General features: G+C 64.2%; 35 protein-coding genes and 2 pseudogenes. 21 read left to right on the top strand and 16 right to left on the bottom strand.

From position 1 onward, the window contains the following. A partial coding sequence (locus GJ668_RS12600) for an InlB B-repeat-containing protein (protein WP_222930786.1) occupies positions 1–7,193 on the bottom strand: 7,193 nt, incomplete at its 3' end. Positions 7,194–7,476: 283 nt separating this feature from the next. On the opposite strand from GJ668_RS12600, the gene GJ668_RS12595 reads away from it, so the two are divergent. Next, positions 7,477–8,496, top strand: coding sequence for a helix-turn-helix transcriptional regulator (locus GJ668_RS12595; protein ID WP_186343083.1), 1,020 nt, complete (start codon positions 7,477–7,479; stop codon positions 8,494–8,496). Positions 8,497–8,633: 137 nt separating this feature from the next. Here GJ668_RS12595 and GJ668_RS12590 read toward each other — a convergent pair. Then, positions 8,634–9,365 (bottom strand): annotated as a pseudogene (locus GJ668_RS12590) (DDE-type integrase/transposase/recombinase); the annotation flags it as partial. A gap of 151 nt (positions 9,366–9,516) precedes the next feature. Beyond that, a pseudogene (locus tag GJ668_RS12585) lies at positions 9,517–9,753 on the bottom strand (IS1634 family transposase); the annotation flags it as partial. A gap of 273 nt (positions 9,754–10,026) precedes the next feature. On the opposite strand from GJ668_RS12585, the gene GJ668_RS12580 reads away from it, so the two are divergent. From GJ668_RS12580 to GJ668_RS12570, 3 genes are read left to right on the top strand one after another with little or no spacing between them, the layout of a single operon-like run. Beyond that, positions 10,027–12,198 (top strand): HAD-IIB family hydrolase, encoded by a 2,172-nt coding sequence (locus GJ668_RS12580; protein WP_155450500.1) that lies wholly within the window; start codon positions 10,027–10,029, stop codon positions 12,196–12,198. Continuing rightward, positions 12,195–13,031, top strand: coding sequence for an HAD-IIB family hydrolase (locus GJ668_RS12575; RefSeq protein WP_155450499.1), 837 nt, complete (start codon positions 12,195–12,197; stop codon positions 13,029–13,031). The genes GJ668_RS12580 and GJ668_RS12575 overlap by 4 nt, the downstream gene beginning before the upstream one ends. 58 nt (positions 13,032–13,089) lie before the next feature. Further along, complete coding sequence (locus GJ668_RS12570; protein WP_155450498.1) at positions 13,090–14,016, top strand: PfkB family carbohydrate kinase; 927 nt, start codon at positions 13,090–13,092, stop codon at positions 14,014–14,016. Here GJ668_RS12570 and GJ668_RS12565 read toward each other — a convergent pair. Together GJ668_RS12565 and GJ668_RS12560 are read right to left on the bottom strand one after the other, a co-directional pair. Then, positions 14,004–14,273 (bottom strand): Txe/YoeB family addiction module toxin, encoded by a 270-nt coding sequence (locus GJ668_RS12565; RefSeq protein WP_155450497.1) that lies wholly within the window; start codon positions 14,271–14,273, stop codon positions 14,004–14,006. The two genes, GJ668_RS12570 and GJ668_RS12565, sit on opposite strands and share 13 nt — an antisense overlap. Beyond that, positions 14,270–14,536, bottom strand: coding sequence for a type II toxin-antitoxin system Phd/YefM family antitoxin (locus GJ668_RS12560; RefSeq protein ID WP_155450496.1), 267 nt, complete (start codon positions 14,534–14,536; stop codon positions 14,270–14,272). Before GJ668_RS12560 ends, GJ668_RS12565 begins: the two co-directional genes overlap by 4 nt. Here GJ668_RS12560 and GJ668_RS12555 point away from each other — a divergent pair. The 11 genes from GJ668_RS12555 (at position 14,535) to GJ668_RS12505 (ending at position 31,808) form a co-directional block, all read left to right on the top strand. Next, complete coding sequence (locus GJ668_RS12555) at positions 14,535–14,705, top strand: hypothetical protein (protein WP_155450495.1); 171 nt, start codon at positions 14,535–14,537, stop codon at positions 14,703–14,705. The two genes, GJ668_RS12560 and GJ668_RS12555, sit on opposite strands and share 2 nt — an antisense overlap. Continuing rightward, a complete protein-coding gene (locus GJ668_RS12550; RefSeq protein ID WP_155450494.1) occupies positions 14,693–16,231 on the top strand; it encodes a site-specific DNA-methyltransferase in 1,539 nt (512 codons plus the stop codon). The genes GJ668_RS12555 and GJ668_RS12550 overlap by 13 nt, the downstream gene beginning before the upstream one ends. 11 nt (positions 16,232–16,242) lie before the next feature. Continuing rightward, positions 16,243–19,002, top strand: coding sequence for a DEAD/DEAH box helicase family protein (locus GJ668_RS12545; protein WP_155450493.1), 2,760 nt, complete (start codon positions 16,243–16,245; stop codon positions 19,000–19,002). Beyond that, a complete protein-coding gene (locus tag GJ668_RS12540; protein ID WP_155450492.1) occupies positions 18,999–20,210 on the top strand; it encodes an AAA family ATPase in 1,212 nt (403 codons plus the stop codon). The genes GJ668_RS12545 and GJ668_RS12540 overlap by 4 nt, the downstream gene beginning before the upstream one ends. Then, positions 20,188–20,949, top strand: coding sequence for a hypothetical protein (locus GJ668_RS12535; protein ID WP_155450491.1), 762 nt, complete (start codon positions 20,188–20,190; stop codon positions 20,947–20,949). Before GJ668_RS12540 ends, GJ668_RS12535 begins: the two co-directional genes overlap by 23 nt. A 33-nt stretch (positions 20,950–20,982) precedes the next feature. After that, positions 20,983–22,956 carry an alpha-amylase family glycosyl hydrolase gene (locus GJ668_RS12530; RefSeq protein ID WP_155450490.1) on the top strand — a complete coding sequence of 658 codons (1,974 nt, stop codon included), beginning with the start codon at positions 20,983–20,985 and terminating at the stop codon, positions 22,954–22,956. 18 nt (positions 22,957–22,974) lie between these two features. Beyond that, a complete protein-coding gene (locus GJ668_RS12525; RefSeq protein ID WP_155450489.1) occupies positions 22,975–24,273 on the top strand; it encodes a dicarboxylate/amino acid:cation symporter in 1,299 nt (432 codons plus the stop codon). Between the two features lie 64 nt (positions 24,274–24,337). After that, positions 24,338–24,973, top strand: coding sequence for a carbonic anhydrase (locus GJ668_RS12520; RefSeq protein ID WP_155450488.1), 636 nt, complete (start codon positions 24,338–24,340; stop codon positions 24,971–24,973). A 26-nt stretch (positions 24,974–24,999) separates the two neighbouring features. After that, complete coding sequence (locus GJ668_RS12515; RefSeq protein WP_155450487.1) at positions 25,000–28,467, top strand: response regulator; 3,468 nt, start codon at positions 25,000–25,002, stop codon at positions 28,465–28,467. Positions 28,468–28,556: 89 nt separating this feature from the next. Next, positions 28,557–29,885 (top strand): ABC1 kinase family protein, encoded by a 1,329-nt coding sequence (locus tag GJ668_RS12510; RefSeq protein ID WP_155450486.1) that lies wholly within the window; start codon positions 28,557–28,559, stop codon positions 29,883–29,885. A gap of 222 nt (positions 29,886–30,107) precedes the next feature. Next, a complete protein-coding gene (locus GJ668_RS12505; RefSeq protein ID WP_155450485.1) occupies positions 30,108–31,808 on the top strand; it encodes a cation:proton antiporter domain-containing protein in 1,701 nt (566 codons plus the stop codon). Positions 31,809–31,833: 25 nt separating this feature from the next. On the opposite strand, the gene GJ668_RS12500 is transcribed toward GJ668_RS12505, so the two are convergent. The 4 genes from GJ668_RS12500 to mazG all read right to left on the bottom strand — a co-directional run bounded on the left by GJ668_RS12500 (position 31,834) and on the right by mazG (position 37,895). After that, entirely contained in the window at positions 31,834–33,645 is a 1,812-nt protein-coding gene (locus GJ668_RS12500; RefSeq protein ID WP_186343081.1) for an AAA family ATPase, read from the bottom strand. Positions 33,646–33,778: 133 nt separating this feature from the next. Continuing rightward, positions 33,779–36,604: an excinuclease ABC subunit UvrA gene (uvrA, locus tag GJ668_RS12495; RefSeq protein ID WP_155450483.1), complete on the bottom strand. Its 2,826-nt coding sequence runs from the start codon at positions 36,602–36,604 to the stop codon at positions 33,779–33,781. A 15-nt stretch (positions 36,605–36,619) separates the two neighbouring features. Beyond that, the gene (locus GJ668_RS12490; RefSeq protein WP_155450482.1) at positions 36,620–37,033 is read right to left on the bottom strand and encodes a BLUF domain-containing protein; all 414 of its coding nucleotides are present in this window, start codon (positions 37,031–37,033) and stop codon (positions 36,620–36,622) included. 58 nt (positions 37,034–37,091) lie between these two features. Then, the gene (mazG, locus tag GJ668_RS12485) at positions 37,092–37,895 is read right to left on the bottom strand and encodes a nucleoside triphosphate pyrophosphohydrolase (RefSeq protein ID WP_155450481.1); all 804 of its coding nucleotides are present in this window, start codon (positions 37,893–37,895) and stop codon (positions 37,092–37,094) included. A 145-nt stretch (positions 37,896–38,040) separates the two neighbouring features. Between mazG and GJ668_RS12480 the strand changes: the two genes are divergently transcribed. The 5 genes from GJ668_RS12480 to GJ668_RS12460 are packed head-to-tail and all read left to right on the top strand — an operon-like array spanning position 38,041 to position 45,515. Further along, positions 38,041–39,375: an SWIM zinc finger family protein gene (locus GJ668_RS12480; RefSeq protein WP_222930785.1), complete on the top strand. Its 1,335-nt coding sequence runs from the start codon at positions 38,041–38,043 to the stop codon at positions 39,373–39,375. Beyond that, positions 39,375–40,940: a DUF5691 domain-containing protein gene (locus GJ668_RS12475; protein WP_155450480.1), complete on the top strand. Its 1,566-nt coding sequence runs from the start codon at positions 39,375–39,377 to the stop codon at positions 40,938–40,940. The genes GJ668_RS12480 and GJ668_RS12475 overlap by 1 nt, the downstream gene beginning before the upstream one ends. After that, entirely contained in the window at positions 40,937–42,016 is a 1,080-nt protein-coding gene (locus tag GJ668_RS12470; RefSeq protein WP_155450479.1) for an ATP-binding protein, read from the top strand. The genes GJ668_RS12475 and GJ668_RS12470 overlap by 4 nt, the downstream gene beginning before the upstream one ends. A 26-nt stretch (positions 42,017–42,042) precedes the next feature. Beyond that, a complete protein-coding gene (locus GJ668_RS12465; RefSeq protein WP_155450478.1) occupies positions 42,043–44,340 on the top strand; it encodes a DUF5682 family protein in 2,298 nt (765 codons plus the stop codon). Beyond that, positions 44,337–45,515, top strand: a complete 1,179-nt coding sequence (locus GJ668_RS12460) for a VWA domain-containing protein (protein WP_155450477.1) — start codon at positions 44,337–44,339, stop codon at positions 45,513–45,515. Before GJ668_RS12465 ends, GJ668_RS12460 begins: the two co-directional genes overlap by 4 nt. Before the next feature lie 18 nt (positions 45,516–45,533). Here the strand turns inward: GJ668_RS12460 and opgC are convergent, their stop codons facing one another. From opgC to GJ668_RS12430, 6 genes are all read right to left on the bottom strand, one after another. Continuing rightward, the gene (gene opgC / locus GJ668_RS12455) at positions 45,534–46,709 is read right to left on the bottom strand and encodes an OpgC domain-containing protein (protein WP_155450476.1); all 1,176 of its coding nucleotides are present in this window, start codon (positions 46,707–46,709) and stop codon (positions 45,534–45,536) included. A 60-nt stretch (positions 46,710–46,769) separates the two neighbouring features. After that, complete coding sequence (locus GJ668_RS12450; RefSeq protein WP_155450475.1) at positions 46,770–47,063, bottom strand: HigA family addiction module antitoxin; 294 nt, start codon at positions 47,061–47,063, stop codon at positions 46,770–46,772. Then, on the bottom strand, positions 47,063–47,341 hold the full coding sequence (locus GJ668_RS12445) for a type II toxin-antitoxin system RelE/ParE family toxin (protein ID WP_155450474.1): 279 nt from the start codon (positions 47,339–47,341) through the stop codon (positions 47,063–47,065). Before GJ668_RS12445 ends, GJ668_RS12450 begins: the two co-directional genes overlap by 1 nt. A gap of 63 nt (positions 47,342–47,404) precedes the next feature. Continuing rightward, positions 47,405–48,109, bottom strand: coding sequence for a glycosyltransferase (locus GJ668_RS12440; protein WP_186343080.1), 705 nt, complete (start codon positions 48,107–48,109; stop codon positions 47,405–47,407). Between the two features lie 353 nt (positions 48,110–48,462). After that, positions 48,463–49,377, bottom strand: coding sequence for a CHAD domain-containing protein (locus GJ668_RS12435; protein ID WP_155450473.1), 915 nt, complete (start codon positions 49,375–49,377; stop codon positions 48,463–48,465). Between the two features lie 28 nt (positions 49,378–49,405). Further along, positions 49,406–51,274: a methyl-accepting chemotaxis protein gene (locus GJ668_RS12430; RefSeq protein WP_155450472.1), complete on the bottom strand. Its 1,869-nt coding sequence runs from the start codon at positions 51,272–51,274 to the stop codon at positions 49,406–49,408. Between the two features lie 358 nt (positions 51,275–51,632). Here GJ668_RS12430 and GJ668_RS12425 point away from each other — a divergent pair, with 358 nt between their 5' ends. Beyond that, positions 51,633–52,607: a fused response regulator/phosphatase gene (locus tag GJ668_RS12425; protein WP_186343079.1), complete on the top strand. Its 975-nt coding sequence runs from the start codon at positions 51,633–51,635 to the stop codon at positions 52,605–52,607. Here GJ668_RS12425 and GJ668_RS12420 read toward each other — a convergent pair. Next, positions 52,516–53,109 (bottom strand): transposase (locus GJ668_RS12420; RefSeq protein WP_155450470.1); only part of this gene is annotated, 594 nt, incomplete at its 5' end. The two genes, GJ668_RS12425 and GJ668_RS12420, sit on opposite strands and share 92 nt — an antisense overlap.

Raw genomic sequence — 53,109 nt, 5'->3', positions numbered from 1 at the left:
CTAGCGGTGTAGCCGCTGTCGGGGGTGACGGTGAAGGTGGTGGTGGCGCCGTCGGCGACCATGCGCGAGGCCGGATCAATACTGCCGTGCTCGCCGGCGGTGGCGGTGACCGTGTAACTGTCCTGGCTGAAGGTCGCGGTGACGGTACAGTCGGCGGTGATCGGCCCCGTGGTGTAGGTTGTCCCGCTTAAGGTGCCGTCGCAGCCGGTGGCGTTGGCGGTGTAGCCGCTGTCGGGGGTGACGGTAAAGGTGGTGGTCGCGCCGTCGGCGACGGTGCGAGAGGCGGGGCTGATGCCGCCGTGGGCGCCAGCGGTGGCGGTGACGCTGTGGGTGACCGCCGCGAAGCTGGCGCTGACCGTGCAGTCGGCGGTGATGGCGCCGGTGGTGTAGGTGTTGCCGCCCAGGTTGCCGCCGCAGGTGCCGCCCACGCTGGCGGTGTAGCCGCTGTCGGGGGTGACGGTGAAGGTGGTGGTCTCGCCGTCGGCAACGGTGCGCGAGTCCGGGCTGATGCCGCCGTGGGCACCGGCGGTGGCGGTGACGCTGTGGGTGACCGGTGCCAGGCTGAAGCTGGCGCTGACCGTACAGGCAGCGGTGATGGGGCCGGTGGTGTAGGTGTTACCGCTCAGGCTGCCACCGCAACCGCTGACGGTGGCGGTGTAGCCGCTGTCGGGGGTGACGGTGAAGGTGGTGGTCGCGCCGTCGGCGACGGTGCTGGAGGCGGGGCTGATGCCGCCGTGGGCGCCAGCAGTGGCGGTGACGCTGTGGGTGACCGGTGCCAGGCTGAAGTTGGCGCTGACCGTACAGTCGGCGGTGATGACGCCGGTGTTGTAGATGTTGCCGTTCAGGCTGCCACCGCAACCGCTGACGCTGGCGGTGTAGCCGCTGTCGGGGGTCACGGTGAAGGTGGTGGTGTCGCCGTCGGTGACGGTGCGCGAGTCCGGGCTGATGGTGCCGTAAGCGCCGGCCGTGGCGGTGACGCTGTGGGTGAGCACTTGCGGTTGGTACTCGTAGGCGCCCAGGTCCACGAGGTCGTTGTAGATCCTGCTCAGGTGGCCGAGGTCCAGCGCGATGTCGGGGTCGGGATCGGTGATGGGGGTGTTGTTCCCGGCATCGATGGCCGGCGAGCCCTCTTCGATGCGTAAGTCGCCGCCGGCGGTGTCGATGAACAGCGGATCGGTCTCCAGGTTGCCCGCGCCGCAGCTCGCTCCGGTGATCGCCGCGCAGCCGCCTTCGATCAGGGTGTTGCTGATATCCGGCGCGGCGGAGTCGTCGTTGAAGATCTGGGCGCCGCTGCCCTCGGCCGTGTTACCCCAGAGGATGACATTGGTCAGGGTCGGACTCATACCGCTGGCGTTGTATAGAGCACCGCCGTTGCCGCTGGCCTGGTTGCCGCTGAAGCTGACGTTGGTCAAGACTGGGGCGCTGGGGACGTAACTGCTGTCGCCACTGCCGATGGCACCCCCATTGACGGCGCTGTTGCCGCTGAAGGCGACGTTGATCAGGATCGGACTGGTCTCACCCGAATTGGGATCGAGGTAAAGCGCCCCGCCGGCGCCGCTGGCCCGGTTGCCGGAAAAACGGGTATTGGCGATGGTGGGGGCTACCACCTTTTCCCAGGCCCCATTGACGCCGACGCCGCCGCCGACATCGCCCCCGGTGATAACGAAGCCATCCAGTCGCGTTGCGGCGGTCATGATCATCGCATTCGGGGCAAACGATAGTACCCGGTTGCTGTTCTCACCCTGGATGCCGTTGGTGTCTAGAATCACTCCGTTCGCATCGGTGGTGTCGTTGCGGTCGATGTCGCCGGACAGCACGGTGACATGGGCCGCCCAATCCCGCTGGTCAAGTTCGGTCTCGACGCCCGCGAAGCCGCCATAGATGGCGACGCCCTCATACCGCACTTCAAAGCTCATGTACGGGTTGCTCGCATCGGCCGGATAATAGATGCCCTCGGCGACCCAGATCTCGTCGCCGTCGCGGGCGAGGTCCAGTGCGGCATGGAGTCCGGTGAAGGCGTTTTCCCAACTGGTGCCGTCATTGGCGCCGTTGGTGGCGTCCACATCGACGAAATAGCGCACGGAGACATTGGGCACCTGGACCGCCGAGGAGCAGGTTTCATCCCCATCGCGTTTTCCGGCGGTGGCGCTCGGCGTGACGCAATAGAAGAGATAGAGTCCGCGGTCGTCGCCGGTCACCGGGTAGGTGTTGTCGCCTGGCGCTCCGCCGGTATTGCCCCCGGCCCGCCAGGCCACCGTATCCGGATCATAGCTATCCGTGTCGTTTCGATACCAGTTGTAGGTGCTATAGCCCTCCAAGTCGCCGTCGGCGTCGCGATAGCTGTAACTGCCGGTCAGGGTCGCGCCGGCTTCGGGCGTACCCGTGATGGTCAGGTTCTCGGCCAGCGGCGCGGTGTTTCCCGCAGGCGTGCGGAAGTCCTTGTAGCCGACATCCGCGAAGACGCCGCTGGGGGTCTGGGCGGTGAAATAGACTCGATAGTCGGTGTCGTATTCCAGGCCGTCTAAGAAGCTGATATTGGCGGGGCTGGTGCTGACCCATTGCCCCTGGGTCTCCTCCATGGTCGGTCCCCAGGGCGTCTCCTGGAGCACCGCGGTGCGTAGCTGTTCGGCGGTCGGCGCGCTGGCGCCCCCCGGCACCAGGGCGATCCAGGCCGTGCCCGGCAGGGTGCTTTCCAGCGTCATAGTGCCGTAGACGTAAGATCTGTAGGCCTCGTCCGTGGTCTCGACCTCGGAGGCGGTGAGCACGGGCTTGCTGGTGGTGTCGGCGGTGCCGGTGGCGGTGCAACTGTCGGTCTGCACGCCGGACGAATTACCGCTCAGGTCATAGCCGACCAGATAGGCGTCATAATCGCCGGGGGGCAATGTGGTCACGGTCGCGTCGATATCCTGACCGCTCGTGACGTACCTCTTGCCACAGCCCTTGGTCACGACCTGGGGATCGCCGTAGAAGGCGCTACAGTTGCGAATGTCGCTCACCGATGGCTCGGCGGCGCCCTGGTCCACCATCAGCCAGGCGATGGACCCGATCTCATTGAGAGTGCCGTGCAGGACGCAGCCATTTTCCGCATTGTCCGCCCAATATGAAAGACTTGGGGCGCTATCGTCCACGTCAGCGCTCCCGATGGTCAGGCCGTCCTCGATCACCACCGGACCCAGATTGCCCGCAGCATCCTCGAAGACGAAGAAGGCGGTGTAGACATAGGGATTGTATTGATCGCCGAGCGACATGGAGAAGGGGATGCCGTTCTGGACGCCGCCGGTGAGGTCCCTGCTGTATTGACCCGTAACGTAGGGGGCGCTTTCGCCACTCACGGGGGTGTAATCGCGACAATTGGGGTTCAGGGCACAGTCCTTGACCTGTTGCGGCGTGGGGGGCGGGACGGTGTTCTCGTTGGAATAGCGATAACTGTTATCCTGGGCCAGGATCAGATACCCCTTGCCGTTGGTCTTGGGCGTCACCAGCAAGACCGCGCCCCCGTAACCCTCTCCGTCGGAATACTCACCGTCCACCTGATGGCCCTTGCTGCCGCCGATCCAGATCGTTTGAGCGCCGCCGACCTCGTTCAGGTCGAGTTCCAGTGTGCCGGTGAAGCTGGATTCCGCGCTGTCGGCGACCCAGAGCGTGTAGTCGCCGGCGGACAGGTGCAGGCGCAGCTCGGACTTGTCCTCCGTACTGTTCAGGTCATCGTTGGCGGCAATCAGGTTGCCGCTGTTGTCATAGAGCGCGAACAGGGGGTTCATGCCGCTGGGCAGGGGCCGCTGGGCGGTGAGCTGGAATTGGCGTTCGCTGTCCAGGCTCAGGGGGATTTGGGCGATACGCCAATCGGCGCGGGTCGCCGGTGCCAGGGTGGCGATGCCGACGCAGGCGTCGCCGTCGACGATGGCGTTGGACAAGGCTTGGCCGTCGTCGTTAGAGCAGAGGGCCGCCAGGCTCCCGTTGGTGGATGTGCCGTCCAAGGCAACCGAAAGCCGGGTGCCGCCGTAATTGAAGCTTGCTGGGGTGGCGCCGGTGGTTGCGAAATTGTAGGTGGTCGCATCACTGATGCCCGCCCAATCCTGGCCGTCGGTGGAACGGAGGGCGCCCGAATCGACCTCTAGGTGATAGTGCTCCCCGAGCAATCCCGGCTTGGGTGTGATCACGACCTGGTTGCCCGTATAGGTCACCTGGGAGGTGTCATGGGATGCGATCAGAATGATATCCCCGCTGTCGTCGTTGACGAGGCGGATTTGTGGGCCATCACTCCTCCCGATCCAGTCGTCCGCGCTGGTGGCGGCCTGCATCGGGAGATTGAATTGCAGCGTCAGGCTGTCACCGGCATGGGGTGGCGCCAGCGCCTCACCGTCGGCCGGGATCGATGCGGCGGGCAGCAAGGCCAAGCCCTGATACTCGTAGGGGCCGAGGTCGACCGTGGTGTTGAAGATGCGATCTAAGTGTCCGAGATCGAATGTCCCAATGACGGCATCATTGGTCCCCGCATCGATGGCCGGAGAGCCCAGGCTCAGGCGGAGATTGCCATTGGCGGCATCAATGAACTGCGGATTGGCGTCCTGGTTGTGGCCGTCATCGGTGCCGAGGTCCGAATCCCAAGCGGTGCTGCCGCCGGAGTCTTGAATCAGGCTGTACTGGATGTTGGGCGTGGCGCCGCCGGTATTGTAGATCTGGGGGCCGTTGCCCCCGTCTGTGTTGCCCCAGAGGATGCTGTTGGTCAGGCTTGGGTTCACCCCGCCGACATTGTGCATGGCCCCGCCGTTGCTCGATGCCTCATTGCCGCTGAAGCTGACATTGAACAAGGCCGGGACGCTGGCGTCTCCGACCGTGTCGGCGCTGCTGCCGATGCCGCCGCCGTTGGCGGCGCTGTTGGCGAGAAACGCGACGTTGATGAGATTGGGGCTGGCCTGGCCGGCGCCAGCGTTCAGATAGAGCGCCCCGCCGTCGCCCTCGGCTCGGTTGCCGCGGAAGATGGTGTTCGAGATCACGGGGCTGCACTCGCCCCCGGTCGCGTCGGCATCGCACAGCAGACCGCCGCCATGGGGCAGGTCGCAACCGCCGCTGGCGTTGGCGTCCCCGCCGGTAACGACCACACCGCTCAGATCGGCTGAGTCGGCCGGCACCCCGATGACGGGTGTCGCTTGGCCGTCGAAGGTCACCACATGGCAGGCATTGATGCCGACGATGTCGCCGGTGTCGGTGACCACGCCATCGGTGGTCTTATTGGTATCGTCCTGCCCGAGATCGCCGGAGAGCACGGTGACATGGGCCGCCCAATCCCGCTGGTCAAGTGCGGTCTCGTCGCCCGCGAAGCCGCCATATACCGCCACGCCCGATGGGATCTTGAAGGTCGAGGCTGAATCATTGTCGACCTGGGATAGGCCGACATCTGGATAGTAAACGCCGGCCGCGATCCAGATTTGATCACCGCTCACGGCATCGGCCAAGGCATTGGCCAAGGCATCCTGAAGGTTGGTATAGGCGTTGTTCCAGTCGGCGCCGCTCTCTTCGCCGGTTGCATCCTGCTTCACGCGCCAGATGGCTTGCGCGTTGGCGACCAGGCTGCCGCTGGAGCAATCCTCATCGCCGGGAGTGGCCCCGGTGCGGGCCACGGGGGTGACGCAGTAGAACAAGTAGGCGCCCCGATCGGCCAGGCCGACAAGATAGTTGACATCCGTGCCTTGGGTGCTTCCGTTGGCCCGTTCGATGTTATCGCCGATGGTGTCGATATCGTTATCGATCGAGCGCACCCAGCGATAGCTGGAACCATCGGAGTCGATGTTTTCCTGATCGAGTTCGGGATCATCGAAGGTGTAACGGCCGGTGATCGTAAAACCCGCCTCTGCCGTGCCGGTGATGTTAAGGCCGGTTACCGTCGGAACCTGATTTTCCTGGTCACTCTGATTTTCATAGGCGCCCATGTCTACAATAATGGGGTCCGTGCCATTGCCATAGCCACTGTCGGTTATGGCCGGGACATCGTGGAATCGAGGATTGCCGGCCAGATCGGTGGTCACACCAATCAGGCCAATTGCGTTACTGGCGCCAGCATCCACTGCTGGAGAGTTGTACTTGAGAGTCAGGTCGCCATTGATCGCATCCGTGAAGAGCGGGTCGAGCTCGAGATTGCCGACGCCGCAGGACTGGCATCCTTCCTGAATGAGGCTGTAGGTGATGAGGGGGTTAGAGCTGCTGGTGATACTGAGCACGGCTTTGGTACCACCGGCATTGCCCCACACGATGGTATTGATCAGGCTCAAGGAACTGCCGCTGTAATCGATCGCCGCGCCGTCTGCCCCGTCGCCCGATACGGTATTGCCATATAAGGTCGTGTTGGTCAGAACCGGTTGAGCGAAAGTGGTGCAAATGGCGCCGCCGCGAATGGCAGTGTTGCCGCGGAACAGGGCATTGGTAAACTTGGGGGCGGTAGCCGATTCGCTGCCTTCGGTGCCCATGATATCTACGGCGCCGCCTCTGCCTGCTGCGCTGTTGTTCAGGAAAGCGACCTGGGCGAGCGTGGGTTGGACGTTGCCTGGATAACCGCCGGAGCTACCATCGACAAAGAGCGCGCCACCATGAATCGCTCGATTACCGATGAAGGTTAGATTGGCCAGGGTCGGACTGCAAATCTTGCAATACAGGCCGCCGCCGTTGGTGTTCACGTCTAGATTCGCGTCACCAGCGGTAATGGTGAAGCCATCCAGCCGGGTGGAACTGCCGATGGTGGGTGTTCCGCTGCCGTCGAGCCACACCACATGGTAGGCATTGGTTCCGACGATATTCGAGGTGGATTCGGCGATAAAATTGCCATCACCATTGGTATCATTTTCGTCGATGTCGCCGGAGAGGATGGTGACCTTGGTCTTCCAATCGCGCTCGTCCAGGCTGCTTTCCGTACCCGCAAAACCGCCATAGACCGCGACACCGGCGGGGATGGAGAAGCTATCGGTCGCGGCGGAACCGGGTCGGTACACGCCTGCCTTGACCCAGACCTGGTCGCCGCTGCTGGCGCTGGTCAGGGCGGTGACGAGACTGTTGTAGGCGCTACCCCAAGAGCTGCCATCGCCGCCGCTACTGGCCCCGGCATCGACATAGATCACAGCCCCCCAGGCCCAGACGGGCAGCATCAGCAGGGCGAGTGTCAGAAATAGGGCGTGGCCCAGGGTCCGGCGATTGGTGCTCATGGCGGCTGACCTCAACGCTCCCGTTAGCTGATGTTTCGCGATGCCCAAGACAGTGCCTCGGGAGCGGTGCATCGCAAATCGGCGTTCCCGCTATTTCAACAGCCAGGTCGGACGGAGGTAAGCCCGCGAACTATGCGCACTGGGAGCAAGAACTATGAGGATTGGGATGAATGGGATGAACGGGTCGAGCTGAATCGTGATCTTTTTCTCTCTGGACGCAGCTTGAATCGGTCTATGCTTGCCGGAGATCCTGGCGAACCCTTGGGCGCACTCCTGAGTAGATATGATGAATAGCTTTGAGAACGCGCGGACCGACCCGCGAAACGCCCCGAATCCCGCGGCCACCGAGGTTCCCTTCCTGGGGCAGTGGCGGCTCGACGGTGGACCCAGCTCGGCGGATGTGGGAGATGGACCCAGCCCGCTGCCGCCGGAGGTGGGCGAGGAGCGCCTGAGCTTCGAGCCGCTCGGAGAGGGCGCGGGCCTCTTCGAGTATCGCGGTCTCTGGCATCGCGCGGGATCGGTGTGGGGACAGGTCCAGCATCCAGAACCCCTGGTTCAGTTGCGGATCCCGGACGCCGGACGCACCTGGCTCAGGGTGGGGGAGGATCGGGCGATCATCGAAACGCCGCAGCGCTATGGACTCTTTTTCATCTCGGCGGGCGCTGGTCCATGCCATATTCGCAATCAGCCGGGCGAGCCCAATCGACTGATCGCACCCATGATGACGGTGCGGCGTTTGCAAGCCATCCTGGAGGGCCTGCCGCTTCCCAGGGCGTTGCGGGATCTGCTGGAGGGGCGCGCCTGCCCGGTGGTCGCACAGCCCGGAGTCTCGGTCAATATGCGGCGGATTCTGTCCGAGATCCGGTCCTCGCCCTACTCAGGCGAGATGCGCGCCCTGCATCTACAGAGCAAGTTTCTCGATCTGATCGTGGAGATGGTTGCTGACCTGTCCGACGCGCGCGAGCAGACAGGGGGCGCGGGGAGCGTCGAGCAACGCCAGGCGCGGATGGCGCGCGATATCCTCATGGCCGAGCTGACCGATCCGCCCTCGGTTGAGCAGCTTGCGCGGCGGGTCGGTCTCAACCAAAAGCGTCTCAACGCGGTCTTTCGCGATCTCTACGGCGCCGGTGTCTTCCAGTGTCTGACGCGCTGGCGGATGGATGAAGCCCGCGCCCTGTTGACTGAGGGCGAAGTCCCCATCAAGCAGATCGCCCAACGCCTGGGCTATGCGCACACCAATAATTTCACCCTAGCCTTCGCGCGTCATGTCGGTGTCCCGCCCGGCTCCTATCGGCGCCGGTGACTCCCGCCGATGGAGAGCGTCAATCGGGCGCGAACGGACGCCGCCGACGCAAGCGAGCGGTCCTTGCGTCTTCGGTCCTGCTCCCCAAGCCGGACGGGGCATTCTCCCACGCCGCGCGTGATTCTCGAGCTGTTCGCGCGCGGCTGAATGAGGCGATGCTCGATGGTGTTGGCTGAACAGACCTGGTCGAAGCGATGGCGTCCGGTGGGCTCACGCTCGCCGGTGGCGCAGAAGCGGTCGGTGAACTCCTTGCCATTATCGGTCAGGACACGGGTGATGTTGAACGGGGCCTTGGCGATGAGCCGCTCCAGGAAGCCGGCAGCATTCTGGGCGGTTTTCTCAGGCAGAATCTCGACATAAACCCAGCGCGTGGCCCGATCAATGGCGGCAAAGAGGTACTGAGCGCGGTCCTCGTCTGGCATGCATGGCAGATACTTGACATCGACATGCACGAAGCCTGGCTCATCGTCCTTGAAGGTTTTGACCGGGCGCGCCTCTGCGTCAATCGGTTGGGGCTTGAGCGCCTGGAGGTTGGAGACAACATGACGGCGCAGACAGCGATCCAGGCCCGAGCGCGAGACAGTGGTGCTGATAAATTCGTGGGTGACGGCCAACAGGTCATCGAGCGATAACAGGAGCGTTTTACGTAACTCCACGACCACCGCCTCCTGCGCCGGCGTCAGGCGCGTGTGGAGACGATGCGGACGGTGCGAGGCGTCCTCGGTACTGGAGCGCCGGCGCCACTTCGAGACCGTCTGACGGCTCAGCCCATAGCGCTCGGCCAGCTCGCGGATCGGGAGCGTCGAGGACTGGATCTCACGGCGGATGGCCGGCGTGGTGCGCGCGTTTTTGTGCAGACGGATGAACATGTCGGACTAGACCTTCTCGTGTTCAGTGTCGACGCGCGGACGGCTCTCAAACTCATCAACGAGCCGCTGGAGCACCTCGCGGGCGAGGAACAAAGGATAACTCCTTCGCGGCACATGATCACACTGTATGCAAAATCCAGGCCAGCAAGCAAGTCATCAAGAGACCGCCCGCCCAGCCCTGAACCCGGTTGAGGCGATGGTCTCCCTCGCTGAGAATGTAGGCCAGCCACACCACCACCACCTCACCGAGGCCCAGCCCTTGCCAGTTCCCGTGCATCGGACAGTGCTCGTCGAGCAACGAGGCGACCCCCATCTTGGACAATTGCGCCAAGAGTAGTGGGATGTCATCAACCCGTTCGATGCGGGTGACCGTAGGGGCCGTGTCCATGGGTGTCCTGACTCAGGATGCAAGTGCGCATAGCTTGCCTCATTTTTCAGGAACCGAGCGGTAAAATTGAGCGAACGCTGAGATATTGGCTTGACGCAGGCCAATGTACGTTGATCGAACGTATGCATCAATTTCGAGCGATGGTCGCGTGCTCCAGTCTGCCGGGAGCAAGACGACACGATTGGCATCAGTGGCAAAGTCTTTTACCCTGAAAACCATGGAGACGAGAAGGCACCGCCGCTCGCGGTCGCCAAGACCGGGAGATTAAACGCGATGTATATCCTGATGCTCAGTATCCACGGCCTGATCCGTGGCCATGACCTGGAACTCGGACGTGACGCGGATACTGGCGGACAGACCAAGTATGTGGTCGATCTGGCTCGCGCGCTCGGCGAGCGCGCCGACGTCTCGCGCGTCGATCTGGTGACACGACGCGTCGTCGATCCGGCGGTCAGCCCTGACTATGCCGACCCCATCGAAGTGCTCAGTGAGAAGACGCGCATCCTGCGCCTTGACGCCGGCCCCGAGGGCTATCTCCCCAAGGAGCAGCTCTGGGACCATCTCGACGCGTTCGTCGACAACCTGACGGCCTTTCTGCACGACCAGGGTCAGTGGCCCGACCTCATCCACAGCCACTACGCCGACGCCGGCTATGTCGGCGCGCGACTGGCCAATCTCATCGGCGTGCCGCTGGTGCACACCGGTCACTCGCTCGGACGCGACAAGCGCCAGCGGTTGCTGGCTGCCGGTCTCGACAGCGACCAGATCGACGCGCGCTACAACATGCTGCGCCGTATCGATGCCGAGGAAACGACCCTGGCCACGGCCGAGCTGGTCATTACCAGTACCCACAACGAGATCGAGGAACAATACGGACTCTACGACTATTATCTGCCCGAGCGGATGCGCGTCATCCCGCCCGGCACCGATCTCAAGCAGTTCCATCCCCCGGCCGCCGACGACCCGTTGCCGCCCTTCGCCGAGGTGGTCGAGCGTTTTCTCGACGAGCCGGACAAACCGCTGATCCTCGCCCTCTCGCGCGCCGACCATCGCAAGAACATCGTGGCCCTGGTCGAGGCTTACGCCGAGAGTCCCCGTCTGCGCGAACTGGCCAATCTGCTGATCATCGCCGGCAACCGCGACGACATCCGCGATCTCGACGAGGGCGCGCGTACCGTCCTGACCGACATCCTCATCACCATCGACGCCCATGATCTCTATGGTCAGGTTGCGCTCCCCAAGCATCACACCGCCGATGAGGTGGCCGACATCTACCGGCTGGTGGCGCGTTCGGGCGGGGTTTTCATCAATCCGGCGCTCACTGAGCCATTTGGGTTGACCCTGCTCGAAGCCGCCGCCACCGGCCTGCCGCTGGTGGCGACCGAAAACGGCGGTCCGGTCGACATCATCGGCAACTGCCAGAATGGTCTGCTGGTCGATCCGCTCGACCGGACAGCGATCGCCGAGGCCCTGCTGACGATCCTGGAAGATCGCGAAACCTGGCAGACCTATTCCAAAAACGGTCTGGCCGGCGTGCGCCGATTCTATTCCTGGCCGGCCCATGCCGAGACCTATCGCGCGCAGGTCGGACCCTTGACCGAGCGTCACGAGCAAATCCCCGGCACCCCGCCGATGCGCCGCAGTCTGGTCTATCGCGACCGCGCACTCTTCACCGACCTCGATCAGAGCCTGCTCGGCGATCCCGAGGGCGTCGAGCAGTTCGTAGCCATGATGAAGCGCAACAAGCGCTGCGCCAACTTCGGCATCGTCACCGGGCGACGGCTCGACTCGGTGCTGATCGAACTCAAGCGCCACGGCATCCCAGTCCCGGACGTGCTCATCACCAGTCTCGGCACCGAGATTCACTACAGCGGCCAACTGGTGCTCGACGACTACTGGGTCGACCATGTCGATCATCTCTGGAGTCCGCGCGCGGTGCGCCGGGCGCTGGCCGAGATCCCTGGGTTGGTGCCGCAGCGCAAGATCGAACAAAGCCGGTTCAAGATCTCCTATCACTATGATCCGACGATCGCGCCCTCGGTCGAGGAAATCTCGACGTTGCTACGCACGCGCGAGCTGAGCGTCAATGTCATCCATGCCTTCGGCCAGTTCCTCGATATCGTGCCGATCCGCGCCAGCAAGGGCCAGGCGGTGCGCTATGTCACGCATCGCTTCGGCATTCCGCTGGAGAATGTGCTGGTGGTCGGCGGCTCGGGGGCCGATGAGGACATGATGCGCGGTAACACGCTGGCGGTGGTGGTCGCCAACCGCCATCACGAGGAGCTGTCACAGCTCGCGGATCTCGACCGCATCTATTTCGCCGAGCAGGCGCATGCCAAGGGCATCCTGGAAGCGATCGAGCATTACGACTTCTTCCGCTCCTGCCGTGTGCCGGAGTCTGAATCCACGCCTGCCGCCGCACCGGAACCGGAGCCAAGCGTATGAGCCGTCGACCGCTGTTGCTGTGCACGGATCTCGACCGCACCCTGATCCCGAACGGGCGCGAGCCTGAGTCGCCTGAGTCGCGCCCCTGGCTGCGGCGGCTGGTCGCGGAACCGGATGTGACCCTGGTCTATGTCACGGGGCGACATCGGGCACTGGTCGAGGAGGCGATTGCCGAATACGACCTGCCGGTTCCGGACTATATGATCGGTGATGTCGGGACCAGTCTCCATGCCATCGTCGACGGTGCCTGGGAGCGGGTATCGGACTGGGAGACCGAAATCGGCGTCGATTGGGCCGGACCGGCAGACATCGCCGGCTGGCTGGCGGATGTCGAGGGTCTGCGCCCGCAGGAAGCCGAGAAGCAAGGCGCGTTCAAACTGAGTTATTACACCCCGGCCGATCTCGATCCGGAGTCACTGCGCACGCGGATTCGCGAGTGCTTGGAGGCGCATGAGACGCGCGCCAATCTGATCTGGAGCATCGACGAGGCCGCCGGCGTCGGGCTGCTCGATATCCTGCCGGCCAATGCCTCCAAACGCCACGCAATCGAGTTCCTGATCTGCCGCATCGGGTGCGATCTGGATATGGCGCTCTTTGCCGGCGACAGCGGCAACGACTTGGAGGTTCTGGTGAGTCCGGTGCGTGCGATCCTGGTCGCCAACGCCCATCCAGATGTACGCGAGACGGCGATCGAGCAGTCGCGCGTGCTGGGTCTGGCCGAGCGGCTCTATTGCGCTCAGGGCGGCTGGCGTGGACTGAACGGAAACTATGGCGCCGGCATCCTGGAAGGCATCGCGCACTTCAGGCCCGATCTGGCGGATCGGATCGGCTGACTCGACGCTCAAGACCGACATCAGGCGCTAAACGCGCCCAACCGAAAAGGCCCCGACCATGACCCATCCCAATGTACAGATTTTTGGTGAGGTTCTATTCGACCACTTCCCCGACGGGCGTCAGGTGCTCGGCGGCGCGCCCTTCAATGTCGCCTGGCATCTGGCGGCCTTCGGTGCCGCGCCACGCTTCATCAGCGCCGTGGGCGCAGATACTGAGGGCGAGCGGATTCGCGCCGGCATGGAAGACTGGGGCTTGATTACGTCCTGCCTCCAGACCGACCCGACGCATCCGACGGGGGCGGTCCAGGTCAGTCTGATCGATGGCGAGCCGAGCTACGACATCGTGCCTGAGTGCGCCTATGACTTCGTGCGCGCACCCGAGGACATCACGCCGGGTGGTCTGCTCTATCACGGTACCCTGGCGCTGCGCGAACCGGTTTCAGCGGCCACGCTCGATGAACTCAAGAGCGCGGGGCCGGATCTGATCTTTCTCGATGTGAATCTGCGCGAACCCTGGTGGTCGCTCGACCAGACCCGCGAGCTGGTGACTGAGGCCGATTGGGTCAAGCTCAATCGCGATGAGCTGGCGCGGTTGTCCGATGCCGCGCCTGAGCACGAGGGCTGGCTGGCGTCGGACCCGGATTCGCAGTCGGCCTTGACCGAGCTGGCGCAACGGTTTCTGGAGCGTCACGATCTCACCGGACTCATCGTCACGCTCGGCGCTGAGGGGGCGCTTGGATTGACCCAGGACGCCGATCCAGTGCTCGTTGCGCCGCCGCACGCGCTGGACGTGGTCGATACGGTTGGTGCGGGGGATGCGTTCGCGTCGGTCACGCTGCTTGGTTTGATCCACGGCTGGCCGCTGGCGACCGTCCTCGAACGGGCTCAGGCTTTTGCGGCGCGGATCGTCGGGCAGCGGGGCGCGACCGGCACGGATCGCGCGATTTATGAAGTCCCGTGGTTTTCAGATCATCAGCCGTCGTAGTGGAAGCGGCAGGCGACGATGACCAGCTCAGTGTCGGTTGCGCGATAGACCAGTCGATGGGTATCGTCGATACGACGTGACCAATAGCCGGAGAGGTTGCCGCGCAGTGGTTCGGGCTTGCCGATTCCGGCAAAGGGTTCGCGCGCGGCATTGAGGATGAGTGCGTTGAGGCGCTTGAGCGTTTTACGATCCTGCTGTTGCCAGTACAGATAGGCGTCCCAGGCATCCGGGACGAACTGGATCGCGCGCACGTTCAAGCTCCGTCGGCGTCGAGCAGGGTGCGTGGCTGGGCCTGCCCTTCCCGGTCCTGTCGGATTGCACGCTCCAGGGCGGCGGCGTTGGCAGGCGTCGACAGCAGGTGCAGGGTCTCCATCAGGCTGTTGTAGTAGTCGAGCGACATGACGACCGCATCGCCCTGGGCATCGCGGCGGCTGATGATGGTTACGTCCGCATCCTGGAGCACGTCGTCGAGTACGGATTTCAGGGCATTGCGGGCATGGGAGTAGGTGACGACTTTCATGGCGAGAAACCTGTACATGCAGTTGGGCAAGTTTAGCATGATGGGCGGGCGACTGAGTCGATATACTGTCACCGCGAACTTCAATGTGCGGGAGGCGGCCTTCGATGAGGTCACGCGGCTCGTGCTCTCGAATCATCAGGACTGGAACGACCGACGATGCCCCAACTGACCTGGCTCGGCGATGCCGAGGCCAAGCGCGCCGCGCGGCGCGTGCCCTATCGATTGCTGGAAACGCAGTCCGTCCACGGCGACCCGGACGCCGACAACTGGCTCATTCAGGGCGACAATCTGGAGGCGCTCAAGTCGCTGTTGCCGTTTTGCGCGGGGCGGGTCAAGTGCATCTTCATTGATCCGCCGTACAACACCAAGAGCGCCTTCGAGCATTACGACGACAATCTGGAGCACAGTCAGTGGTTGTCGATGATCTATCCGCGCCTGGAGCTGTTGCGCGATCTGCTCGCCGAGGACGGGTCGATCTGGGTCACGATCGACGACAACGAGGGGCATTATTTGAAGGTCGTCATGGATGAGGTGTTTGGGCGTCGTAATTTCGTTGCCAATATAATTTGGGAGAAGCGAACCTCAAGAGAAAATCGAAGAGTTTTTTCTTTCAAGCATGACCATCTTTTTGTTTACGCAAAAAGCAAATCAAGGTTTGAGGAAACACGTAATCCGCTTAGCTTGAATGCGGACGTATTGGCGAGATATAAAAACCCTGATAATGATCCTCGTGGTTCTTGGCAGTCTATTTCCGCAAATGCTCAGGCAGGACATGCAACGCCAAGCCAGTTTTACAGCCTCAAACTACCATCTGGAAGAGTGATTGATCCACCCAAAGGGCGTTGCTGGCTTTACACTGAGGAGAGAATGAAGCAAGAGGCAGAAAAAGGAAATATCTGGTTTGGGATTGATGGCAATAATGCTCCAAGAATCAAGAAATTTCTTGGCGACAGCGAAGGAAAAGGGCTAACGCCGGAAACCATTTGGTCTTCCGCAGAAGTCGGAACTAACGATGAAGCCAAAAAAGGTCTGCTTCAGCTATTAGATGATCTACCTGTTTTTGATAATCCTAAGCCAGAAAGATTATTAGAAAGAATAATCCACATCGCCACCAACCCCGGCGATCTCGTCCTCGATTCCTTCCTCGGCTCGGCCACGACAGCCGCCGTCGCGCACAAGATGGGCCGACGCTGGATCGGCATCGAGATGGGCGAACACGCCCGCACCCACTGCCTGCCGCGTCTGCTCAAGGTCGTCGACGGCGAACCGGGCGGAATCTCCAAAGCCGTCGACTGGAACGGCGGCGGCGGCTTCCGCTTCCTGACCCTCGGCCCGCCCGTCTTCGAGCCGGATGGACGCATCAACCCGGCCGTGCGCTTCTCGACCCTGGCCGGCTACCTCTGGTTCCTGGAAACCGGCGCACCCTGGACAACCCACGACGCCACGCCCAGCCCCCTGCTCGGCCTCCACGACGACACCGCCGTCGTGCTGCTCTACAACGGCATTCTCGGCGACAGCCGGACCGACGGCGGCAACGTCCTGACCTCCGCCCTCTGGCGCGACCTCGAACCGCTCGCCGCCGGACGCGCCCGACGCTGGATCATCTACGGTGAAGCCGCCCTCATGCCCGAAACGCGCCGTCGTGAATTGAACATCCAGTTCAAGCAGATTCCCTACGACATCCAAATGCGCTGAAGGCCGGAACCATGCCCCTGATCCTCAAGGACTACCAGAAACGCGCCCTGGGCACGCCCGACACCGAGGGCGCGCTCTCGGTGTTCCTGGAGCTGGCGCGCGGCGCCCGAGACGCCGCCGCCCTGAGCACCGCCTTCAACACCGCCCGCCGCCGCATCCTCGGCGAGCATCTGCGCGACGCCCCCTATCGCCCGCTCTCCACCGACGCCCCCGACATCCCCCAAATCTGCCTGCGCATCCCGACCGGCGGCGGCAAAACCCTGATGGCCACGCACGCCATCGAACGCGCCGCTCGACTCTATACCGGCGTCGACCATCCCGTCGTGCTCTGGCTGGTGCCGACCAACACCATCCGCGCCCAGACCCGCGACGCCCTGCGCACCCCCGGCCACCCCTACCGCGAGGCTCTGCTGTCCTACTGGCCCGCCGACCGGCTGACCGTCATCGACATCGACGAAGGCGAACACCTGCGCGCCCAGGACTTCGGCGCGCGCACCATTCTCATCATCGCCACCATGCAGACCCTGCGCGTCGACAAGACCGCCGGCCGCGAGGTCTACGCCTACAAAGAAGCCTTCGAGCCGCATTTCAAAACCCTGCCCGACGCCGAATTCCTCGAACGGGTCAGCGACGCCGATCTCGCCGAACGCCCCTATCTGCGCGACCTGATCGGCGACTCGGGCGCACGCCCGATCAAACGCTCGCTGGCCAACCTGCTGGCCTGGCATCGCCCCATCGTCATCGTCGACGAGGCCCACAACCACACCACCCCGCTCTCGTTCGAGGTATTCCGGCGCATCCGCCCGGCCTGCATCATCGAATGGACCGCCACCCCGGCCCCGGATCAGAACCTGCTCTATCACGTCTCGGCCCAGGAACTCAAAGCCGAAGACATGATCAAGCTGCCGATCCTGCTCGTGCCGCATCCGAACTGGCGCGAGGCGGTGCGCGATGCCCTGCTGACGCGCGAACGACTGGCCGAACGGGCGCGACTCGAACCGGATTACGTCCGCCCGCTGGTGCTGTTCCAGGCCGAACCCAAAAACGGCACGGTCACGGTCGAGGTCTTGCGCGCCCATCTGATCGAGGCCCACGGGATCGCCGAGCGACGCCTCGCCGTGGCTACCGGCACTCAGCGCGAACTCGACGGCGTCGATCTGTTCGCGCCGGACTGTCCGATCGATTTCATCATCACCGTCGAAGCCCTGCGCGAGGGCTGGGACTGCTCCTTCGCCTATGTCTTCTGCACCGTGCAGAACATCCGCTCCAGCCGCGACATGGAACAGTTGCTCGGGCGCGTGCTGCGTCTGCCCTATGCGCGCGAACGCCGCGCGCCCGAGTTGAACCGCGCCTATGCCCATGTCTGCGGCTCGGGGAGCGTGCAGGTCGCGAGCGAGCTGGTCGATCGGCTGGTGTCGATGGGTTTCGAGGAATTCGAGGCTACGAGCGCCGTCCAGCCGGGAACGGACGATCTCTTCGGCGACCGGGACGACAACGGCGGCAATGCAGTGGCCGAACCGCCCGAGGTGCAAAGCGCGTTTGAGATCCCATCCGCCGTCGCCGAACAGTTGCGCAAAAGCTTCGGCGAGCTGATGCCCGAGGGCGTAACGCTCGATCCGCCCGCGCCGGACACCGAGGCTCCACCCGTGGTCAGGGTGACGGGACTGCTCGCACCCGCGACCGTCGACGCCGTGGTCGACGCCGTCCCCAAGCGTCATCGGCCCGAGCTGTCGCGTCAGTTGGAGCGCCACCAGACCCGCGCCCAGATCGCCCTGGCGCCGGCCCAGCGGCGGCTCGACTTCGGCCCGCTGCCGCGACTGGCCCTGCCCGTGCAGGGTGAATTGCAGCTCCTGGAACCGGCCCTGCTCGCCGAACTGGCGCCGCTGTCATTGGCCGCCGCTCCGGCGGATCTGCCCGGCTTCACGCGCGAGGAGGATGAAAAGCCCTTCCTGATCGATCTGGACCAGGGCCAGTTGCGGATCGCCGTCGAGCACCCGAACTATCGGCTCGATCTCGACAGCGGAACGGACGCCATGCCGCGCGCCGAGCTGATCCGACTGCTCGACCGCGCCATCCGGCGCAACAGCCTGCTGCAAGCCGATACCATCGCCTGGATCGGGCGCGTGCTCGACGAACTGAGCGCGCGCGGGATCGATCTCAACTACTGCGCGCGTCACACCAATCGACTCGCCGAGGCCCTGGCGCAGCGGCTCAAGACGCTCGTCGACTCACAGCGTCGTCACGCCTTCCAGCACAGCCTGCTCGACGGATCGGCGGGGCTGTGCCTGTCGGAGCATCACGCCTTCCGCTTCGACCCCGAGCGCTATCCGGCGCACTGGTGGTTCGAGGGACGCTACCACTTCGAGAAACATTTCTATCCGCGCCCCGGCGAGCTGGATTCCGACCTGAACACCGAGGAAACCGCCTGCGCCATCGCGATCGACCGGCTGGACGCCGTGCGCTTCTGGGTGCGCAACCTGGAGCGCCAGCCGCTGACGTCCTTCTGGCTGCCGACCGCGACCGACCGCTTCTATCCGGACTTCGTGCTGCGTCTGGAGGATGAACGCCTGCTGGCGGTCGAGTACAAGGGCGGCGATCGTTTCAGCAACGACGATTCCAGGGAGAAGCGCGACATCGGCGCTGTCTGGGCGGCGGCCAGCGGCGGGCGCTGTCTGTTCGCCATGGTCACGGATACCCGGATCGCCGGTTGCCCGGTCGAGCAGCAGTTACAGCGTGCCATCGCCAAGGATGGCGGAGGCCACATGCCATGAATGGTCAACCTGCTCCCCCCATCCGACTGAAATCCATCTACGTCGACAACTTCAAGTCGCTGGTGGGCTTCCGGCTATCGCTGGCCGCGTTCACCTGCCTGATCGGTCTGAACGGCTCGGGCAAATCGACCGTGCTGCAAGCGATCGATTTCATCTCCAGACTGTTCAAGGGCAATGTCTCGCAGTGGCTTGAGCAACGTCAGTGGAAACCGGGAGATCTGAACTCGAAACTGAGCGGCAAGAGTAATCTCAAGCTGGGCATCAAGCTGTCGGGCGCCGATGGAATCTTCATCTGGGATTGTAGCTTCAACCGTTCCCTGTTGCGCTGCACACAGGAGACAGTGATGCTCAACGGCAAAACCCTACTCTCGGTCGCTGATGGACATTACTGGTTCGGCGATGTCGTTCACGCTGGACCAACAGCCGCACGCACCAAGATCGCCTTCGAATATGAAGGCTCGATCCTGTCTCAACTCAAGGATGAGGTGCTGCCCAAGCCACTGTTGCCGCTGAAACGCTTCCTCCAGCAAACCGCCTCACTCGACCTGCTCGCGCCCCAACTCCTGCGCAAGCGTGCCGTCCAAAGCCAGGGCGAACTGGGGATGGGCGGAGAACGCCTCTCGGCCTTCCTCTCCGAGCTGTCGGATGAGCAGCGATCGACCCTGGGAACTCAACTGAAGACCGCCTATCCCCATTTGGAGCAATTCGTGACCCGCTCGCTACGCGCCGGCTGGAAAGAATTGGGGATTCGCGAACAGTTCGGCGACAAGGTGCTTTACACCGAGGCCCGTCATATCAACGACGGAATGCTGCGCCTGATGGCGATCCTGGCCGAGATCCTGACCGATCATCAGTTTCTGCTGTTCGATGAGATCGAAAACGGCATCAACCCGGAACTGGTCGAATTCCTGCTCGATGTGCTGGTCAACGCGCACCAGCAGATCCTGGTGACGACACATAGCCCGATGATCCTGAACTATCTGGACGACTCGGTGGCGCGCGCTGGGGTGCAATACCTCTACAAGACGCCGGAGGGCTTCACGCGGGCAGTGCCCTTCTTCTCGATCCCCTCGCTGGCCGCTAAGCTCGAAGTCATGGGGCCGGGTGAAGCCTTCGTGGATACGCACCTGTCGCGCCTGCCCGAAGAAATCGACGCCATGCGCGCCACCAACGCGGAGAGGCCGGATGCTGATCCTCGTCAGCGGTGAGGGACCAACCGACATGGGGCGATGCACGGGCACTGAACCCGTCACGGGCGACGCCTTCGAGGCTGGCCCCATAGCCTGGCTGGTGGATCAGATCGCGGAGGCCGCCGAAGGCTATCCCTTTCTCGAGTCCGCGCTGATGTTCTGCATCTCGAAGGCGCGGCTGTCCGAGCGCTCGAAGGCACTGAGACCGCCGTCACTGCCCGGACGACGTCGTGACAAGGAAACGGCCTATTACTTCCGCAATGCACGCGCACTGGCACAGATGGCGGTCGAACTGGCCAAACACTCAGGACAGCCCGTGATTGCGGTACTGTTCCGGGATGCGGATGGAACCCAATCGGCTGGGCGTGGCGTCTGGCGCAACAAGTGGGACTCCATGTGCCATGGCTTCGCTTACGAAGGCTGTGCGACCGGCGTCCCCATGATTCCCAATCCCAAGTCCGAAGCCTGGTTGCTCTGTGCCCTCAAGCCGGTCCAGCCGTATCAGCACTGCGACCACATCGAACAGGCATCGGGAAACGACGCCGGCCTCGAACCGCTCAAGGCGCAATTGGAAGCGGCGCTGGGTGAGCCGCCAACGGCCGCGCGACTCGCTGCGCTGGTGCGCGACGGTCGGGTGGATGCAGCCAGAATCGAGATGCCGAGCTTCGTCGAGTTCCGCCATCGGCTCCAGACGGTGCTCGCGGCACCTGGGAAATCAGGGGATGCGAAGTCGGCGCATGGCTGTCTCGATCAATGACCCTTTTCAGGCCCTCAAGGGGACGTATCGCTCATGTACGAACAAGTTTCACACGCCCTACTCAACGACATCCTCGACGACCTCAGCCATCAGGTGGTGCGCGAGGATCTGCGCCATTTCTACACCCGGCTGGGCGCGAACTTCTATGCCATCCATTCGCTGTTTGCCCATCTCTATGGCCATCGCGAGGACTTCAAGGAGCGGATCACCGAGCTGACCGAGCGTCTGGCGCGCGCCTATATCGCGCGGCCTGAATCACTGCGCCAGCTCGACACCGAGCGCGAGGAGAACCACAACTGGTTCCTGAGCCAGGAATGGACCGGCATGGCGCTCTATCTCGACGGCTTCGCCGGCGATCTCCAGGGACTGACCCAGCGCCTGCCCTATCTCCAGGAGCTGGGCGTCAATCTGCTCCATGTGATGCCGATCCTGCGCTGCCCACTCGGCGCGAGCGACGGCGGCTATGCCGTGAGCGATTTTCGCGACATCGACCCGCGCGCCGGCACGGTCGAGGACGTGCGCGCGCTTGGACAAGCCATGCGTGCGCGCGGCATGCTGCTTACGCTCGATGTGGTGGTCAACCACACGTCCAACGAACACGAATGGGCGCAACAGGCGCGCAACGGCGACAAGACCTATCAGGATTTCTACTACGTTTTCCCGAACCGCGACGTACCCGACATGTTCGAGGAGACCCTGCCCGAAATCTTCCCCGAAACCGCGCCCGGCAACTTCACCTGGAACGCGGACATGGGTAAGTGGGTGATGACGGTGTTCAACCAGTATCAGTGGGATCTGAACTATTCCAATCCCGCCGTCTTCATCGAGATGCTCGACATCGTGCTGTTCTGGGCTAATCAGGGCGCCGATATTCTGCGACTCGATGCCGTGGCGTTTTTGTGGAAGAAGATCGGCACCACCTCGCAGAACGAGCGCGAGGCGCATCTGATCCTGCAAATGATGAAGGACTGCTGTCAGGTCGTCGCCCCAGGCACGCTCTTTATCGCCGAGGCCATCGTGGCGCCGTCCGAGATCATCAAGTATTTCGGCGAGGACGCCATCATCGCCAAGGAATGCGAGATCGCCTACAACGCGACCTTCATGGCGCTGCTCTGGGACGCGGTGGCGACCAAGAACGCCAAGCTGCTGAATCAGGGCGTCAAAAGCCTGCCGGTCAAGCTCGACCGCGCCACCTGGCTCAACTATGTCCGCTGTCACGACGACATCGGCTTAGGCTTCGACGATGCCGATATCCGCGCCTGTGACTATGATCCCTACGCCCACCGCCGCTTCCTGGTCGACTGGTTCACCGGGGCCTTCGAAGGCTCACCGGCGCGCGGGCGGCCGTTCGGCGTCAATCACAAGACCGGAGATGCCCGCATCGCCGGGGCGCTGGCCTCGCTGGCCGGACTGGACGCCGCGCTCGACTCGGGCGATCAGACCGCCATCAATCACGCCGTCAATCTCATCCTGACCCTGCACGGCATGATTCTGTCTTTCGGCGGCATCCCGCTGATCTGGTACGGCGATGAGGTCGGTACGCTCAATGACTGCTCCTTCCTCGATGATGTCAACAAAGCCAGTGACGCGCGCTGGATTCATCGTCCGCGCATCGACTGGAACCGCGTTGAGCGCCGGGGCGAACAGGGCACGGTCGAACAACGGATCTTCGACGGACTCAAACACCTGATCGCGGTGCGCAAGAACACCCCGGCCTTCGCCGACTTCAACAACCGTGAGCTGATCGAGGTCGACAACCCGCACCTGTTCGCCTTCCTGCGCACCCATCTGAGCATGCCGGGCAGCTCGGTGCTGGTGGCGGCCAACTTCGATCTTACGCCGCAATATCTCGACCTCGACGCACCCGCCTATCGCGGGCTGTTCCGGGGCGGCCAGATCCAGGATCTGGTCAGCGGCGACTCACCGTCCCTGCTCAACAACCGGGTGGTGATTCCGCCGTATCATTTTTACTGGCTCGCCGATCAGCGGGCGCGGTCGCTGCTCTAGCTCACGGGAGACTTCGCGATGTCACTGCTCAAACTCAAGCTCCACTGGCAGATTCTGATCGCGCTCGTCCTGGCCGTACTGGTCGGGCTGATCGTTGGACGTGAGGCCGGACTGTTCGGCGTCAGTTTCTACGCCCTCTTCGACTTCGTCGGCCAGCTCTTCCTCAACGCGCTCAAGATGCTGATCGTGCCGTTGATCGTGTCCTCGATCATCGTCGGCGTCTCGGGACTGGGCGGTTCGGAACATCTCGGGCGACTCGGCGGCAAGACGCTCGGCTATTACGCCATGACCAGTCTGCTGGCGATCCTGGTCGGCCTGACGCTGGCCAATCTGATCCAGCCCGGCGTGGTCGAGGGCGATCCGTCCGAAGTCTTCGGCTTCAGCGCCGAGGCCGCCGCCCTGCAGGAACGCATCGGTAGCCGTGATGCCGGCGACGTGGTCGAGGTCTTCCTGCGCATGATCCCGACCAATGTGATCGAGGCCGCCGCCGATGGTCAGATGCTGGGACTGATCTTCTTCAGTCTGCTCTACGGTTTTTTCCTCGCCCGGCTGGCCGAAGACCGGGGCCGCGTCCAGCGCCGGTTCTTTGAGGGTCTGTTCGAGATCATGATGCACATCACGGATCTCATCATGCGTTTTGCGCCCATCGGCGTCTTCGCCCTGGTCGCCAGAACCGTAGCCGATACCGGACTGGAAGCCTTCGGTCCGCTGGCGCTGTTCTTCCTGACCGTCACCCTGGCGCTGGCCACGCACTTCCTGGTGGTACTGCCGCTGCTGCTCTATTTTCTCGGCGGCGTCGATCCGCGCCGGCACTATGCGGCCATGGGCGCGGCGCTGGTGACGGCCTTCTCGACCGCTTCCTCCTCGGCCACGCTGCCGATCACCCTGGAGTGCGTCGAAAAGAACGCCGGCGTCTCCAACCGCACCAGCAGCTTCGTGCTGCCGCTCGGGGCGACGATCAACATGGACGGCACCGCGCTCTATGAATGTGTCGCCGTGCTCTTCATCGCCCAGGCCTACGGACTGGAGCTGACGCTCGGCACCCAGTTCCTGGTCGTCTCGCTCGCCCTCCTGACCTCGATCGGCGTGGCCGGCATCCCGGCGGCCAGCCTGGTCGCCATCGCCGTCATTCTGAGCGCCGTCGGTCTGCCGCTGGAAGGCATCGGTTTGATCCTGGCCGTCGATCGGCTGCTCGACATGATGCGCACCGCCGTCAACGTCTTCAGCGACTCCTGTGGCGCCGTCATCATCGCCCGCAGCGAAGGCGAGCACGACGTCCTGAAGCCCAGGCCAACCGTCAGCGCCCCTTCGGTATAGAATGCGCCGTCGATGCCACGCATCGATCCAACGCCACCGCTGCATTTAGAGAGATACCCGTTCCATGCCCAACACCGTATCCGCCCTGGACGCCCTAACACGCCTGCGTGAAGGCAATGGGCGCTTCTCGCAAAACCTCACCAGCCTCGATCGCATGATGACCTATCAGCGCCGTGCTGAGCTGACCGCCGGGCAAAAACCCTTTGCCATCATCCTCGGCTGCTCGGACTCGCGCGCGCCGGCCGAAATCCTTTTCGATCAGGGACTCGGCGACCTGTTCGTCATCCGCGTTGCCGGCAACGTGGTTGCGCCCTCCCAGATCGGCAGCGTCGAGTTCGCCGTCTCGCGCTACGACACCCGACTGGTCGTGGTTCTGGGTCACTCGCACTGCGGCGCGGTCGCGGCCACCATCGAGACCCTGCTTGAGGGCGAGGGCAGTACGTCGCGCAACATCGCGTCCATCGTCGATCGGGTCAAACCCTCGGTGCAGCCCCTGCTCGACACGGATCTGCGTCACGACTCCGACGCCCTGCGTCGCGCGGCCGTCCGCGCCAACGTCCGCGCCTCGACCAACCAGTTGCGTCACGGCTCGCACATCATTGAGTCGCTGATCGCAAGCGACGGTCTGCTCGTGGTCGGCGCGGAGTATGCGCTTGAGACCGGTGTGGTCGATTTCTTCGATGGAGTTCCGGACGCCTAGCCACCCGCCCTGACCGGAGCGCGACTGTGGATACTCTGCTGACCATCCCGGATCTGATCTTCCTGTTCGAGACCGACGGGACCATCGTCGACTTTCGCGGGCCGACCGACAAACTCTATGTGTCGCCCGAGCAGTTCATCGGCAAGCATCCCGGCGATGTACTTCCACCCGAGGTGGCGGCACTCTTCGACGAATATCTCGCTAAATCGCTCTCGAACCGTGATCTGGTCAGCTTTCAATACAGCCTGCCGATCGACGGCGAGTCACGCGAATTCGAGGCACGGATCAGCCGTTTGAGCACGGTCGCCCCAGTCCTGGCCATCGTTCGCGACATCACCCAGTACAAACGCCTGAGCCGCGAACTTGAGGAGGAGCGCGCTCGGCTCGCTGAGCGCGAAATCTGGATCGATACCATGTTCGCCCAGACCACGGATGCCATCGTGCTGGTCGATCCGAAGACCGCCCGGATCATCGCCTTCAATGATGCCGCCCATCTCGGACTCGGTTACACGCGCGAGGAATTCGCTGCGCTATCGATCCCGGATATCCAGGCTGAACACGTAACTGAGGAGATCGCCGCCAATCTCGTGGCTATCACGGCCGGTCGGATCCATAGTTTTGAGACCCGGCATCGCACCAAGGATGGTCGACTCCGTGACATTGCGATCACCTTCCGCACGATCGAGCACGAAGGACGCTCACTGGTTTCAAGCGTCTGGCGCGATATCACCGAAGACCTGGCCGCTGAGCGCGAGCGTCTGGCCCTGGTGGCCGACCTGCGACGCAGTCAAGCCATCCTGAGCCGCGCCCAGGCCGTTTCACGCACCGGACACTGGTATCTCGACATCCCAGGCGACCATCTGATCTGTTCGGACGAGACCTATCGCATCTTCGGTCTGCCACCGGGCGCACGGCTGACACTGGGACGCTTTCTAGCCTGCGTCCACCCTGAGGACCGGGACGACGTCGTCCTGGCGTGGAACAAGGCACTCGCTGGGGCGCCCTACCGCATCACCCACCGTATCGAACCCCCCGCCGGCGCGTGCTGGGTCGAGGAACGCGCCGAGCTGACCTTCGACGACTCGGGCCAGGCACTCGACGCCCTGGGCATCGTCCAGGACATCACCGAGCGTGTGGAGACCGCACGCGAACTGGACGCCTATCGCGGACATCTTGAGGAACTGGTCGCCACCCGCACCGCCGAGCTGGAAGCGGCCAAGGCGGCCGCCGAGGGCGCTAATCGCGCCAAGAGCGCCTTCCTCTCGAACATGAGCCATGAGATCCGCACCCCGATGAACGCCATCATCGGCTATGCGCATCTCATCCAGCGCGATCCGCTCACGCCGCGCCAGATCGAGCAGCTGAGCAAACTCAGTGACTCGGCCCAGCATCTGCTTCAGATCATCAACGACATCCTGGATCTGTCCAAGATCGAGGCCGAAAAGCTGACGCTCGAATTGCGCGATTTCGAGCCGGCGCGCGTGGTCGATCATGTCTTCAGTTTAGTCGCCGATCAGCTCCAGGCCAAGGAACTCGACACCCTGGTGGATCTGGATCATGTGCCGCAACGGCTGCGCGGCGATGGGGTGCGTTTCGGTCAGATCCTGCTCAATCTGGTCAGCAACGCGGTCAAGTTCACCGAGCGCGGGCGTCTCGTCATCCAGGCCCATCCGCTACCTCCGGCGTCCGACGGATCGGACGCTGCCGACGCACTGTGGCTGCGCTGGTCGGTGCGTGACACCGGGATCGGCATGACGCCGGCGCAGGTCGCCCGACTGTTTCGCCCCTTCGAGCAGGCCGACGGCAGCACGACGCGCCGCTATGGCGGGACCGGGCTGGGACTGGCCATCAGCAAGCGTTTGACTGAACTCATGGGCGGGCGCATCGGCGTCAGCAGCACACCGGGTCAGGGCAGCGAATTCTGGCTGGAGATCCCTTTCGAGCCGCCCATCGAGCCGGCACGCCCCGACCCTAAACTCTCGGGTCTGCGCGGACTGCGTGCCCTGGTGGTCGACGATCACATCGAGGCGCGCGAGATTCTGCTCAATCTACTCGAAGGCTTCGGTCTGCGCGTTGCCGCCGTGAAGACGGGCATCGAGGCGCTGGCCGCTGTCACCGAGGCCGAGCGGCTCGGCGATCCCTACCATCTGCTCACGCTCGACTGGCAGATGCCGGTGATGGATGGCATCGAGACGTTACAGCGTCTGCGCGCCCTGCGTCTGAAGCATCGCCCGAATGTGCTCATGGTAACGGCCTACGGAGAACAGATCCCCAGCGAATACGACCGGCAGATCGAGCTTCCGCGCCTACTCACCAAGCCAGTCACGCCCTCGGGTCTGCATGACGCCCTGATCGCCGTACTCCAGAGGAGCGAGGCATTGTTCGAGACGACCCAGTCCGCGCCACAGCCGCCGCACACCCTCATCCCAGGGGCGCGCATTCTGGTGGCCGAGGACAACGAGATCAATCAGGAGGTCATTCGTCAGTTGCTCGAATCCTTCGGGATGCGCGTGACGCTGGCCGAGAACGGACGCGAAGCCCTGGAAAAAATGCGGGCGGCACGCTACGACCTGATACTCATGGACGTCCAGATGCCGGTCATGGATGGTCTGGCCGCTACGCGCGCCATTCGCGCCCTGCCCGAGTACTCTGATCTGCCCATCCTCGCCATGACCGCCAACGCCTTCGAGAGCGACCGTCAGCTCTGTCTGGACGCCGGCATGAACGACCATCTGGCCAAGCCGGTCGAACCCGAGCATCTGAGCCAGACGCTCGCGCGCTGGCTGCCGCACGGCGCGCGGACCATCGACGCCTCGGACATGCCACCCGAGGCCGACCACCAGACCGTGAACGAAACCTCGCCGAACCAGCCGTTACTCGAATCCGTACCCGGACTCGATATGGCGCAAGGACTGCGCCCACTGCGCGGAAACCTGGCGCTGTATCTCCAGTTGCTCAGACGCTTCATCGAGACCCATCCGGATGAGGTGGCGTGTCTGCGCGAACATCTGGCCGGGAGCGATCTGATCGCGCTCGAACAGGACGCCCACCGGCTCAAGGGCTTGGCCGCGACACTCGGGGCCTATACGCTGCGCGATCTGGCCTACTCACTTGAGCAGGGCGCGCGCAACCATCAGCCCATCGAGCGGCTCCAGTCCCTGCTGGAGTTGCTGGTGGCTGAATTGGACGCCCTGACCGAACACCTGCAAACGGCCCTGACACACCTGAACACCGGCGCGCTGGCGCCAGCGTCGGGTGATGCCGTCGTGCTGGACCAGACGCACCTGGACGCCATCCTGACGCAGATCGAAGCCCTGCTATTGAGCCATGACACCGAGGTCAACGATCTCTTCGCGCGCTATCGACCCCAGTTACGCGCCGCATTCGGCGAGATCGTCACCCGGCTCGATCGTCAGATCCGAAGTTTCGACTATGATCTGGCCCTGGAGACGCTGCGCATGGTTTGGATGCCCGACAAAACATCTCGGAATTGAACTTTTTCGGAAATCGCCTTCAAAGGCTGTGTTTCCTCGATCCCGATGATCGCGGTCGGTCTTCGTTCACCTTCACGGAACCTCGCTCCATGTCACAGCCTTCTGAACCACGCGCCCTCGCCGTCCCCAGCAAACGTCTGAGCCGACTCTGGCATCTCGGACGCGCGACTGGCGACCTGGCCGCCGGCATCGGCGTCAAGGGTCTGATCGATCTGGCGCGCACCCGCGGCGGCGGTCAACCGGCGCGCATTCATCTGTCTCCGGAGCACACCCGCCGCTTCACCGACCGGCTTGCTCACATGCGCGGGGCCGTGATGAAGATGGGCCAGCTCATGTCGATGGACGGCTCGGACATCTTCACGCCCGAGGCCGCTGAGATCATGAGCACCCTGCGCGAGCGCGCTGAGCCGATGCCGCTGAGCCAGCTTGCGCGCGTGCTCGAAACCGAATACGGCGCCGGCTGGGACAAGCAGTTCAAGCGTTTTGAGTTCACGCCGATTGCGGCCGCCTCGATCGGTCAGGTGCATCGCGCCGAGACCCGCGACGGGCGGCGGCTGGCGCTCAAGATTCAGTTCCCCGGCGTGCGCGAGAGCATCGACAGCGACATCGCCAACCTGGCCATGCTCGGGCGCTCGTTCGGCATGGCGCCCAAGGGCATGGACATTGCGCCCTTTCTGGAAGAGGCGCGGCGTCAACTGCATCGCGAGGCCGATTATGACGCCGAGGCTGAAGCCTTGGAGTCCTATCGCGTCTGGGTCGGGGATGATCCGGATTTCTACATTCCGGCTGTGCATCGCGATCTGACCACGCGCAACATTCTGGCGATGGACTTTGCCGAGGGTGTGCCGGTCGACCGACTGGCTGGACCCGACTACCGGCGCGCTGAGCGTGATCGGGCCGCGACGCTGTTGATGCGCCTGACGCTGCGCGAGCTGTTCGAGTTCGGGCTGGTGCAGACTGACCCGAACTTCGGCAACTATCTCTATGATGCCGCGAGCGGGCGTATCGTGCTGCTCGATTTCGGGGCCACCAAGCCGGTCGCGCCCGAGCTGGTCGAGCACTACAGTCAGTTGGCCCGTGCATCGATTGAGGGTGATCGCGCCGGGATGCGTGCGGCCTCGGTCGCGCTCGGCTATGTCGGCGCCAATGATCCCGACGAGCATGTCGAGGCGATGATGGATCTGCTCGAACTGGCCTCCGAGCCGCTCAAGCATCCGGGGCACTACGACTTCGGCATCTCAGATCTGTTCGAGCGCGTCTACCATCGCGGGCGGGCGCTCTTCCATGCTGGTGTCTTCAGCACCGCGCCCGCGCCCGAAACGCTGTTTCTGCATCGCAAGTTCATGGGCTCGTTCATGCTCTCACGGCGTCTGCGCGCGCGTGTGGAGTTGAGCGAAATCGCGCGGGCCTGTTTGTAGGCCGGCGCGGGCGTTCCATCACGGCATCACAGCGCCAGCGCGTTGTTCAGACCCGCGAGCGGAACGCCACCGCGATGATGGATTCATCGGTGGCCGCGGCTGAGCATCGGTCGCCTCGCCACGGCAGGATTCAGTCAATTCTGGTGCATCGCACCGATCCTGTCTAAACTGACACGATTTGCGCCTCGGCTCTCACAGCGGCCCTCTCGCCCGAATCTCGTCATGGAACTGCATAGCTTCATCCTTTCAGCCATCGTGCTGCTGACGGTCGCCGCGCTGGCGGTGACGCTGTTCAAACATCTGGGGCTTGGCTCCATCCTGGGGCTGCTGGTCGCTGGAATCGTCGTCGGGCCGCATTCGCCCGGTCCCTATGTGACGACCCATGTCGAGGACGTGCGCAACTTCACCGAACTGGGCGTGGTGCTGCTGCTGTTCATGATCGGGCTGGAGATGCAGCCCAAGCGACTCTGGGCGCTGCGCCGCGAGGTCTTCGGCCTGGGCACGGTGCAGATCCTGCTCTCGGGGCTGTTCATCGCACTCTATCTCTCCTTCTACTCGCCCTCCTGGCCGGTGGCGCTGCTCATGGGCCTGACGCTGGCGCTGTCGTCGACGGCGCTGGTCATGCAGCTCCTGCACGAGCGCGGCGATCTGAGCACGCGCCACGGCACCACCGCCTTCGCGATACTCCTGATGCAGGATCTGGCCGTGGTGCCATTGCTGGCGATCGTGCCTCTGATGTCGGACCTGGGGCGTGCGGCCGAAGAGGTCTCATTGGGCCAGCAGGCCATGCATCTGGTCGCTCTGGTCGGACTGGTGCTGGTCACCGGGCGCTATGTGGTGCCCTTCGTGCTTGATCGGCTGCTGCGCCAGAACAACCGCGAAGCCTTCGCACTGGTGGTGATGCTGGCGGTGTTTCTCGCCGCCTGGGCTATGCACGAGGCCGGGCTGTCGATGGCGCTCGGCGCGTTCATGATGGGGATGCTGCTCTCGACCACCCGCTTCAGCTTCCAGATTCAGGCCTACGTCGAGCCGTTCAAGGGCTTGCTGATGAGCCTGTTCTTCGTTGCTGTCGGCATGTCGATCGACCTGCCGGCGATCGCCGCCCAGCCCTGGCTGCTCGCCCAGCATGTGCTGGTGATCCTGGCCATCAAGCTCAGCGTGCTGTTCGTGATCGCGCTCTTCTTTGGACTGCCGCGCGGGGTGGCGACCCGCGTGGCCTTTGTGCTTGCTCAAAACGGTGAGTTCGGCTTCGTGCTCTTCGGTTTTGCCAAGACGCTCGGACTCATCGATGACGCGACCTTCGTCATCGCGCTTAGTGTGATCTCAGTCAGTATGATGCTCACGCCCATTCTGGTGCGTATCGGCGATCGGCTGGCGTGCCGACTCGAACGGCGTCCAGGACTGATTCAGTCGTTCGACGAAACGACCACAGGCGTCTCACCCAAGGGGCGTGTGGTGATCGGCGGCTATGGGCGCGTGGGCCACACCATCGCCACCCTGCTGGAAGTCAATGAAATTCCCTTCATCGCCTTCGACACCAATCCGATCAATGTCGAGCAGGGCGTGCGCGATGGACGACCGGTCTACTATGGCGACGTCGGCGATATGGAACTGCTGACGGCGGCGCATGTGGAGGGCGCCTCGCTGGTGGTATTGACCATCGACCATGGTCCGACCGCGCATCGTGCCGTCTCGCATATCCATCAGGCCTATCCCTATGTCCCGGTGATCGCCCGCGCACGCGACCTGAATGCCTGCGGCAGTCTGATCCGCGCCGGAGCCACGCGCGCCTATCCAGAAGCCATCGAAAGCAGTCTGCGACTCGGCGCCGAGGCGTTGCAGATGCTCGGAGTCTCGACCGAGGAGGTGGATTCGCTGCTCCAGGGCGTGCGCGGACAGAACTATGCGCAGGTGGTCGAGTAGAGAAGCCGGATGGCATCCGTGCCGATCAGGCGCTCTCGGTCCCGCCGCTCTGTAGCTGGATTTCTTCGCTGTGGACCAGCTCCCAGCCGCTGTAGAGCAACACCAGCGGATGGAGCCTAGCCCCGCCCAGGGTCTCGCGTACCCGTCGATCCCCGGCATAGCGGCATAACTGTGTCCTTGCCTCCTCAAGCCGCTCCTTGCGCCGATCCGGAGCGTCTTCGCTGCGCTTGAGATATTTCAGTTCGATCAGATAGGCGTGTCCCATGTCCGGATAGCGGAAATGGAAGGGCGCCAGATAGAGGTCGACGAAGCCGCCGCCCTGTTCCTGTTCGGTCCAGACCTGGAAATAGGGCGTGAGATTGAGCCAGGCGAGCAGGAAGCCCTGGATCATCTTCTCGCCCTGGAGATAGTCGCGCACGCTGGCCTGTTCGCCGATGCATTCGGCCAGATAGGCGAAGAAGGGTTGCCAGTCGCCGCGCCAGGCCATGGCTCGCAGCCGCTCGCCGATCTGCCAGCTCGCCGGAGTGAAGATGCCGGCATCGGCATAGGCTTCGCGCAGATAACCGTAGAGCAACTGGCGCACGGTGCGATTGGGTACCTGTAGCAAGGGCGTTCCCTCGCACTCGCCGGCGAAACTGAGCAACCCCAGGTAATAGAGCAGTGAGACGAAGTTCTCGGGTTGATGCAGCCGCTCGGCGGGAAAGCTGGTCTGCACCGGACTGACCACCTCGCCCGACTCGATCAGCGCGCGCAACTGACTGAAATTACCGTTGAGCACCACACCATCATCAGGCGTCTCGGGACTGACGCGCGCCATCTGCTGATCGACCAGCAGCAGATGGCGCAGCTTGCCGTAATCGATGCGCACGTTGTGGTCGATCAGTTCGTCGGGCGGCAGGCCCTGATCACCCAGAGCCTGCAAGTAGTAGAGCGCCATGTCGCTGTTGACGATCGGCTCATGGCGTCCCTTGTTGAAGTGATAGTGGTTGTACCACTCGTCGATGATGGCGCGGTGCGGCGCCAGATCCTGTCCGAAGGCGGTGAACAGGGCCTCCAGCTCGGCATGGGTGAAGCCCAGCAGACCATTGAAACGTGCATCCAGACTGATGTTGCGCCCGATATTGAAGCCGCTGGTCACGTCGTCCATGGTCAGCGGCGAGACGCCGGTGATGAACAGCCGCTCCAGTCCGCCGCCGCTCTGCCCGGTCGCGCCCTTGAGGAGGGCGAAGAAGTCGCGGAAGAAGCCCCCGCCATGCGTCAGGGCGCGATAGGCCTCAGCGCCCTGGCGCACCAGGATGTTGTTGGCGAAATGGTCGTATTCGTCGATAAACAGATAGAGACCGAGCCGGCACTGGGTGAGTACCCCGAACAGATGCTGCAATTTCTGGGTGCTGTTCGGCTCCCGGCGGATCGCCGCGGCGTCCTCGGGCGGAATCACGGCGGCATGGCGCACCAGCAGATCGTCGATGCGCAGACGCAGATGGGCGTCGAAGGAGGCCGCGATCTGCTCGGGCTGACTGGTGGCGACCATCGAGAAATCGAAACGCAGCGTCAGATACCGGCCACGCTCGGGCGTGGGATGGGCGTGGATCCAGGTGCCGCCGAAGAGTTCGTCGAACTGCTTGGCCCACTCGGCATCGTAGTAGCACTCCATCACCGATTGCAGCAGACTCTTGCCGAAGCGGCGCGGGCGGATCAGGAACAGAAAGCGTCCGGCCTGCTCCAGATGTGGCAGATACGGGGTCTTGTCGACATAGTATTCATGGCCCCGGCGCAACTTGACGTAGTCGGCCACACCGTAGGGGATGCGTAAGGGCGTTTGGGCTGGGATCGTCATGGATGCGGCCTCCTGATGACCGGGATCTAGCAATGGTCGATGACCTGATGCCGTTGCAAATGAAGCGCTGCAGGATGCGGTGACGCCGGAACCGCATCGGTTGCCAATGAGGCCGCTCGCTCCCCGCCGCCTCCTACCACCCACGCTCCAGCAAGGGCCGCAGAAAGCGCCCGGTATGCGAGCGCTCATCGGCGGCGATGGTCTCAGGCGTGCCGACCGCGACCACCTGCCCGCCCCGGTCGCCCCCCTCCGGCCCCAGATCGATGATCCAGTCGGCGGTCTTGATGACGTCTAGATTGTGCTCGATCACCACCACCGTGTTGCCCTGGTCGCGCAGTCGATGCAGCACTTCGAGCAGATGCCTGACGTCGTGGAAGTGCAGCCCGGTGGTCGGCTCGTCGAGGATGTAGAGCGTGCGCCCAGTGTCGCGCTTGGAGAGTTCGCGACTGAGCTTGACGCGCTGGGCCTCGCCGCCCGAGAGCGTGGTCGCACTCTGGCCGAGCTGGACATAGGACAGGCCCACGTCCATCAGCGTCTGGAGCTTGCGCGCGATCACCGGCACCGGGGCGAAGAAATCGAGCGCCTCCTCGACGGTCAGGTTCAGCACCTCGTCGATGGACTTGCCCTTGTAGCGGATCTCCAGCGTCTCGCGGTTGTAGCGCCGCCCACGACAGACCTCGCACTGCACATGCACATCGGGCAGGAAGTGCATCTCGACCCGGATCACGCCATCGCCCTTGCAGGCCTCGCAACGCCCGCCCTTGACGTTGAAACTGAAGCGCCCGGCATCATAGCCGCGCGAGCGTGACTCGTGGACAGCGGCGAACAGGTCGCGCACCTGGTTGAACAGCCCGGTATAGGTCGCCGGATTAGAGCGCGGCGTGCGACCGATGGGGCTCTGGTCGATGTCGACCACCTTGTCGAACTGCTCCAGTCCCTCAATGGCCGTATGCGGCGCGGGCGTGAGGCTGGCGCCGTTGAAGTGACGCGCGATCACCGGAAAGAGTGTGTCGTTGATCAGGGTCGACTTGCCTGAGCCCGAGACCCCGGTGATACAGCACAGGGTTCCAACGGGGATCGAGACATCGACTGCGCGCAGGTTGTGGCCGCTCGCGCCCAGGATACGCAACTGGCGTGCGGGGTCGTTGGGCGTGCGCCGGGCGGGGATCTCGATGCGCAGCTCGCCGGCGAGATAACGCCCGGTCAATGAGGCCGGATTGGCCGCGATCTCATCCGCCGTCCCCTGAGCGACGATCTCGCCGCCATGCGCGCCCGCACCCGGACCCAGATCCACCACCCAGTCGGCAGCGCGGATCGCCTCCTCGTCGTGCTCGACCACGATCACGGTATTGCCCAGATCGCGCAGATGGGTGAGTGTCTTCAGGAGCCGCGCATTGTCGCGCTGGTGCAGTCCGATCGAAGGCTCGTCGAGGATATACATGACCCCGACCAGTCCGGCCCCGATCTGGCTGGCGAGCCGGATGCGCTGGGCCTCGCCGCCCGAAAGCGTCTCGGCGCGGCGTTCGAGCGTCAGATAGTCGAGTCCGACGTCGACCAGGAAGCGCAACCGGGTGGCGATCTCGGTGATGACCGGGGCGCCGATCGCGCCGCGCTGGCCCGGCAGCTCCAGGGTCTCGAACAGCAGCAACGACTCGCCGACCGGCTGCCCCGAGATCGCCGGCAAATTGTGCCCGCCGATGAAGACATGACGCGCGGCCTCATTCAGGCGCGTGCCCTGACAGGTCGGACAGGGCCGCTGCGAAAGATAGCGTGCCAGCTCCTCGCGCACCGTGTTGGACTCGGTCTCGCGATAGCGCCGTTCCATGTTGCGCAGGATGCCCTCGAACACCTGGGGCTTGGGACTGCCCTTGGCGTGCGGCAGCTTGAGCCGGACCTTCTCCGTGCCGCTGCCATAGAGGATCACCGCACGCACAGGCTCGGGCAGCTCGATCCAGGGGCGCTCGACATCGAAGTCATAGTGCTCGCCGAGCGAGCGGATCAGTTGGAAGTAATAGGCGTTGCGCCGATCCCAGCCGCGCACCGCGCCGCCGGCCAGGCTCAGTTCGGGATGCACCACGACCTTGTCGGGATCGAAGAAGGGTTCCACGCCCAGTCCGTCGCAGGTCGGGCAGGCGCCAGCCGGATTGTTGAACGAGAACAGACGCGGCTCCAGCTCCGGGAGGCTGTAGCCGCAGAGCGGACAGGCGAACTTGGCCGAAAAGGTCAGCTCGGGACGCTCGGGTTCATCGATCCAGCCGACATGGGCGATGCCGCCGGAGAGATTGAGCGCAGTCTCGAACGATTCGGCCAGACGCAGCGCCAGATCGGGACGCACCCGGAAGCGGTCGACGACGACGGCGATGTCGTGCTTCTTCTTTGGGTCCAGCTCGGGTGGTGCATCCAGTTCATACAACTGCCCGTCGATCCTGGCGCGCACGAAGCCCTGTGCATGCAGTTCGCCGAGCAGACGTTGATACTCGCCCTTGCGCGCCGCGACCACGGGCGCGAGCAACATCAGCTTCTCGCCCTCGGGCAACGCCAGCACCCGGTCGACCATCTGGCTGATGGTTTGGGCGTCGAGCGGCTCGCCATGGGTCGGGCAGCACGGCTGACCGACTCGCGCGAACAGTAGGCGCAGATAGTCGTGGATCTCAGTGATGGTGCCGACGGTGGAGCGCGGATTGTGCGAAGTGGTCTTCTGCTCGATCGCGATCGCCGGGGACAGGCCCTCGATATGGTCGATGTCGGGTTTCTCCATCATCGACAGGAACTGACGCGCATAGGCCGAGAGCGACTCGACATAGCGTCGCTGTCCCTCGGCATAGAGGGTGTCGAAGGCCAGCGAGGACTTGCCCGAGCCGGACAGTCCGGTCAGGACGATCAGGCGCTCGCGCGGCAGATCAAGATCGATGTTTTTGAGATTGTGGGTGCGCGCGCCGCGCAGTCGGAGGCTGTGCATGAAACGGCCTGGCGTTCAGACTTTGAGCTGCGCGGCGAAGCGCTTCATGAGGGTCAGCAGTTCGTCGGCCTCGAGACGCCCCGCCCAAGCCGCCAGGAGATCCTTGCGTCGCGCTTCCATGACTTCGGGTGGATTGGCGAGATAACCCATCGCCCAGCTACCGAACAGACGTTGTTTGATCGGAGCCACACCGATCAGCACTGAGTCGAAGTGACGTCGATCATCGAGGATACGGCCATAGAGTCGAAACACCTCTTCCTGCTCGCCCTCCAGCACCTGGATGAAATGTCCGCCCCCGCAGCAGAGCATTCCGGTGATGCCGAGTTCCTTGTTCTTGCGACGAGAGACTTCCAGGATCTGCTTGAGCGCCTCGTCACCCACGCCCAGGCTGGTACGACTCAGGTACAGTATCCGCGACAGATTGCTCATCGGCTCTCACTCGACCCCGCTCGCTCGTAGTCATCTGTTATCGAAAACGCTCAGGCGCTCAGGCGCGCTCTGCGGTCTTGGCCAGTGTCCATTGACGTTCCATCTCTTCGCGCGTCTCCAGGCTTGGTTCGAGACCCTGCTCGCGCAGTCCGCGCTCGACCTGGGAGAAACGACGCTCGAAGCGCTGATTGGCGGCGCGCAACGCCTGTTCGGCATCCACATCCATATGTCGGGCCAGATTGACGCAGGAGAACAGCAGATCGCCGATTTCGTGGACGCGCTCGGTTGGATCGGCGTGCTCGGCCAAGGTCGCGCGACACTCGGCGAGTTCCTCCTCGACCTTATCAAAGACGGCTGAAACCGCATCCCAGTCGAATCCGACCCGCGCCGCGCGGCGCTGGAGCTTCTCGGCGCGCACCAGGGCCGGCAGCGTGCGCGCGACGCCATCCAGGATCCCGTTCGGCTCCCCGGCCTCGGCGCCCGCACGCTCGGCGGCCTTGAGCTGCTCCCAGTGGGCGAGGATGGCCGCCGAATCGGCCAGCTCAACCGCGCCGAAGACATGCGGATGGCGTCGGACCATCTTGTCGCAGATCGCCTCGACCACGTCGGCGAAGGCGAAATGCCCGCCCTCCTCAGCCATGCGCGCATGGAAGACGACCTGGAGCAGCAGATCGCCGAGTTCATCACGCAAAGACGCCATGTCCTCGCGCTCGATGGCCTCGGCGACCTCGTAAGCCTCCTCCAGCGTATAGGGCAGGATGGAGCGAAACGTCTGCTCCAGATCCCAGGGACAGCCGTCCTCGGGATCGCGCAGCCGCGCCATGATGGCAATGAGTCGATCGATCGAAGGGGTATCGGTCATGGAAACCCGTGGTGATGGAGACGATGGACGGTCGGGAAACGGTATCACAGCGTTGCGAACTCGGCTAAGCTTGGCGCGATGAGCCGATTCTCCCAACCGTCGCTCGCTAAGACCAGCGACGCACAACCCTGGGTGACCGCTGCGCATGCCATTGAACCTCAGCGCCGACGAACTCCTGCGGCTGGCTCCAGACGCCGCGTCCGTCAAGGCCGCCAAGGGGCTGGTCATTCCAGCCAAATGGCCCCGGCTCGGCCACGACGAGACGGCGGTCTGGGGCGAGTGCCGGGGCTATCAAATCCAGATCGACCCCTCCGGCCCGGCCTTCCGCTGTAGCTGCCCGAGCCGCAAATTCCCCTGTAAGCATGGCCTGGCGCTTGGTCTGCTGTATCTGCAACATCCCGATCGTTTCACGCACGCCGATCCGCCCGACTGGGTCAGTGAGTGGCTGACCTCCCGCGCCCAGCGCCGTGAACGCCAGAAGGAACGCCCGGAGTCAGCCTCAGGCGCCAGCTCGACGCCGGCCGATCCACGGGCCGCCGCGCGCCGCGAGGCCGAGCGGCTACGACGTCTGACCGACGGTCTCAGTGAGCTGGAATCCTGGCTGGCCGATCGGCTGCGTCAGGGTCTGGCCCAGCTCCAGGGTCAACCCGAGATCTGGAACGCCATGGCCGCACGTTTGGTCGATGCCCAGCTTCCGGGGCTGGCGGAACGGCTGAGGCGCGCAGGCGCGCTGGTTGGCCGTAGCGAGCACTGGCCGCGCCAACTGCTGGCCGAACTCGGCCGGCTGCAACTGCTGATCGACGGTGCCCGACGCCTGGATGCCCTGCCGACCGGCGAGCAGGCCGATCTGCGCGTGGCCCTGGGCCTGCCCCAGGACAAGGCCGCCGTGCTGGAGACGGGCGAACGCCTCAGCGACGACTGGCAGGTGATGGGCGTCCACATCGCCGAGGAGGAGCGGCTGGTGATGCGCCGCGTCTGGCTCCAGGGCCGAACCAGTGACCGCGCGGCGCTGGTGCTGGACTACAGCTATGGTCAGGCACAGTTCGAGCCGGTGCTGACGATCGGCGACACCCTGGCCGCGACCCTCGCCTTCTATCCAAGCGCTGCGCCGATGCGCGCGCTGTTCATCGATCCACCACACCGTCTCGCGGAGACTGCGTCACAACCGCCCGCCCCGCTCGCGGAGGCACTGGAGCGACTGGCCGAGCAGATCGCCGCCAACCCCTGGCCAGCGGTGCGCGCGCTGTGCCTCTCCGGCGTCCCGCAACCCGACGTAGACGGCGACTGGACGCTGTCTCTGGGCGAGTCCGGTGCCCTGCGTCTGCGCCTCGATGCAAACGCAGCCTGGCCGCTCGTTGCCGCCGCTGGTGGTTCGGCGCTCACCCTGTTCGGCGAATGGGATGGCGAGTCGCTGCGCCCGCTCAGTGCCTGGGGTCCAGAACTGATCTGGACCACTAACGACGCCGGGAGCGATCGCTGATGTCACCGCTCGACCAACTTGCTACCCAACTCCTCATTGGCACGGATCGGCGCGCGCCCGAGTGGCCGAATGCGGACGGCGAACTCGGTCGTCTGCTGATCCAGATTCAAGCCGAGACGAGCACGTCTCCTGAAACGACCGCGCTGCGTCTGGCTGGCGTGCTTGCCGTCTGCGCCGCTGCCGGTTTCCGACCGCCGACGACGGATCGACCGCCGCCTCTGCCCTGCCCCGAGGACGCGCGCTCAGTTGCGGCGGAACCGGAACTGGTGGCGACGCTGCGCGCCATCCTCGACGAAGGACCAGATGCATTGCGCGTCCTGGCTTTGCAGCGACTCGACGCCGCCGGCTACCTTCTGCCGCCGCGTCTCCTGCCGCAGGCCCTGACGCTCGGGGTCCAGCAGACCGATCTGCGTCCCTGGCTACCGCTGGTGGTCGGTGAACGTGGGCGCTGGCTGGCGTGTCTCCATCCGGAGTGGTCGCCCGCCCTGACGTTGGACGAGACGCCGCCCGATCCCAACTGGTGGGACAGCGGCACGCTGGACCAGCGGTGTCGGTTCCTGGCGGCCCAGCGTCGCCGGGATCCGGCCGAGGCGCGCGAGCGACTGGCCCAAACCCTGGGAGAAACCGACGCGCGCGGACGCACCCGACTGCTCGCCGAACTGGAGACCGGTCTGAGCCTGGAAGACCAGGACGTTCTGGAGACCTGTCTACAGGACCGGAGCAAGGAGGTGCGACGCCAGGCCGGCGCGCTGCTCGCCCGCTTGCCCGACAGCCGCTATGTCGCCCGTCTGACCGAGCGTGTCGGTGCCTGTCTCGGCCAGACGCGCAAGCGACTGCGCCAGGTGCCGACGATCGAGCCGCCCAACGCCTTCGAGCCGGACTGGGCGCTGGACGCCATTGAGGAGACGGCACCCAAGGGCGAGTCGCTTGGCCAGCGCGCCTGGTGGCTCTACCAACTGGCGCGCGCCCTGCCGCTCGACTGGTGGACTCGCCAGACTGGACTGGACCCGTCCGGCTGCGTGCGCTGGGCCAAGAGCACCGATTGGGAACTCGCCCTGCTGCGAGCCTGGAGCGAGGCGCTCGCCCGTACCCCGGCGCTCGCTTGGACCGAAGCCGTTCTGAACCGGCTGCCGGTCGAGGGACTGGTACTCGATCCGCTGGATCTGGTCGAACGGCTCCCGGCGGCCGAATGCGAAACCTACTGGCTCGACCTGATCGAGCGTCCACCCCGTGGCCTGACCCTGGGTCTGTTACTGACCCGCTTCATCCAGGGACGCATGCGCGAGGGCCAGACCGCGCTGTCAGTGCCGGGCGCGCGGCGTCTGCTTGATCGGCTCTATCGCCAGGACGGCGCTAAACGCCTGATCCAGGACCACAGCCTGCGCCGCGCCCTGCCCGACGTCATCGCCTGTCTGCCGGACGCCTTGCTCGACGAAGCCGCCAGCGGCTGGCCGCTCAACGGCCTGGATTCGCCCGTCGTGACCGAGACCCAGGCCCGGATCCTGGCTATCGTTCGGCAGCGCCAGCACCTCAACCACTCTCTTCAGAAAAGGCGATTCGCATGAGTCAGATCCAGCGCCAGCACGCCGAACAATCCTTCGCCGAGGAACTCGACGCACTCAAGCAGAGCGACAACCGCCAGCGTCCACCCAACTGGGCCATGTCGCCTTGGGCGGTGGCGACCTATCTGCTCGGCGGACGGCTCGACAACGGCTTCGAAGTCAGCCCCAAGTACATCGGCAGTCGGCGGTTGATCGAGACCGCGATCGCCACCCTGACCACCGACCGCGCCCTGCTGCTGTTCGGGGTGCCGGGCACGGCCAAGTCCTGGGTCTCGGAACATCTGGCCGCCGCTGTCTGCGGTGACTCGAACCTGCTCATCCAGGGCACCGCCGGCACCAGCGAGGAACAACTGCGCTACGGCTGGAACTATGCCGAACTGCTGTCCAAAGGCCCCTCGACCCAGGCCCTGGTGCAAAGCCCGCTGATGCGTGCCATGGAACAGGGCAAGATCGCCCGCGTCGAGGAGCTGACGCGCATCCCGGCCGATGTCCAGGACACCCTGATTAGTCTGCTCTCGGAGAAGTCACTGCCCGTGCCCGAGCTGGGCACCGAGGTCCAGGCCGTGCGCGGCTTCAACGCTATCGCCACCGCCAACAACCGCGACAAGGGCATCAACGAACTCTCCAGCGCCCTCAAACGCCGCTTCAACACCGTGGTGCTGCCGCTGCCGGCCAGCGCGGACGAAGAGGTCGCCATCGTCAGCAAGCGCGTCGCCGAACTCGGACGCGCGCTCGATCTGCCCGCCGAGCCGCCGGCCTTGAAAGAGGTGCAGCGCGTGGTGCGGATCTTCCGCGAGCTGCGCAACGGTCAGACCGAGGACGGCAAGACCAAGCTCAAGGCTCCGAGCGCCACGCTCAGCACCGCCGAGGCGATTTCGGTCATCAACAACGGCGTAGCGCTCGCCGCGCACTTCGGCGATGGGGTGATGCGGGCCGGCGACATCGCCTCCAGCCTGATCGGGGCCATCGTCAAAGATCCGGTGCAGGATGCACTGGTCTGGCGCGAGTATCAGGAGACCGTGATCAAGGAACGCGGCGACTGGAAGGATCTCTACCGCGCCTGTCGCGACCACGACTGAGCGCGCCGCCGACAGCGGGAAACCCAATGACCGATTCGCCTTTCCATCTCTTCGGCATTCGCCACCATGGTCCAGGCTGCGCACGCAGTCTGCTCCAGGCGCTGGAGGTTCTGAATCCTGACTGCATCCTGGTGGAAGGACCACCCGAAGGACAGGCGCTGCTGGAATGGCTGCGCGACCCGGAGCTCGCGCCGCCAGTCGCGCTGCTCGTCTATGACCCCAAGGACGCGCGCGAGGCGGTCTTCTATCCCTTTGCTGAGTTCTCGCCGGAATGGCAGGCGCTGCGCTTCGGCATCGAGCGTGGTCTGCCGACCCGCTTCTTCGACCTGCCGGTCGCCCACCGGCTCGCGCTCGACGCCTTGAGCGCCCCCCAGCCCGAAGACCTCGAAGCCTCCGAAACCGCCACTGAAGATCCCGACGAAGCCGCCGAGACCGCCGCCGCAGATCCCGACAGCGAACAACAACGCGACGACCCGCTCGACTGGCTCGGCCGTGCCGCCGGCTACAGCGATGGCGAATCCTGGTGGAATCATCTGGTCGAGGAACGCGGCGACGGTCTGCACCTGTTCGCCGCCATCCGCGAGGCCATGACCCTGGTACGCGAAGAATCGGGCGACGATCACTGGACGGCACACCGGCGCGAGCACGAGGCCCGACGCGAGGCGCACATGCGCCGGATGATGCGTCAGGCGCGTAAGGAGGGCTTCGAGCGCATCGCCATCGTCTGCGGGGCCTGGCACGTCCCGGCTCTGACCGAGCTGCCGAGCGCGGCCGCCGACAACGCGCTCCTCAAGTCACTGCCCAAGCGTGCGGTCGAGGCGACCTGGGTGCCCTGGTCCTATCCGCATCTGAGCAGCGCCAGCGGCTATGGCGCCGGCATCGCCTCCCCCGGCTGGTACGAACACCTCTGGCACAGCGCCCCGGAGCGACGGGCCATCGGCTGGGTCGCCCAGGCCGCGCAGCTGTTGCGCGCCGAGGATCTCGACTGCTCATCGGCCCATCTGATCGAGGCGGTGCGGCTGGCCGATGCGCTGGCGGCCATGCGCGAGCGTCCTCAGCCCGGTCTCGAAGAACTCGACGAGGCTCTGCGCACGGTCGTCTGCCAGGGCGAGGAGGCACCGCTACGGCTCATCCACCGCGCGCTCGTCATCGGCGAGCGGCTGGGACGCATCCCGGAACAGACGCCGGTCGTGCCCTTGCAGCGCGACCTCGCCGAGCGCCAGCGCGCGCTGCGCCTGAAACCCGAAGCGAACCGCAAGACGCTCGATCTCGACCTGCGAAAACCCACTGATCTGGCGCGCAGTCACCTGCTCCATCGTCTGTCGCTGCTCGGGATCGACTGGGGTGACGTGCAGCGCACCGGGCGCGCGGCCAAGGGCACTTTCCACGAGGTCTGGACGCTGCAATGGGAACCGCGGCACGCGCTGGCCGTCATCGAGGCCAGCCGTTGGGGCAACAGCGTCGAGGAAGCCGCCACCCGCCGCGTCATCGACGCCGCCGAACACGCCGATACGCTGCCAGCCCTCTGTGAGCTGGTCGATCGTCTGCTGCTCGCGGATCTGCAAGCGGCCATCGTGCCGGTGACGCGCCGTCTGGAGGATCAGGCGGCAATAGCCAGTGACGTACCGCAGATGCTAGAGGCTATTCCGCCGCTGGCCTCGATCCTGCGCTACGGCAATGTACGTCAGACCGACAGCGGCCTGGTGGGCCATGTCCTCGCTGGGCTGGTGCCGCGCTCCGCGCTCGCCCTGCCCGGTGCCTGTACCGCCCTCGACGACGACGCGGCCACCGCCATGCGCGCGGCGATTCAGGAGGCTGATCGCCCGCTGCGTCTGCTCCAGGACGCCGAGTTCGAGCCGGTCTGGTCACAGGCGCTTGTGCATCTCGCCGAGGGCACGAGCTGTCACGCCCTGGTCGGCGGTCTGGCGACGCGCCTGCTGTTCGACGCCCAGTCGGCGGACCTGGAGACGACCGCGCGCCGTCTGTCGCTGGCGCTGTCAGTCGCCAATGATCCGGCACCGGCGGCGGCCTGGCTCGAAGGCTTCCTCAACCAAAGCGCCCTGGTGCTGCTGCACGACCCGAGCCTCTGGGCGCTGGTCGACGACTGGGTCGCCGGCTTGAGCGAAGCGCATTTCGTGCGTGTGCTGCCGCTGGTGCGACGCGCCTTCTCGGCCTTCGCACCGGCCGAGCGCCGCCAGCTCGGTGAACGCGCCCGCCGTCCGGCGAGCGTCGCACCCATGGCCACGGCAGACACGGCGATCGATCCGGTGCGCGCCGCGCGACCTATTCCGCTGCTGCAACGTCTCCTTGGAATCGCGCCATGAGCCATCCGACCGACCCCGATCCGACCCGACTCCGGCGCTGGCGTCTCATCCTCGGCGAGCCGGCCGAGTCCAGTTGTGGATGCGCGCTCTCGGGCCTCGACGCCCAGATCGACGCCGCGCTCGGCGCGCTCTACGATCCGGACGGTCCGAGCGGGCTGCGTGGCGGCAGCGGGGCCTCCTCACCTCGGGTCGCGCGCTGGCTCGGCGACATCCGCCAGTATTTCCCAGGGCCGCTGGTGCAGGTGATGCAGAAGGACGCCTTCGAGCGGCTGGATCTCAAGTCGATGCTGCTGCAACCCGAGCTGCTGGAAGCGGTGCAGCCGGACGTGCATCTGGTCGCCACGCTCATGGCCTTGCGCGGCATCCTCCCGGCCCAGACCCGCGACACCGCGCGCACCGTCGTCGCCCGAGTGGTTGCCGCGCTCATGGCCAAGCTGGAAGAACCGATGCGCGCGGCAGTCAGCGGCGCGCTCAACCGCGCCGAGCGCAACCGCCGTCCGCGTCATGCCGAGATCGACTGGAACCGTACCATCCGCGCCAATCTGCGCCACTGGCAGGCCGACTATCAGACTATCGTTCCAGAGCAGCTCATCGGCTATGGACGCAAGGCGCGACGCACCCAGCGCGAGGTCGTACTCTGCATCGACCAGAGCGGCTCCATGGCCAACTCGGTCGTTTACTCCAGTATCTTCGGCGCGGTCATGGCCTCGCTGCCGGCCGTCAGGACGCAACTGGTGGTGTTCGACACCGCCGTGCTCGATCTCACCGCTGACCTGAGCGATCCGGTCGAGGTGCTGTTCGGCGTCCAGCTCGGCGGCGGCACCGACATCAACCGCGCGGTCGGCTACTGTCAGGGACTGATCCGCGAACCGCGCAACAGCATTCTGGTACTGATCTCGGATCTCTACGAGGGCGGCGTCGAGCGCCAGTTGCTCCAGCGCGCCGCCGAACTCATCCAGTCCGGCGTGCAGGTCATCGTGCTGCTGGCCCTGAGCGACGAAGGCGCGCCCTCCTATGACCACCAGCTCGCGGCCAAGCTGGCCGCGCTCGGCGCACCGGCTTTCGCCTGCACGCCCGATCAGTTCCCGGAACTCATGGCCGCCGCGATCCGGCGCGAGGACGTGGCGCTCTGGGCGGCGAAGCAGGGGCTGGTGACAGCACGGGCGGAGGGCTGAAAGGCGTCGTTTGGCGCCTCAACGCGGTACGACGGAGAACAGAAAGCGCCGTTTGACCATCAGCCAGATCGACGCGATCACGCCGATATGGAGCAGCGTATTGACCCAAAACAGATCCAGGCCCGGCCACGGCGTGTTGTACAGAATCAATAGCACATAGACGTGCAGGATGAACACGTATAGCGAGTTCTGGCCCAGCGGGATCAGCAGCCAGCCGACTGCGCGGTCGACCCAGCTCCAGTAGCGGCTCAGCAGATGATAGACAACGATGAACGCCGCCACATCGTTCAGCAGTCGGCCCAGCCCCAGCGGGGTTTTCATGAACCAGGTCTGATACAGCTCACCGAAAGTCTGCGGATCGATGACACTCAGCTGCCCCCAGGGCCAGAACAGAGGATGCGGGTTGTTGTTGGCGAGGAACAGAAATCCAGCCAGCAGCACGCCGCACAGATAGACCAGCCAGCGGCTTTTCGGACCGGCGAGAAACTCCAGGGTGCGGTCGCGGTGGTACCCGATCAGCATCCCATTGAAAAACAGCAGTTGCCAGGTCAGCGTCGGAAAGGCGTATTCATAACGCGCGCCGGTCGGATTGAGCGGCAAAAAATGATTCAGGGCATAGACCCCCCAGCTCAGCAACAGCACGACCCAGGCCAGACGTCGACCGAGCAGGTAGAGCGCGAGCGGAGCACCGGCCATCAGTATCACGTACAGACCAATGACCTGAAACTGATGCGGGCCGATCCGCAACAGCAGGATTCGCAACAAATAGTCCCACCAGGCGGTTTCGGCGGGCGGGTAGAGTGGAAACGATTCGCCGGACCAGGGACTGGTCCAGTGCGTGAACTCGAACACGTTGACGGCTGGAACCAGCCCGAGCAAGGCGATGCTCGCGATCACAAACAGGTTCACCCTGTAGAGCTGCCAGGCGCGCTGCCACAGCAGGCGTGATGCCGCCGCCAGTCCGTCGCGCTCCAGACGACGCCGATAGACCATCCCGACGACGACACCGGATAGAAAGACGAAGCCTTCCGCGCTCGAAACGAACGCGAGCCGGTCCCAGGCGAACAGGCTCAAGGCCGACGCCAACTCGAAATGCACGACGATCAGATAGACCATGATCAGCCCGCGCAGCAGGTCGATGCGCAGGTCGCGTCCGTTATCGGAGGTCGGATAGGCGAGAGTTAAGTGAGTCAAGCGTCTGGATCACTTTGCGTGAAGTACCGGATTTCGTGCTTGACGAGTCGATGTCGCGGCTCAAGCCACTTGAAGCTCGACTTTCTGTACGGCATCGAGATCGACCGATTGGCGGGCTTGCCAGAGATCGAACTGATTCTGCATGGCCAGCCAGCTTTCTGGACTGCGGCCCAGGGCCTTCGAGAGTCGAAGCGCCATTTCGGAGCTGATGCGGCTGCTACCGTTCAGGATCCGATTCAAGGTTGAGGGCGAAACATTGAGGTTCGCTGCCAACTGTCGTCCTGTCAGAGCGAACGGATCCAGATACACATCTCGAATGAACTCGCCAGGATGTGGGGGATTGTGCATGGTCATCAGTGGTAGTCCTCGTAATCCAGCACGGACGCATGACCGTCCTGAAACACAAAGGTCAGACGCCAGTTTCCATTGCCCCAGATCGACCAGCGGCCTTTGCCGGTTCCCTTCAACGGATGTAGCTTGAAGCCTGGGATATCCATATCCTCGATGCAGCTGGCCGTGTCCAAAGCCGTCAGCTGTATTCTCAAGCGTTTGGCATGATGCGGTTGGATTCCCGATGTCGAACCAGAGTCATAGAACCGCTTGAGTCCTTTGTGTCGGAACGACTGGATCATGCCGCAACCGTAGCATGTTGCGCGCCACGCAACAAGCCACATGAAGACGTATCTTCAATTTCATCAGGAATGACGATCCCGCCAGTAGCCCCAATCCAGGCGCCGCCAGTCCTCTGGCATCAAGCCGCTGTAGAGCAGCAGACAACGGACGATCGAATGCCACGTCTTGCTCAAGCGTCGACGCTCGATGCGACGATGATCGGTCGCGTAGACGATGAGGTCGGGACGATAACGGGTCGCGAAACCCGCGCGCCGAATACGCCAGACCAGTTCGGAGTCCTCGTTGCAGTTCAGGCGCAGATCGAATCCATCCACGGCCCGGAGTGCCTGCCGCGGCACCAGCAGATTGGAGCCGGAAGCGGCAGGGATCCCACAAGCCTGACACAGCGCCTGCCCCCAGGCGAACCGGCGGTAGTAAGCACGAAAGCGGCCTCGGGAGAGCTTGGGACCATAGTAGACCGCCGGCTCGTCGAGAGACGCCAGACGTTCGAAATAGTCGGGCGCGAATACCACATCGGCGTCCGAGAAGAGCAGCCAGTCCGAACGCGCGACCTCGAACCCGCGCTGGCGCGCCTCGGTGACGTTGCCGGGCTCACGCAGAACCAGGGTCCGCTCGGGTCTGAGCCGCTCGATCAGCTCCGGTGTCTCGTCCCGGCTGGCGTCCACGACCACCAGCGAGAGTTCGCGCGGAATGGAGTTCAGGAAGGCTCCGATGTTGCGCGCCTCGTCGCGCGTGGCCAGTACGAGCGTGATATCCGATAGCTTCACCGGTGTCCTCCTCCGCCGGGTCGCCCGGACAGTGACCGCCTCGTTCGAAGAGGCGTGAATGATGGATCAGGTCGGCCCAGGGCCGTTTTACACCGACGACGCCCCGGTTACTCGATGCCGGCGGCCTCTGCTCATGATGCCTCCGGCCCAGGTGAGTGATCCGGCTTGAGATTTGGGAGAGCGATGTGGGCTTCGAGTATTGCAGAGAAAAAAGACGGTTCCATGACAGCTGCATGACCTCCCTCGCGTCGCGCGGGTGTCCACGCGCTGCACGAATGGGACGGGCGCGCTCATCAGGGCTATCACTGGCGGCGGATGGCGCCTCTCTATCTTTGAGCGAGTCGACAGTCGTGTCACCACGGACGCTCGACGCGCCGAAACTCGCGCCACCGTTCCTCGAAGCCCTTCAACAGATCATAGGCCTGATGGGTGCGCCAGCCGATCAGGGCGCCCGAATAGCGGATGACCTCAAGGTCGGATTCCTCCGCGAGCAACTCGGTGAGCAGATCGGACATGACCGCAGCATCGTTGAGCACGCCCAGTAGATCCTGGAGTCCTTTCAGGCGACGGATGAAATCATCGAGGCCCGGAACGATGGGGGCGAAGAACTCGGCGGCATACCGCAGTTTCTTGCATTCGATGCGCAACAGATGCATCTGCTCCGGATCGCTCCGATCCATTCCCAGACCCGCCTCCAGCACATGACGCATGAGACGATCCAGCCGCTTGCGCGCGTATTGCACGATCGGCCGTTCGAGCGTGCGACGCTCCTGCCGCGACAGCTCGGCCTGATTCCAGGCGGCGTGTCCGAACCAGTCGGGAAAGTCGAGCTTGAAGGTCAGATAGCGCTCGCTGTCGAGCATCGCGCGCACCGGCTCATAGGCCGCCGCCCGGTGCCGTTCGGCGAGCGCCGCCAGCTGCTCGCCGCCGGACAGCGGCAGCCGGTTGCGAACGGCCGCCAGACCCTCGTCGATGAAGACGTCGAGATCCCGCGCCGGACCGAGTTGGTTGGCGATCCAGCGCAGCTCCTCGCCCCAGGGTCGGCTGACGGTCTTGGGCACCGCCGTGCGGAAAGCCGACAGCGCGGCGCGCATCCGCCGCGAACTGACCCGCATCTGATGCACGCCTTCGGTGTCGTCCCAGGTACGGGCCTGGTCCTCCCATGACAGCATGGCCTGGAAATCGTGACACAGGATCTCGGCCAGCGCCTCGCTCACCGTGAGACCCGCATGCACGGGAACCGGTTTTTTGCTCTTCCGCTTGTTCATAACCTCTCTCACGGTTCAGGCTCCGGTATCAGTTTATCCGGAAGTAGGCCACCTGCTCGCGCAGTGTTCGGGAGAGGTCATTGAGACGTTCTCCATGTCCGAATCCCGACTCGGCTGCCTGCGCATGATCCTGGGCCAGGGCCGCGATCTGATTGATGGCCACGGCGATTTCCTCGGCCATGCGGCTCTGCTCCTCGGCGGCACTGGCGATCTGATGGGTCATATCGGTCAGGATGGCCACCGACTCCGAAAAGGCATCCAGGTTCTGAACCGCCTGACCATAGTGATCGACGCTTTGCCGGGCACGGTCGCGATTGGCATGGATGACCTCGACAGCGGCACTGGAGCTGCTCCGTAGCGCGCCGATCAACGCCTCGATCTCTTCGATCGAGCGCTGGGTGCGCTGCGCGAGCTGACGCACCTCATCAGCGACCACGGCGAAGCCGCGACCATGTTCGCCGGCGCGCGCCGCCTCGATCGAGGCGTTCAGGGCCAGCAGATTGGTCTGGCCGGCGATCTCGCGGATCACGCCGAGCACATTGCCGACCGACTGGCTGCGATCGGCCAGACTCAGCACGACCTCGGCGGCCTGATCGATCTCATGGGCCAGAGCCTCGATGACCTGTGTCGTTTGATCGAGGATCCGGCGGCTGTGCTCGATGCGCCGGCGGGCGTCGCTGGTCGCGTCGACGGCACGGCTGGTGTGGTCGGCGACATGCTGCGCCGCATTGGCCAGATGCGTGACCGCATTGTCCACATGCCCGGTCTCGGCCTTCTGGCGGTCGAACTGGATCTTGCTGGTTTCGCCCAGGCGCACCATGTGGCCGGCCGAATCATGCAGATCGCCGCTGGCCACATGCAAGTGTCCGATGATGTCGCGCAGACGCTCGGCCATGCCCTGCAGGGCGCGCATCAATTTGCCGACCTCGTCCTGGCGTCTGGTGTCGAAGGAGACGTTCAGATCGCCCTCGGCCAACGTGGACACCGTGTCGATGGCGGCGTACAGGGGGCGCAGGGCATGGCGCATATAGTAGAACAGGCCCAGGGACGCCAGGATCAGCAGCAGGGCGACCCCCGTGTAGGCGATGAGCTCGAAGCGATATTGCGCGAGATAAGCCTGGGTGTCATCGGCCACACTGACGAGATGTGCCAGCGGTTGTCCGTCGACGCCAAGGAGCGGCAGGATCGTGGCCGTATAGGTCGCCGTGTCGACGTGCCGGGTCTGGCGCTCGATCTGGCCCAGCGCCGGCCAGGTGAGGCCCAGGCGTTCGAAGAGCTCGGGGCGCGTGCCGGCGAACAGCGTGCCTTCGGCGCCGACCAGATAGATCTCGGCGCCCTGGATGGCCTTGAAGCGTTCCAGGACCGTGGTCAGTGATTTCCGGAACACGACCGTACCAATGGGGTCTTTGCGCACCAGCAGCCGGAACACCAGCAGGGCAGAGGGTTGTCCCTGAGCGCTACGCCCGAGTCCGTGCCTGGGCTGATCGTCGGCGGCCACGGTCTTGACCAGGGCCTTCACATCGCTGGAGACGGTGGACTCGTCGTCTCCATACAGCGGCTCTCCGTTGACGCCGAACACGGCTAGCTGATCGAAATAGCCCTGTTCGCCGACCAGATTGACCAGGGACTCGACGGCCTGACGCGCGGCCTGGGCATCGCCGCTCTTGAGCGCCTGCCGCAGTGCGAAGTCGCGCTCGAAGTCGAGCATGCCCGTGTTCATGTGCTCGAACAGACGTTCCAGGCTCTGGTTCCAGACCAGGCTACGACCCGAGGCCGCTTCCTGGGCGAGGCGTTGTTCGAGTCGGAGGTTGCCGGCATGGGCGACCAGAATCAGGGCGGCGGCGACCGTCAGAGTGACGAGAATCGCCGCGAGGGTGACGCTTTTTCGGATAGTCATGGGTGGTTCGGCGTCTCTGTGGCCGATGGAGCGGGACGTGCGATAGAGGCGTATGGAAGGGCGGTTGGATCGGTCGTCATTAGATCAGATCCGTGTGACCGACTGATGACGAGTAAGGTAATTCGGTGTTGCGCTCAGAGTGGTTTTTCGCTCGTCATGAAACCGACTCGGGATCTTCACGCAAGCCTTCGGAGGAAGACTGTATATTTCAAGATTCGAAAACAATAGGGCATGATTTCTTTGGGCCAACGCGCCACTCGCCGTTATCCTTGACCGCCAGAGAGCCAATTCCATGGACGCCTCGTTCGTCTCCGACCCGATCGATTTTCGATCGTCTTCCCCGTCTCGACCACAAGGCTTGCTTTCACCCACGATTCTGATCGTCGACGATAGCCCGGACGTCCTGCTCCAGATCGATACCGCTCTGCGTGCGGACTACTCGGTGCGCGTCGCCAACAGCGGCTCGCGCGCGCTCGAGATCCTCGAACAGACGTCCGGCGCCGATCTGATCCTGCTCGACGTCCTGATGCCCGACCCGGACGGCTTCGAGACCTGCCGGCGCATCAAGGCCCATCCCGAGTGGCGCCGGATTCCGTTGATCTTCCTGACCTCGCTGAACCGTGAAGGCCACGAGATCACCGGACTCTCGCTCGGCGCCGTCGATTATCTGTCCAAACCCATCATCCCGGACGTGCTGCGCGCCCGGCTCGCCACCCATCTGGAGCTGACGCGCATCCGCGTCGAGCTCCAGCAGCGGCTCGACGAACTGTCCGAGGAACGCGCCCTGATCGAGGACATCATCGTGCGTCTGCGTGTCGATCGCGCCTTCGACGGTCGTCGGCTGCGACATCTGATGCGCCCGGTCGAGCGCACGAGCGGCGACATCTGTCTGGCGGCCTGGACGCCCGATGGCCGTCAATGGGTACTGGTCGGCGACTTCACCGGTCACGGCCTGACGGCGGCTATGGCTGGTCCCCTGGTCAAGCAGATTTTCTACCAGCAATGCGCCGACAATGCCTCGGTCGACACCCTGATTGCGACACTCGACCGTCAGCTTCATGACCAGTTGCCGACCGGGCGCTTCATGGCGGCGCACATCGCGGAAGTCACGGCGGATCGGCGTCTCCTGCATCTGGCGAACGCGAGCATGCCCGAGGCGTTGCTGGTATCGCCCGCCGGGCGGGTCACAACGCTCGAATCACGCTCGCTGGCCCTGGGGATCGCGCCCCATAGGCGCCAACTTAACCGCATCGTTGACGCTTCTGCACGTTCATCATCTCGACAACCCTGGCCGGAAGGGTTTGCAAGCGACGGCGGCGCGGACGTTCCTTGAGCACGTCGAGACAGGCATCCCAGCGATCGTCTTGCCAGCGTTGCACATCGCCAATCCAGCGATCGACCGCTTGACGCACGATCACCAGCAGTCGCCATGGGGTCAGGCGACGGGGTCGATTGAGCGGGTCAAAGCCGCCCGCACCGTGGCGCTGAGCGCCTCGCTCAATCACTAGCGCATAGAGCAATTTTCCCCGGATCCAGACCTCGCCCAACAGGCTGTTCTGCTTGGTGCGCAGGGCGTCGAGGTCAAGCAGGGTCTTGAGCCGTTTGAACACCAGCTCCACTTGCCACCTGCAGCGGTAGAGCGCCAAGACCGTGGGGCCATCCAACGTCTCGGGCGGCACGGTGGTGAACACCATGACCCAGCCGGCCAGAAACAGGGTGTCCTCGCGCGGGGTTCGCCCCTTGCGCTGGGCGGCTTGTCGACAACGCCGACGGGCCGCCTCCGCCGCCTCGGGCGGGAGACGCACGGCGTGCAGCCAACCCGGTCCGCTTGCCTC

The sequence above is a fragment of the Allochromatium palmeri genome (genome assembly GCF_009720725.1).
In the GTDB taxonomy this organism is placed as follows: domain Bacteria; phylum Pseudomonadota; class Gammaproteobacteria; order Chromatiales; family Chromatiaceae; genus Thermochromatium; species Thermochromatium palmeri.
This window is presented reverse-complemented; position numbering and strand designations above follow the sequence as displayed.

What these genes read in the sequence shown, in the direction of transcription:
- GJ668_RS12555 (WP_155450495.1), top strand. Translation starts at nt 14,535, where the DNA reads ATGGCGAGAAACCTGTACATGCAGTTGGGCAAGTTTAGCATGATGGGC.
- mazG (WP_155450481.1), bottom strand. Translation starts at nt 37,895, where the DNA reads ATGACCGATACCCCTTCGATCGATCGACTCATTGCCATCATGGCGCGG.
- GJ668_RS12560 (WP_155450496.1), bottom strand. Translation starts at nt 14,536, where the DNA reads ATGAAAGTCGTCACCTACTCCCATGCCCGCAATGCCCTGAAATCCGTA.
- GJ668_RS12460 (WP_155450477.1), top strand. Translation starts at nt 44,337, where the DNA reads ATGAGCCATCCGACCGACCCCGATCCGACCCGACTCCGGCGCTGGCGT.
- GJ668_RS12570 (WP_155450498.1), top strand. Translation starts at nt 13,090, where the DNA reads ATGACCCATCCCAATGTACAGATTTTTGGTGAGGTTCTATTCGACCAC.
- GJ668_RS12510 (WP_155450486.1), top strand. Translation starts at nt 28,557, where the DNA reads ATGTCACAGCCTTCTGAACCACGCGCCCTCGCCGTCCCCAGCAAACGT.
- GJ668_RS12520 (WP_155450488.1), top strand. Translation starts at nt 24,338, where the DNA reads ATGCCCAACACCGTATCCGCCCTGGACGCCCTAACACGCCTGCGTGAA.
- GJ668_RS12575 (WP_155450499.1), top strand. Translation starts at nt 12,195, where the DNA reads ATGAGCCGTCGACCGCTGTTGCTGTGCACGGATCTCGACCGCACCCTG.
- GJ668_RS12435 (WP_155450473.1), bottom strand. Translation starts at nt 49,377, where the DNA reads ATGAACAAGCGGAAGAGCAAAAAACCGGTTCCCGTGCATGCGGGTCTC.
- GJ668_RS12480 (WP_222930785.1), top strand. Translation starts at nt 38,041, where the DNA reads ATGCCATTGAACCTCAGCGCCGACGAACTCCTGCGGCTGGCTCCAGAC.
- GJ668_RS12445 (WP_155450474.1), bottom strand. Translation starts at nt 47,341, where the DNA reads ATGATCCAGTCGTTCCGACACAAAGGACTCAAGCGGTTCTATGACTCT.
- GJ668_RS12450 (WP_155450475.1), bottom strand. Translation starts at nt 47,063, where the DNA reads ATGACCATGCACAATCCCCCACATCCTGGCGAGTTCATTCGAGATGTG.
- GJ668_RS12475 (WP_155450480.1), top strand. Translation starts at nt 39,375, where the DNA reads ATGTCACCGCTCGACCAACTTGCTACCCAACTCCTCATTGGCACGGAT.
- GJ668_RS12490 (WP_155450482.1), bottom strand. Translation starts at nt 37,033, where the DNA reads ATGAGCAATCTGTCGCGGATACTGTACCTGAGTCGTACCAGCCTGGGC.
- GJ668_RS12530 (WP_155450490.1), top strand. Translation starts at nt 20,983, where the DNA reads ATGTACGAACAAGTTTCACACGCCCTACTCAACGACATCCTCGACGAC.
- GJ668_RS12545 (WP_155450493.1), top strand. Translation starts at nt 16,243, where the DNA reads ATGCCCCTGATCCTCAAGGACTACCAGAAACGCGCCCTGGGCACGCCC.
- GJ668_RS12465 (WP_155450478.1), top strand. Translation starts at nt 42,043, where the DNA reads ATGACCGATTCGCCTTTCCATCTCTTCGGCATTCGCCACCATGGTCCA.
- GJ668_RS12550 (WP_155450494.1), top strand. Translation starts at nt 14,693, where the DNA reads ATGCCCCAACTGACCTGGCTCGGCGATGCCGAGGCCAAGCGCGCCGCG.
- GJ668_RS12525 (WP_155450489.1), top strand. Translation starts at nt 22,975, where the DNA reads ATGTCACTGCTCAAACTCAAGCTCCACTGGCAGATTCTGATCGCGCTC.
- GJ668_RS12580 (WP_155450500.1), top strand. Translation starts at nt 10,027, where the DNA reads ATGTATATCCTGATGCTCAGTATCCACGGCCTGATCCGTGGCCATGAC.
- GJ668_RS12505 (WP_155450485.1), top strand. Translation starts at nt 30,108, where the DNA reads ATGGAACTGCATAGCTTCATCCTTTCAGCCATCGTGCTGCTGACGGTC.
- GJ668_RS12430 (WP_155450472.1), bottom strand. Translation starts at nt 51,274, where the DNA reads ATGACTATCCGAAAAAGCGTCACCCTCGCGGCGATTCTCGTCACTCTG.
- uvrA (WP_155450483.1), bottom strand. Translation starts at nt 36,604, where the DNA reads ATGCACAGCCTCCGACTGCGCGGCGCGCGCACCCACAATCTCAAAAAC.
- GJ668_RS12470 (WP_155450479.1), top strand. Translation starts at nt 40,937, where the DNA reads ATGAGTCAGATCCAGCGCCAGCACGCCGAACAATCCTTCGCCGAGGAA.
- GJ668_RS12500 (WP_186343081.1), bottom strand. Translation starts at nt 33,645, where the DNA reads ATGACGATCCCAGCCCAAACGCCCTTACGCATCCCCTACGGTGTGGCC.
- GJ668_RS12535 (WP_155450491.1), top strand. Translation starts at nt 20,188, where the DNA reads ATGCTGATCCTCGTCAGCGGTGAGGGACCAACCGACATGGGGCGATGC.
- GJ668_RS12540 (WP_155450492.1), top strand. Translation starts at nt 18,999, where the DNA reads ATGAATGGTCAACCTGCTCCCCCCATCCGACTGAAATCCATCTACGTC.
- GJ668_RS12595 (WP_186343083.1), top strand. Translation starts at nt 7,477, where the DNA reads ATGATGAATAGCTTTGAGAACGCGCGGACCGACCCGCGAAACGCCCCG.